This window comes from Mycobacterium sp. NGS33 (genome assembly GCF_059812885.1).
Genome location: NZ_JCALDN010000004.1, coordinates 282,415 through 337,161, shown reverse-complemented (window position 1 = coordinate 337,161; position 54,747 = coordinate 282,415). Strand labels below are relative to the sequence as shown.

The following is a 54,747-nucleotide window of genomic DNA, read 5'->3' as shown; positions in this document are numbered from 1 at the left end:
GCCAGCTGACAACGACGGGCGCGGACCTGGTCGACCGCGCCGACGTCGAGGCGCTCCTGCGCCGGTTCTACGGGCGCGCGTTGGACGACGAGGTCCTGGCGGAGCCGTTCGCCGAGTTGCGGGCCACCGGGCTGGAGGCCCACGTCCCGACGATGTGCGACTTCTGGGAGACCGTGCTGTTCCGGGCGGGGCTCTACCGCCGCAGTGCGTTACAGGCGCACCGGGATATCCACGCGCGTGCCCACTGTCGGATCGTCACTTCCGTCGCTGGCTCATGCTGTGGCACAACACCGTTGACGAGATGTACCACGGGCCGGCGGCGGATCGGGCGAAGGTTCAGGCCGGCCGGATCGCGTGGGCCATGCACCGCCGACTCACCGGCGTGGAGGCACCCGAGCTTCTCGTCAGGCAACCGGCTCGTGACGGTCAGGCTCCGGGCCGAACCGGAACGCCCGACCGGTGACCTCGGTCGGGGTGATGCGCACATAGTGCGGTTTGCGCGTCGCCGTCCAGGGCAACAACTGCGCGCGTTCGGCCCGTTGAATGTCCGCGTCGGTCTTCAGCAAGCGCGCGCGACCGCGCACGATGACGCTCCAGCCTTCGATGAGGTTGTGATCGTCGACCTCGAAGACCACCGCGTGATTGGCCACCGCCGAGAACAATTTGGTGCCCTCGGCGGTGCGAAACAGCACGGTGCGGTCCTGCGCGACGAAGTTGACCGGGAAGATCTCGGGCTCACCGGCGAAGTTGGTGACCAGCCGGCCCAGCGCGACACTGCCCAACAGCTTCCAGTTCTCGTCCTCGGAAAGCACGGTGACTGGTTGGTCGTTACCCACGCCGTCAACGCTACGGAGGATTGACGGCGTTGAGTAGAGCCCTTCGTACTCTGGGCGCCGTCGAGACCGAACGATCAGCCGTGGCTGACCCGGAGCAGCTTGGCCAGGCTCGGCAGTTTGACGCGGGGACGTCCGTGCGGTTCGCCGGCCGCCCGCTCATGGGCGTCGATGAGTTCCCAGTGGGCCGAGGTGACCAGTTTGGGCTGGCGCGACGCCAGCCAATCGGCAAGCCGATCGGCGTGGTCGTCGCCGAAATCCGCGAGACCGTCGGCGCCGGACAGATCGGCGAGCAGCGTCTCCACGGTGTCCTGGGAGTCCTTCTTATTGGTGCCGATGACGCCGGTCGGGCCGCGCTTGATCCAGCCGACCACGTATTCGTTGCGCCTGCCTTCGACCCGGCCGCCGCTGTTGGGGATCGTCGCGGTCTTGTCGTCGAACGGCAGCCCCGGCGTGGGCACCCCCCGATAACCGACCGAGCGCACCACCAGCTGCACCGGTAGCTCCTCGCGCTCGCCGGTGTCTTTGGCCGAAACCCACCCGTTGTCGTCGGTGACCAGCTCATTGCGGCCGAGCACGATCGATTCGACCCGGTCCGTCCCCTTGATCTCGATCGGGGAGGTCATGAAACGCAGCACGATGCGGCGGTGCCCGGGGCGCGGGTCGCGCTTCGCGTAGTCGCGCAGCACGTTGATGTTCTGCTTCGCCGTCTTGCCCGCCGCCGCGGCGTCTTCGTCGCTCACGCCTTCGAGCTGGGCGGGGTCGACGATCACGTCGACGTTTTCCAGCTCTCCCAGCTCACGAAGCTCGAGGGTGGTGAAGGCGGTCTGCAGCGGTCCGCGCCGACCGATGACCACCACCTCGTCGACCCCGCAAGGCCGCAGCGACTCCAGCGCGTGGTCGGCGATGTCGGTCTGCCCGAGCACGTCGGGGTCGGTGACCAGAATGCGCGCGACGTCGAGTGCGACGTTCCCGTTGCCGACGACCACGGCGCGGGCTCCCGAGAGATCGGGGGTGGCTTCCTCGAAGTTCGGATGCGCGTTGTACCAGCCGACGAAATCGACGGCGGCGATGCTGCCCGGCAGCTCCTCGCCGGGGATGTTGAGCGCGCGGTCGGATTGCGCCCCGACGGCATAGACGACGGCGTCGTAGCGCTCGGCGAGCTCGTCGGCCTGCACGTGCTCGCCGACCGAGATGTTGCCGAAGAAACGGAAGCGCGGATCCTGGGACGTCTTCTCGAATTGCTTGCTGATCGACTTGATTTTCGGGTGATCGGGCGCGACACCGGAGCGCACCAGCCCCCACGGCGTGGGCAGCATCTCCAGCATGTCGACGGCGATATCGATGTCCTCGGACCCGTCGGCCGCCTTCAGCAAGGAGGAGGCGGCGAAGAAACCCGACGGGCCGGAACCAACGATGGCAACGTGGTAAGGACGCATACTCGACCTTCTATTCGTGCCCGGTTAGCGCCGGGGGCTCCCAGATTGGGCCGGCGCGCAGAGCGGGTCGCACATGATCGTGACTCGATGCTAAACGCATGACCGCTGGTCGTGGCCTGGACACTCGCTGCGAGCTCAGCGGCCCGGAACGCCCCGGGTAACGTGGTCGGCTGTGGAACCCGACCGTCAAGCCGATATCGCCGCACTCGACGCCACCCTGACCACGGTGGAGCGGGTGCTCGATGTGGACGGTCTGCGCAAGCGCATCGAGAAGCTCGAACACGAGGCATCCGATCCCCAACTGTGGGATGACCAAGCGCGCGCCCAGCGGGTGACCAGCGAGTTGTCCCACGCCCAGGGTGAGCTGCGCAGGGTCGAGGAGCTGCGCGGGCGCCTGGACGATCTGCCGGTGCTCTACGAGCTGGCGGCGGAGGAGGGGGAAGGTGCCGCCGACGCAATGGCCGAGGCGGACGCCGAGCTGAAGGCGCTGCGCGCCGACATCGAGGCCACCGAGGTGCGGACCCTGCTGTCGGGGGAGTACGACGAACGCGAGGCGCTGGTCACCATTCGCTCCGGCGCGGGCGGCGTGGACGCCGCCGACTGGGCCGAGATGCTGATGCGGATGTACATCCGGTGGGCCGAGCAGCACAAGTATCCGGTCGAGGTGTTCGACACGTCGTACGCCGAAGAGGCCGGCATCAAGAGCGCGACGTTCGCCGTGCACGCGCCGTTCGCCTACGGCACGCTGTCGGTGGAGCAGGGCACCCACCGGCTGGTGCGAATCAGCCCGTTTGACAACCAGAGCCGGCGCCAGACGTCATTCGCTGAAGTCGAGGTGCTCCCGGTGGTGGAAACCACCGACCACATCGACATACCGGAAGGCGATGTGCGCGTTGATGTTTACCGTTCGAGTGGCCCCGGAGGCCAATCGGTGAACACCACCGACTCTGCGGTACGTTTAACGCATATTCCAACGGGTATCGTCGTGACTTGCCAGAACGAAAAATCGCAGTTGCAGAACAAGATCTCGGCGATGCGAGTGCTTCAGGCAAAGTTGTTGGAACGCAAGCGATCCGAAGAACGCGCTGAACTAGACGCGTTAAAAGGCGAAGGTGGCAGCTCGTGGGGCAATCAGATGCGCTCCTACGTTTTGCAGCCCTATCAGATGGTCAAGGACCTGCGAACCGAGTACGAGGTTGGCAACCCTGCGGCCGTCCTGGATGGAGACATCGACGGATTCCTGGAAGCGGGAATTCGTTGGCGCAACCGAAAAGATGACGAATAACACAAGTTTTCTCGCCACATCGATGACGCACCGCTGGCACGACTTCTGGCGGGGCGAGCTCGGTGAGTGGATTATCGCCAGGGGTCTGCGGATCGCCATGGTCCTGATTGCCGCGGTGCTGGCGGCCCGGTTCGTCAACTGGGTGGCGCAGCAGGTGACGCATCAGCTGAACCTGGGCTTCGCCGAAAGCGACGCGCTGGTGCGCTCGGAGGCATCGAAACACCGCCAGGCCGTGGCGTCGGTGATCTCGTGGGTGTCGGTCGTCATCATCGGCATCTGGGTGATGATGCAGATTGCCGAGATACTGCAGTTCTCGATAGGGGGACTGGTCGCGCCGGCCACCGTGGTCGGCGCGGCGCTCGGTTTCGGCGCGCAACAGTTGGTCAGGGACCTGCTGTCCGGCTTCTTCATCCTGGTGGAACGCCAGTACGGGTTCGGTGACCTGGTGACCATCACCGTCGTGTCCGCGACGGACGCGACCGGCACGGTCGAGAACGTGACGCTACGGGTCACCCGACTGCGCTCACCGGATGGCGAGGTGTTGACCATTCCCAATGGGCAGATCGTCAAGGTGGTCAACCTGTCCAAGGACTGGGCACGCGCGGTGGTGGACATCCCGGTGTCGACCAACTCCGACCTGAACCGGGTCAACGAAGTCCTGCATCAGGAATGCGAGCGCGCGATGGACAACCCGGTGCTGGGCCAATTGTTGCTGGATGCACCCACCGTGATGGGTGTGGAGAGCATCGAGCTCGACACGGTCACCCTGCGCATGGTGGCCCGCACGCTGCCCGGCAAGCAGTTCGAGGTCGGCCGGCAGCTGCGCGTTCTGGTCATCCGGGCGCTGGCCCGCGTCGGGATCGTGACCGCGGCGGACGCGACGGTCGGCTTGGTGGAAGACCCCTCGGTGCCGGCCGCCCAGGCGGCCGCCGAACAGCGAACCGACGATGAAGTCCAAGGTGCGGGGCAGCAGCGTTGAAGTTCACCCTGAACATCCTCGAGAAGCGCGGCGACGGCGACGACACGGATGCGGAGCATCACTGGCCGAATTACGTGTTCGGCGGGCGGCTGCGCACGTCGACGCTCGTGTTGATCATCGCTTTCTTCCTGGCGTGGTGGGTGTATGACACCTACCGCCCGCAACCGGCGCCCAAGCCGCCGGCGCAGCAGGTAGTGCCGCCGGGCTTCGTTCCGGACCCCAACTACACGTGGGTGCCGCGCAGCCGCGTGCAGGCGCCTCCGGCGACCGTCACTTACACGCCGACCCCGACGAGTGCGCCGCCGCCGCCACCCCCGCCACCGCCGCCACCACCGGTGACGACGACCACGACGACGACCACGACGACGACGCCGCCCTTCCAGCTGCCGCAGCTGCCGTGCATCCTGCCGGCGCCGTTCTGCCCGCCCAGCTCAAGCCCGGCGACCCCGACGCCGCAGCAACCGCAGCCGGGGCCCGGCCCGGTGCCGAGTTCGCCGCCACCGGCCAGTTGACTTCGCCTGCCAGCGAAATTCACCGCTACACTGGCGTGCCGTGATGATCACCCTGGACCATGTCAGCAAGAAGTACAAAGCGTCGGCGCGTCCGGCGCTGGAGGACGTCAACGTCAAGATCGACAAGGGTGAATTCGTCTTCCTGATCGGCCCGTCGGGGTCGGGCAAGTCCACGTTCATGCGGCTGTTGCTCGGCGCGGAGAACCCGACCAGCGGCGACGTGCGGGTGTCAAAGTTCCACGTCAACAAGCTGCGCGGTCGTCACGTCCCGAAGCTGCGCCAGGTCATCGGCTGCGTTTTTCAGGACTTCCGCCTGCTGCAGCAAAAGACGGTGTACGAAAACGTGGCGTTCGCGTTGGAAGTGATCGGCAAACGATCCGACGCGATCAATCGGGTGGTGCCAGACGTGCTGGAAACCGTCGGTCTGTCCGGCAAAGCCAATCGATTGCCCCACGAGCTTTCCGGTGGTGAGCAGCAGCGGGTGGCGATCGCCCGCGCGTTCGTCAACCGGCCCCTGGTCCTGCTGGCGGACGAGCCGACGGGCAACCTCGACCCAGACACCAGTAAGGACATCATGGATTTGTTGGAGCGGATCAACCGCACGGGGACGACGGTGCTGATGGCGACGCACGACCACCACATTGTCGACTCGATGCGCCAGCGCGTCGTCGAGCTGTCGCTGGGCAGGCTGGTTCGCGACGAGCAGCGCGGCATCTATGGGATGGACCGCTAAGTGCGCTTCGGTTTCCTACTCAACGAGGTTCTGACCGGGCTTCGCCGCAACGTCACCATGACGGCCGCGATGATCCTGACGACCGCGATCTCCATCGGCCTGTTCGGCGGCGGTCTGCTGGTGGTTCGGCTGGCCGACAACTCGCGGGAGATCTATCTCGACCGCGTCGAGACGCAGGTGTTCCTGACCGATGACATCTCGGCCAATGACACGACGTGTGCGTCCGCGCCGTGTAAGGGGTTGCGCGAGAAGATCGATGCACGCCAAGACGTCAAATCGGTGCGCTTCGTCAACCGTCAGGATGCCTACAACGATGCCATCAAGAAGTTCCCGGAGTTCAAAGACGTGGCGGGCAAGGACTCGTTTCCCGCGTCGTTCATCGTCAAGCTGAACAATCCCGAACAGCACGCGGAATTCGATGCCGCGATGCAGGGTCAGCCCGGCGTGCGCAGCATCCTCAATGAGAAGGACCTCATCGACCGGCTGTTCGCGGTGTTGGACGGCCTGCGTGACGCCGCGTTCGCCGTCGCGCTGGTGCAGGCGGTCGGGGCGATCCTGTTGATCGCCAACATGGTGCAGGTTGCGGCGTACACCCGGCGCACCGAGATCGGCATCATGCGGCTGGTCGGCGCCAGCCGGTGGTACACGCAGCTGCCCTTCCTGGTGGAAGCGATGCTGGCCGCGTCCATCGGTGTCGCGATCGCCGTGCTCGGACTCATGTTGGTCCGCGCATTGTTCCTGGACAACGCGCTGAGCCAGTTCTATCAAGCTCACCTGATCGCCAAGGTCGATTACGCCGACATCCTCTATATCTCGCCGTGGTTGTTCCTGCTCGGCGTGTCGATGGCGGCGGTGACGGCCTACGCGACCTTGCGCCTCTATATCCGGCGGTAGCTGTGGCGAAGGGTTCCGGCCGAGCCAAGGCGGCGGGCGGCAAAGGTGGCAGCAAACAAGTTATTGCCACCAATCGCAAAGCGCGGCATAACTATTCGATCATCGAGTTGTTCGAGGCCGGAGTGTCTTTGCAAGGCACCGAGGTGAAAAGCCTTCGGCTGGGCCAAGCATCGTTAGCTGACGCGTTCGCAACGATCGACGACGGCGAAGTCTGGTTGCGTAACTTGTACATTCCCGAGTATCAGCACGGTAGCTGGACCAACCATGAACCCCGTCGCGACCGAAAGTTGTTGTTACATAGGCAACAAATCGACAGGCTGGTGGGCAAGATACGAGATGGTAACCTCGCCTTGATGCCGCTGTCGCTGTATTTCTCCGAGGGCAAGGTCAAAGTCGAACTGGCCCTCGCGCGCGGTAAAAGGGCTTATGACAAGCGCCAGGACATGGCGCAACGTGATGCACAGCGTGAGGTGGTCCGGGAAATGGGACGTCGAGCAAAGGGCATGACCTGATCGGGGCGGCTTACGCCCAGCTGTCGGCCGTTACGTACGGCGTCAGCGATTTCGTGGGCGGCGTGGCAGCGCGGCGAGTGGCCGCGCTGCGCGTAATGCTGGTCGCCTACCCGATCGAGACGCTGTTGCTGGGCGTGATGGCCGTGTTCGTCGGCGGGCCCATCCATGTCGGTGCCGTTCTGTGGGGTTGCCTGTATGGCATCGGCATGGCGTTCGGCATGTGGGCGTTCTTCGCGGCGCTGGGCTCCGGCCCGATTTCGGTGGTCTCGCCGTTGGCGGCCGTCCTCAACGCGGCGGTGCCCGTCGCGGTGGGCATGGCGTTGGGGGAGCGGCCCGGGCAAGCGGCCCTGGTGGGCGTCGTGCTGGCGCTCGGCGCGGTGATGCTCGTCAGCCGCGAGGCTCCGGTGGAGGGCACGCCGTACCGGTTTACTCCAAAAGTGGCCTGGCTCACAGTGGTTGCGGGTTCGGCGATGGGGTTGAACCTGGTGTTTCTGCACCAGGCGCCGCATGTGTGCAAGCTCTGGCCGCTGGTCTTCGCCCGGGTCGCGGCCAGCCTGGTCGTGTTCGCCATGGCCAAAACCAGCCGGAACCTGGCGATGCCGCGGGGACGCCCGCTGAAATTGGCCATCGCCGTCGCCGTGCTCGACATCTTCGCCAACATCACCATGCTGGCGGCCCTGCACACCTGGCTGCTGTCCTTGGCCAGCATCCTGATTTCGCTGTATCCGGCCGCGACGGTCGTGCTGGCCATGGTGGTACTGCGCGAGCGGGTGACCCGCTTGCAGGGGATCGGCATGGTGCTCGCCATGGGCTCCGTGGCGATGATCGCCTCGGCCTGACGGCCTACGATCCGTAGCATGGCCCATCGCCCCGTCACCAGACTCGACAAGTCCACCGTGCTCGCGGGTCTGTTCGCGGTGTGGGACGACATCGACGCGCTGTTGACCGGGCTCTCCGAAGCGCAATGGCGGGCGCCCAGCCCGCTGCCGGGCTGGGACGTCAAGGCCCTGGTGTCACACATGATCGGCACGGAGTCGTTCCTCGCCGGCATCGCCGCGCCCCAGCCCGATGTCGACGTCTCCGCGTTGGAGCACGTGCGCAATGACGTCGGCGTGATGAACGAGTGCTGGGTGCGTCATCTGAGTGCGCACGCCGACGCCGACGTACTAGAGAGCTTCCGGGCGATCACCACCGATCGGCGCGACGCGCTGACGAAGATGTCCGGCGACGACTGGGACGCGGTGACGATGACGCCGACCGGCCCGGACTCCTACGGACGTTTCATGCGGATCCGGGTGTTCGACTGCTGGATGCACGAAGAAGACATGCGGGTGGCGTTGGGGCGGCCGCCGTCGGATGACGAGCTCGCCGGCCCCGCGGCGTCCCTTGCCGTCGACGAGATCGCCGCGACGATGGGTTACGTGGTGGGCAAACTGGCCAAAGCGCCCGCGGGTTCACGCATCCAGTTCGACCTCACCGGCCCGCTGGCCCGCACCATCCGGGTCAGCGTCGACGGCCGGGCCGCGGTGGTCGACGACTTCGGCGGCCAGGCGCCGACCGCGACGATCCGGCTGGACGGTCTGCAGTTCACCAGGCTCGCCGGTGGCCGCCCGCTGTGTCCCGCCCGCCCCCAGGACGTGGACCTCGACGGCGACAAAGCCGTGGCCGCCCAGGTCGTCGAGCACCTCAACTTCGTGATCTGATCGCAGCCCGGCGGGAAGACAATCCCGTTGCCGCTGGTTGATAGGCAGGTACCATTGATATTCCTGCCGAAAGTCGGTGGGGTGCGAGGGGCTGAAAGGTTTCGACTTCGCGCATCGAATCAAGGGAAGCGTGCCGGTGCAGGCAACTGACCACCGTAAGCGTCGTTGCAAACAGATAAGCGCCGATTCACATCAGCGCGACTACGCTCTCGCTGCCTAAGCGACAGCTAGTCCGTCAGACCGGGAAAGCCCTCGACCCGGACCCTGGCGTCAGCTAGAGGGATCCACCGATGAGTCCGGTCGCGGGACTTATCGGGACACCAACAGCGACTGGGATCGTCATCCTGGCTTGTTCGCGTGACCAGGAGATCCGAGTAGAGGCATAGCGAACTGCGCACGGAGAAGTCTTGAGGGAATGCCGTAGGACCCGGGTTCGATTCCCGGCAGCTCCACAACAGAATGTGCCGGTCATTGCCAGCCCTATGGTTGGCTGATGCCCGGGGTGAGCGGCTTTAATCGTCATACGACGACGGCGTCATGTCGTGCACGCCCGAGACCGCATCGCAAGGAGCACTCATGACCTCTCGCCGTTTCGCTTGGGTGTTCGGTGCGGTGGTGTCGGTGGTGGCAGCGGCCATCATTCCGGTCGAGGCGCACGGCGAGCCGCCGACGAAATGTCTGACCAACACTCCTAAAGGCAAACAGGTCTACGTGCCCTGCGACTTGCTCAACGCCGGTGCCAACTTCCCGCCGGGGCAGCGCTGCCCTCCGCCGCTCGAGCAGTACCCGAAAGATGTGGCGGACTGGTGTGGCGAAGGCCCGGGCCTTGCGAGCACCACGCCGACGACTCCCACGACTCCCACGAGTCCTACGAGTCCGACGACTCCGACGAGCCCCGTGAGGCCGACGAGTCCTACGACCACAACGAGTCCCGCGACCTCGACGAGTCCCACAAGCCCGGCGGCTCCGGGCAGTGCACCGAACGGCAACGAGACGTAAAGCCAAAAGCATTGGTATAGCGTCGGTTCCAATTTCCGGCATCCTCGCCGCCGGAGCCGTCGATTTGTATCGAAAGTCCGCGCGAACTACAGCAGACCGAGTTCTCGCGCGTCTTCACGGTATTGAGCGAAACATACAGCCGCGCACCGATTTCAGATTGCGATAACCCGTGGGCGGCAAGCGAAGAACCTCCAGCTCCTTGGCGGTCAGCTCCTCGCCGACCATGCGCCGACCGTTGCGCGAAGTCACCGCGACGCCCGCGGTCGGCTCGGCCGCGGCCCTCAGATCCGCACTGCGCGCGATGTCACCACCAACAACGATGTGGGCCATGTCACGCGTCGATCTGGCGGCCACCCCGGGAATCAACTCGACCGCTGCGGCGTTCGGCTAGCCGTGGCGGAAGCGAAGAGATGCCTTAATATCAGCCGGTCGGGCATTCCGAATCGGGGGTCGCGGTGTTGACGCTGCTCAAGCGGGCATGGGTTCCGCTGGTGGTGATCGTTGCACTGATCGTCGGAGGCGTCGCAGTGATTCGTCTCAATGGCGTTTTCCCGGGACCCGGCCTGCCCAAGCCCGATCCGCGGGATGCCACCCCGCCATATGCGGCCAAGACCGCCGTCTACGAAATCCTGGGGCCGCCCGGGACGACCGGCGTCGTGAACTGGATGGATGCGGAGTCGCTGCCGCAGAAGGCGGACTTCACCACCTTGCCGTGGTCGAAGACGATCGTCGCGCAGATGCCCGGCATCTTCGCCTATGTCGTCGCCCAGGGTGACAGTCCCTTCATCGGCTGCCGTATCACCGTCGACGGCAAGTTGGTCGATCAACAGCAGGCCACCAACCGCAACGCGCAAGTTTCCTGCTTGGACAAGTCCGCGTGAGCGACGACACGAGCGACACCGACAGAATCCCGGTCGCGCAACCCACCAACGTTGAGCACAAACCACGGATCGCCCGCACCATGCGCGTGCTGGCGCTGCCGATCGTCGTGATCTGGCTGCTGATCGCGGTGGGCGTCAACGTATTCGTTCCACAGCTGGAGAAGGTTGCCGAGGAGGTCTCGGTGCCGCTCTCGCCGTCCGACGCGCCGTCGGTGACCGGGATGAAGCGCATCGGGGAGAAATTCAAGGAGTACGACTCCGACAACCTCGTCCTGGTGACATTGGTCGGTGACAAACCTCTCGGCGAGGACGCTCACCGGTTTTACGACGATCTGGTCAACAAGCTGCAGCATGACCCACACGTCGAGCATGCGCTGAATTTCTGGGGGCAGCGATTCACAGCATCCGGTGTCGAGAGCTACGACCACAAGGCCGCCTACGTCCAGGTCAACCTGCGCGGTGACCAGGGCGGGGCCGTCGGCGACAAATCGGTTGCCGCGGTTCGCAAGATCGTCGCGGACTCGAAACCGCCGGCGGGGGTGAAGGCCTACGTCGCCGGTCAGGGAGCCCTGACCGCCGACACGATCGTCGTCGGCGACGCGAGCCTGGCCAAGATGACGATCATCACCATCATCATCATCGCGATCATGCTGATGTTCGTCTATCGATCCATCGGCACGGTGCTGCTGACGATGGTCATCCTGTTCGTCGGATTGGCCACCGGCCGTGGCGTCGTGGCGCTGCTCGGCGAGACCGGCATCATGGGGCTGTCGACCTTCGCCGTGAACTTGCTGACGGCACTGGCCATCGCGGCGGGTACCGACTACGCGATATTCATGGTCGGCCGCTACCAAGAGGGCCGCGAACGGGGGCTGGACCGCGAGGCGGCCTACTACGACACGTTCGCCGGTGTCACCAAGGTGGTGCTGGGCTCGGGGTTGACGATCGTCGGGGCGCTGGCCTGTCTGAAATTCACCCGGCTCCCGTACTTCAGTTCGTTGGCGTTTCCGTGCGCAGTGGGTCTGCTGGTGGTGGTGGCCGCCGGGGTCACGCTGACACCGGCGCTGATCGCCTTCGCAAGCGGCTTCGGCCTTTTCGACCCGAAGCGCGAGTTCAACTACACCCGGTGGCGCCGTCTGGCGACCGCCATCGTGCGGTGGCCCGCGCCCATCCTCGCCACCTCCGTCATCCTGGCGATCGTCGGCGCTATTGGCTTGATGGGCTTCACCCCGCGCTACAACGACCTCTACTACCTGCCGCAGAGCGCGTCTTCGGTGAAGGCGTACAACGCGGCCGATCAACACTTCACCCAGGCCCGTCTGAACCCGGACCTGCTGATGATCGAATCCGACCACGATCTGCGCAATCCCCGGGACATGCTGGTCCTGGACAAAGTCGCCGGCGCGATCTTCCGGGTGCCTGGCATCGAACGGGTGCAGAGCATTACCAGACCGCTCGGGCCGCCAATTCAAGACGGATCCGTTCCGTTCCAGCTCAGCGTGCAAAGCGCGCCGATCCGCAGCAACCTTGATTACCTGAAGGCCCGTGTCGGCGACATCAAGAAGATCACCGGTTTCCTCGACACTCAGATCGCCCTCTTGGAGCGCCAGTATGCGGTGACCCAGAAGCTCGCGAACGCCGCGGACGACAGCTCGAAAACCACGGGTGAGACGGCGGCGATCACGGACGAGATCCGGGACCACATCGCGGATTTCGACGATTTCTGGAGACCGATTCGCAGTTACTTCTACTGGGAGAAGCACTGCTACGACATCCCGATCTGCTGGTCGCTGCGAAGCCTGTTCGACGCCCTGGACGGGTTCGATCAGCTGGCCGAAAAGTTCCACGCCCTTACCAGCGACTTGACCGACACGGCCAAGGCCACCCGCGAGTTGCTGGCGATCATCCCGGAGAACATCGCTGTCTCGAAGTCGATCCGGGATACGACGCTGACCATCTACAGCTCGTTCGACAGTCTGATCGACCAGTTCGACCGGCTGACCGACACGAACGCCGTGATGGGCAAGTCGTTCAACGATTCTCAGGTGGAGAGCCTGTTCTACCTGCCGCCCGAGATCTTCCAGAACCCGGACTTTCAGCTGGGGTTGAGCTTGATGGTGTCGCCGGACGGCAAGGCTGCGCGCTTCATCATCACCCACACCGTGGATCCGGCGACGACGAAGGGAATCGCGTCCGTCGACCAGGAGCGCCAAGCGGCCAAGGAGGCGCTGAAACTCACGTCGTTGGAGAACGCCGACATCTACCTCGGCGGTACGGCCGCAACGTTTTACGACATCGCCAACGGAGCCAAGTACGACCTGATGATCGCCGCGGTCGCGTCGATCGTGCTCATCTTCATCATCATGGTGATCGTCACCCGCGCTCTGGTCGCGGCGGGTGTCATCGTCGGCACGATTGTGATGTCGCTAGGGGCGGCGTTCGGGTTCTCGACGCTGATCTGGCAGCACCTCGCTAATTTCCAGTTGCACTGGGTGGCAACAGAATTCGCGTTGATCGTGCTTCTGGCGGTCGGATCCGACTACAACCTGATGCTGGTGTCGCGCATCGAGGAGGAGATCGGAGCCGGTCTGAAGACAGGACTGATCCGCGGCATGGGTGTGACCGGCCCGGTGGTGACCGCCGCCGGGGTGGTGTTCGCCGTCACGATGGGCACGATGATCACCAGCGATCTGCGGGCAATCGGCCAGTTCGGCACGACGATCGGCATCGGTCTGCTGTTCGACACCTTCGTCGTGCGCTCGCTCATCACGCCGTCGATCATGACGGTGATGGGACGCTGGTTCTGGTGGCCGAAGCGGGTACGGGTCCGCCCGGCCAGCCTGATGCTCCGGTCCGTCGGGCCGCGCCCGTTGGTTCGTGCGCTGTTGTACCAGCCAAGGCACGCGGTCGCTCCGGATTCGCAGACCTAGCATCGGCGCGGCACGAGCCGCCGATTGATGCGTCAAGTGGTTGGCGCAGAACGGCCTACGATTTGCGCTGGCCCGCCCTGGCGGCTTCGCGCTGAGCCTTCTCCTTCGCGTGGGCCGAGCAGCAATGCCCCATATCGCAATGGAACCGGTCACTACAATCATGCGAACAATAGATCGATGCGGCCGGAAGCCAGTCCGGATCGGACAGGTCACGCGGTCGCTCGTTCGGATCGAACGAGTGGCCACAATGCACGCAGATCCTGGTCTTGGTCCTGACCATACCGCTCAGAATACGCGCCATCGTCCCGAATCGGGGCTGTTTCGGGTGGAGGGTGAGCGGCCTTCGTTTCACACATCAGTGGCGTTCAGTCTTCTTTTGCGCCAACGAGTTCGGGTCACCGCGGCGCATTACTCACCCGGGTGAATGCATGGTCGGGGTGATGACAGCTCCGGGCGGCCGATGCTCGAACCGGTCACCGACGAGGAGCTCGACGCGCGAAAGGGCCTGCGCGTCGCCGACTGATCAGCAGCCGACGAAGCTGCCACCTGCGGGGCAGGTGGGGATGTTGATGAGAGGAACGCAGCTCGATGTCGTCGTTGAGACGGCGAACGCGAGCACCAGCGCTAACAAGACCTTCTTCCCCCTGGCCATAGCTGAGAAGTGTACGCCTGGGAGGTAGTTCGCCGCGGCGTTTTTTGCGCGATCTGCCCTCGTTCGTCGCCGGGGAGCGCCGGTCAGTTGCCTGCCTCGATGGATGCGACCCGTGCGGCCGCGTCGGGGCCGCAGAAGCGCTGGAGATCCACACCGCCGGAGCCGAGGAGATCGTCAATGCGGCGCTTGAGGTCGCCCGAGGAGATGTGGGCGTACAGGTTGCGACCCGGGCACGAGGTTTGGGCCAGGTCCCGATGGCCCGCCAGCGTGTCGGCCGCAATGTGAAAATTCTGGGCGGCCCAGGCGAATGCGCGGGCCGCGCCCTGGAGCTGGGCCTCCGGCACGGCCTCCTGATCGAAATCTCCTTCGCAGAGGACCAGGAAATGGCCGGTGGTGTCGTAGTCCGTCGCGGTGTCGCCGGCGATCTCGGTGCTCCGCAGTTCGTAGATGTTGCCGTTGCGGTCGACGCCGACGTGATAGGCGATGTCGATCCATCCGTGCTGATCCTGGTGGTATCGCTGATCCTGGCGGAGATGTCCTGGGGCATTGCGGTTTTCGCCGAGGGCGACGGCCTCGTGGTGCAGTGTCATCCGGGTGATGGTGTGGCGCTTTCCCCCGGAGCGGGCCGGCCGGGCGCCCCAGGCGTCGCGGCAGAGCAACAGCGCCGACGTCGTAGCGGTCAGGCGCGCACTCATCGTCGAGGTCGCGGGAGGGGTCGCAGCGATAGGCGCGCCGCCGAGCAGGGCCGCCGCCCCGGCGCCGCCGCCGAGCGCTAATAGCTGGCGGCGGCTGACCAGAGCCGGCCGGCAGCATGCTGGCTCACACACGGTCCTCACGATACGGGTGTGACGACGGCCCGCGGAGGGCTTCATTCATGTTCCGGCCAGGGCGTCCCGCACGCGGCCGCGCGCCCGGTCGAGCCGGGCGGCGGCCTCGGTCGCGTCGACGCCCGCGAGCAACGCGACGATCGCGGTCTTGGCGTGACCGCCCGCGGCGGCGAGCGCGGCGGTCGCGGTCTCCTCGTCGACACCGGCCGCGTCGCGGACGATCCGCACTGCCCGACGGCGCACCTTCGCGTTGGTCGCGCGCACGTCGACCATCCGCGGTCCATACGCCTTGCCGAGCGCGATCATCACGCTCGTCGAGAGCGCGTTGAGCACCACCTTCTGGGCCGTGCCCGCGGTGAGCCGCGTGGAACCGGCGAGTACCTCGGGCCCGGTCAGCAGCTCGATCACCACCTCGGCGGACGCCTCGCTGCCCGGGTTGTTGACGATCGCGACGGTCAGCGCGCCCCGTGCCCGGGCGTGCTCAAGCGCTCCGAGCACGTAGGGTGTGCGGCCCGAGGCCGTGATCCCGACGAGCGCGTCCGCGGCGGTCAGGTCCGCGAGATCGGCGGGATCGAAGGCATCCTCGGCACCCTCGATCGCCTCGGTCAAAGCCGTTGGCCCGCCGGCGATCACGCTGCGCACCAGGTCGGTGCCGAACGTCGGCCCGCACTCGGCCGCGTCGAGCATCCCGAGCCGTCCGGGTGTCCCGGCGCCGGCGTAGATCAGGCGTCCGCCGCGTTCGAGCCGCGCGGCGATCGCTTGCGCCGCCGCCGCGATCCGCGGGACCGCCTCGGCCACCGCGCCGTGCGCGTCGGCCTCCGCGGCAACGAGCAGCGCGACGATCTCGGCGATGGGCCGCGCGTCGAGATCGTCAAGGTCTGGCCGCACCGCCTCGGTGGCGAGCGCATCGAGGCCTTGTGGGACAACGGCTTTCGGGTCCGCCTGCAGTCGAATCAGATGCGGCTCGTGGATCGCTCGCAGTCGCAGCGCGCCGTCGAGCGCGTCGCCCGCGGCCGGGATGAGGTCGAGCTGGGCGCGCAGCGCCTGGACTCCCGCCAGTCCGCCGACCATCGCGACCGGACCGTCCCCGGCCGCGCGGGCGGTGGCGGCGAGCGCCTCGGCGGCGGCGCTGACAATCTCCAGCGCCGCGGCGTCGTCCCGCGCCGCCAATACATGCGGCGCGAACGACGCGACCGCGGCGGCGCCGGTGAGCTGCGCGGGCCAGGTCTCGGGAGCGCCGAAGCGGGCCCGGGCGGCGTCGAGCAGCGTGGTGGACGGTCCACGTCCGTCGTGGGCGCGCAACGCCGCGCGCAGCCCGGCGGCGCCGATCCACGCGCCGCCGCCCTCGTCGCCGAGCCAGGGACCCCACCCGTCGGCGGTGCGCAGCGCGCCGTTCGCGTCGATCGCGAGCGCCGCGACGCCGGTGCCGACGACCAGCACGACGCCCGGCTCGCCGCTCAGGGCACCCGCATGCGCGATCACGGCGTCGCTGGTGATTCCGACGCGTTGCGCTCCAAGCGATTTCAGCAACGCCTCGCCCAGCGCGCGCGCCGCGTCCGGCGCCGCCCGTGCCCCGGCGGCGCCCACCATCACCTCGTCGACCGGGCCGAAATTTCGCGCGACTGCCAGGATCGCCGCCTCTGCGGCCCGCACACCGCCCGGCGCCGCGAGGCCGGGCGCGCCCGCGCCCTCGGCCCTGCGGCCGCCCGCCGCGGCCCGGCAGGACGTCTTGCCGAGGTCGACGCCGAGGATCACGGCAGCTTCTGGGCGAACTCGATGATGTTGCCGTCCGGATCGGCGATGTGCAGCGTTCGTTCGTGCCATGGCCGATCCACCGGTCCGGTGAGGATCTCGACACCGAGCCCGCGCAACCGTTCCGATTCGGCATCGACGTCGTCGATCAGAAAGCCGATCTCGCCGCAGGGCGGTTCTCCGCCGTCGCGACCTATGAGCTCCGGCAGCTTCGAGCGTTCGAAGAGCGAGAACTTCGTGTTCTCCATGTCGAACTCGACGTAGCCGTCGCCCTCGATGCGCACCCGAAGACCGATCACGTCGCGGTAAAACGCCACCGACCGGCTGAGCGACTCGACGTAGTGAATGACGTAGTCCACACGACGCATGCAATGCACCGTATCGGCTCAGTCCACCTTGGGCGTGGCCCACGCGGCATAAGGTTCGACCATGAACGTCCCGCCGGACATTCACTATGCCAAGAGCGGTGGCCTCAACATCGCGTTCTCGGTGGCCGGAGACGGGCGTACACCCGGGTGAGGTCGGGTTGCGCGACGAGGGTTGACGCGATACGGCCTCCGCCGTGCCGCGCTAGGTTTCGGTCCGCCGATGTATCCGTAAATCCCAGATCCGTTGTGTATCAACACCGACCGAGGGGCTGTGGATCTTCTGGAAGTTCCGTCCACCCCGATTGAAGGTGGCGATGACGGCGGCTGGCGCGTCCTGTTCCAGGATTGGGATGGACAGCCACTCACAGGGTCGTATGTGCACCAAATCCACCGCCTTAGCTGTTTCCCCGGCGTCATAGCCATAAGGCCCGCAGATGCGGCCCAGCCAGAACCAGCCGTGCGTGTCGCGGGTCCACACGAAGGAGCCTTCGTCGAGGTCGGCGAATCGGGCGACCCGACGGGCAAGCCGGTCCTGTTCGGCCGAACTGGTCACAAGTCGGCCAAACCCGCACACGCCGAGCCGGCGAGCGCGATCGATGGTGGCTTGTGGCGTGACGGCATCGTTGCGGGATCGCATCGGCGCGCGGTAGACGGCGACCATGAGAGACATGGTGCCCCGACGGTGCGGCCGACCCGATGCGCCCCTCTTCCCGCATCGATTGCGGCCGGACGCAGAATTGATACGGTCAACTCGCGGACGCCAATTTGGCCGCCGTAAATCTCGCGAGCCCACAACCGCACTGGAGGAGTTCATGCGCAGGAGCGTGTCATGACCGATGCCGCCTGGGCCCTCTACACCGAGCAGATGAACAACGTCGACGGCTGGTTCTTCGAGGCCGATGTCGAGCTCTTCAGCAAGCTGCTCGCATGCCAGACGGCCGAGGGCATCAAGGGTGACATTTTGGAGATCGGCGCATACCAGGGCAAGTCCGCCATCTTGATGGGTTACGGCCTGCGTGACGACGAGGATCTGGTGATCTGCGATCTGTTCGGCGCCGTGATGGATCACGCCGACGTGGCGCAGGCGCCGCGCCAGGAGTACTCGGGCCTGGATGAGCAGCAGTTCCTCGCCAACTGGGATCGTTTCCACACTCGCCGGCCAACGCTGGAGGTGTGCGAGTCATCGGCGCTTGATCTGGGGGAACGGTCACTGCGCTTCGCCCACATCGACGGTTGCCACGCCTACCAGTGCGTCGCCAAGGACATCAGCCTCGCCGTGGCTCACACGGGCGAACGGGGCGTGATCGTAATGGACGATTATCGAGGGGTTGAAACCCCCGGGGTGGCGGCGGCCGTCTGGCAGGCGGTCGGCAATGGCTTCGTGTTCCCTTTCGCGGCAACGTATATGAAGATTTACGCCTGCACCTCGGTCGCTGATCAGCGTTACTGGTCAGAGCGGGTTCGGGATCGCGGTGACATCTGCGCCTTCCCCGACTTCGAGTTCCCGTCATACCGAAGCGTTTCGGACATGCAAATCGGTCACTCGGCCGGCGAGCACTGACGGGGTCAGCCGGGGTCTTTGCCGACCGAGGCCTCCAGGAGATCGGCGGCCGTGGCCGCGCTTTCGGCGGGCGTGGCCATCTGGGCGGCCACCTCGAGCGTTCGAGCGGTGCAGTGCGGAGTGAGGATGGCCCGCAGATCGGCGAGCAGCGACTCCGGGGTGGTCGCGGAGAAGTGTCGCCCGATACCGACGCCCAGCTGGCCGACCGCGGCGGCCCACATCGGCTGATCGACCGAAACGGCAAGGGCCAAGGTGGGTTTGCCGGCCCGTATGCCCGCGAAGGTGGTGCCGGGGCCGCCATGGTGGACGACGGCGCGGCAAGCGGGAAACACGGCCGAATGGTTCACCGCGCTCACCACCTTAATGTGGTCGAACCGCGAGGTATCGGCCAGATCGCTTACGCCGCTGCAGATCAGCGCGCGCTCGCCCAACCGCGCGCAGGTCCCGCTGATCATCTCGAGCAGGCCGGCGTGGAACGCGACTCGCGCGCTGCTGCCAAAGCCGAAGTAAATTGGGGACGTTCCCTCGGCAATCCATGACGATACGTCGTCGTCGACGTCCGTCGTCAGCTCCAGCGTCAACCCGCCAACGAAAGGCCGTCGGACACCCCATTTCGCCCACTCGGCTGCCAGCCCCGGGAAGAAGAGTTCATCGTAGGCCTGGATCTCCAGCGGTTGTCGCGCCGAGGTTCCCGTTTCCTCCGGCAGGCCCAACGTTTGGCGCAGGGCGTCTTCGGCCTCCTTGGTGACTTGCGTGCCCGTATCACGCCCGAGGGGGTAGATTTGCAGTGCGGCCTGCGGAATGCCATGGTATGCCGCGACATTGGCGGCCAGTCCCTGCTGGCTCGCGTCGGTCAACAACAAGTCGGCCCCGTCCGCAAGCGAGGTGAGCGCCGTACCCAGCTGCGGCCAGAGTCGTTTGAGATCCTCTGAAATCACCCACGCCATAAAGACCGGGTTCGGCGTCTCCCCGTATTTTCGTGCGATTCTCGCGTTCTGCTCCACCTGATCCGGGCCGTGGGGGACCGCAGCGAGCCCCGCCGATTCGACGAAGCCAACGTAGTTAGGCGGCACGGCCATGGTGACATCGTGACCTCGGCGTTGCAGCTCCCGGCCGATGGTGGCGCACGGCTCGACATCACCCCGGGTTCCCAAGGTTGCCAGCACGAACTTCACCGCTGGACGCCCCCTTGGGAGCCACTTCCGATGACACCCGTGAAGTATTGGATCGTCCGCTCGACCCCTTCTTCGAAGGAGACTCTCGGGACCCAACCGAGGCTGGACTCGGCGAGGGTGATGTCAGGCCGACGTTGCTTCGGGTCGTCCGGCGGCAGTGGCTCGAAGACCGTCGCCGAGGGGGATCCGGTCATTTCCTTGATCATGCTCGCGGTTTCGAGGACGGTGACTTCGGCTGGGCTACCGAGGTTGACGGGTCCGGTGAACGAAGCTGCGCTCGCCGCCATTGTCACAAGCCCGTCGACGAGATCGTCGACATAACAAAAGGAACGGGTCTGGCTGCCGTCCCCGAAGACGGTGATCGGTTCGCCCCGCAGCGCCTGGACGATGAACGACGAGATGATTCGGCCATCTTCGGGGTCCATCCTCGGACCGTACGTATTGAAGATGCGGACGACCTTAATCCGCAGGCCGTAGCGACGCGCGTACTCGAGCATTAGCGTCTCCGCGACCCGCTTGCCTTCCTCGTAGCAGGCCCGCACGCCGAAGCAGTTGGCGTTGCCCCAGTAGGTCTCGACCTGGGGATGGACTGTGGGGTCTCCGTAGACCTCGCTGGTGGAGGCCTGCAGAATCGTCGCCCCCTGTTCGCGCGCGAGTTCCAGCAAGTTCCTGGTGCCGACGTAGTTGGTCTCCAGGGTGAGCAGGGGATCCCGCTGGTAGGCGCGCGGCGATGCGGGGCAGGCCAGATTGAAGATGACATCCAGTGGCCCCGACACGACCTCGTTCACCGACCGGGTGATGTCGTGCTCCGCGAAACTGAAGCCCGGATCGCCATCCAGGTGCATGATGTTCTCGCGCCGGCCGGTGCACAGGTTGTCGAGTCCGACGACGTCGATGCCGTCGCGGCGAAGACGATCGCAGAGGTGGGAACCCAGGAACCCGGCGGCGCCCGCGACGAGGGCTCTCACTGCTCGTTCTCCTTAGTTCCGGCCATCGAACACGACGTAGCTTCGCACGACCGCCATGAACTCCTGCAAGACGGCCGCTGGAAGCGCGTCCGCTCACACCGGCGGTTACCGGCTTGTTCAGCTGCAGTTCAAGGTTTCGGCGCCAGGACGACGACGGGGATGGGTCGCGACGTCTTCTTCTGGTATTCGTTGTACCGGTTCTGATTGTTCTTGTTGACGATCTGCCACAGCCGCGGATAGTCCGGGTCGTCCGACAGCACCGGTCGTGCGGTGACGGCGAAACGCCTTGGGCCGACGTTGATCTCGACGTCGGGATTGGCCTTCAGGTTGTGGTACCAGCCGGGGGACTCGGGCGCACCGCCTTTGGAGGCGACCACCAGGTAATTGTCCCCGTCGCGGGCGTAGCTCAGCGATGTCGTGCGTTGCTTGCCGGTCTTCGCGCCGACGGTATGCAATAGCAGGCTCGGTATCCACAGCGTGCGGTGACCGATCCAGCCGTTCGTCTTGCGATAGACCGTGTCGTGCAACCGCAGCACCTGCGAGAACAGTTTTTCTGCAGGACTCATGGCTCCAGTCTTACTCAGTTTGGGGGCTAGTGGTGATGCGGCGGCTGCTCGTCGCGCAGCCGGCGCTCGTCGGCTGCCTCGCGCGCCTGGTCCTCGTCGGCATACCGTTCCACGTCCTCGGGCGTGACCTGCACCCGTGGCGGCTTAGGGGCGGCCGGCGGTCGATGTGCGGGTTCGCTGGGCATGAAGCGATTGTCTCTCATTTTCGGCGGACGCTAGGTCTCGGCTCTGGCGATGTTCTCGACGATGATCTGACAGGCCGTGTCGTAGAAGGCGCTGATCAGGGTGGAGAAGGACAGCTCGAAGGGGCCTTGACGCGATCGCGTCCTCAGCTGTTGGTCCAGCGGTCGAACGCGGCCTCCATATCGGGGCAGAACGTCCCGACGGCAGCTCCCATGATCTGTCCGGCCTGCACCGAGGCGAAGCCGTTGCCCGCAACCGTCGGATAGATGGTGTCGAAGTCGGTGCCCCCGCGCGCCTGCTGGCAGACGTTGTTGCCGATATCGACCATCCGCCCGGGGTTGTCATACGGCACATGCAGCACGTTCAGCGTGTGAAGGTAGGCGCCGACCGAGATGGGATCGGGGTCGGCGCTGGCAGCCGGCGCAAGCGAAATCAGCCCGGTGACTGCGGCCGCAGCCAGCGCAGGTTTGAACACGGTCGTGCGAATCATGGATGGCTCCCAACGGTGGATGCGGTGGTAAAGGCGAGTGAAAAGCCCTGTCCCCGTGATTGATTCAGCACGATCAACTACGTCGCCGCGGGGATGGTTCCGCGCGGCACGTTCGGGTTCATGGTCAGGGAGCGTACTGCCGTCGCGGGCGCGGCGATGCGGCTTTGCCGCATTCGGACCGCCGACTAGGTCCGTGCGGGCCGCGCGACAGCGAATCTCGCCTCAGGTGTTGTGGATGATCCACGTGGTGGTGAAGCGCAGCATCTCGGGGATGCCCTCGACCAGGCCGGCCCCAATCGACTTTTCGAGCTTGCCGCCCACCAGCGGGATCTTCACCTCGACTCGCAAGGCGGAGCGCAGTTGTGAGCCGCCGTCATCCGTCGGCGCCAGCCAGGTTTCCGCGCGGCCGGACCCCAAACCGCCGGACGCCGAGACGTTGACCTGCCCGCGCACCTGGCGGTCGCCGTCGGGCCGCCACGTCTCGGTCTGCACGATCCTCACGTCACCGGTGACGAACTTGGCGACCAGTCCGGGGAGCAGCTGACGACCCAGATGCTGTGTCGTGCGCACCGTCACCGCGCCGTCGTCGTCGACTTCCAGCGAATCCAGTGTGGTCTGGGCGGCGCCGGCCGCGATGCGGGCCAGCCAATAGTCCTCGCGGCCGAACGCGGCATGGATCTGCTCGACAGTGGCGGGCGACTCGGTCAGGACGTCGAATGAGCGCGACATATGCGTCCATTCTTACAGGACGCCCGGCTCAGGGCCGCTCGAAGTGCTGGTAGTCGACGGGCGCCGCCCAGTGGCCGCCCCACCGCCACCCGGCGTCCGTGAAGGCGTGGACGGCCGGGTCGCCGTCGTGCAAGAGTCCCGGGTCGCTACGGCCGCGGTCCAGGTACTGCGCCGCGTTGTGCGGTTGGAAAGCGCCGGTGGCGTAGACGCACGGGTTGAGAAGCGGATTGAGGTCGATGGCCCGACCATAGGCGTGCGGCGACCAGTGCTCGCTTCCCGGGATGCCTCGGCAGTTGAAGGCCGACGTGTTGTTGTCCTCCATGGATTGCTCGTCGTCGGCGGCCGGATAGCGGTCCGCGGTGCGGATCTTCTCGATGGGGAAGCCGAGCCGGTACAGCTGCGCGAAGATCGCGATGACCTGCGGCACCACGTCCTCGTGCACGATCAGTTCGCCACGGTGGGTCTGGCCGTCGAAACCGATGTGGTCGACGCCGACGCGCCGCAACTGCGCAGGGCTCACCGGGCAGCCCGGCCGCCAGCTCGTGCCGAGCTCCGCGGCGGTGACCGGTCGAACGTCGGCATGGTCGGGCGGGCCCGGCGCGGTGGACGTGGGGCGCGACGATCCGGCCAGCGGGGGCGGCGGCGCGACGGCGCATTGCGTCACGGTCACTCCAACCGCCCACGCGCCCGCCAGCACGGCGACCCACCGCCTGCCGCCAATCAATGTGGATGGGTCCTCACCGCTTGCTCCATCGCGACAAGACCGTCGCGACCGGGCGTCGCGAGACAGGTCCGGCGCCAACGCTACTGCAGGCGGCCAGGCCGTCGACTTACCCTTGCGATATGCCGACAGTCAGTGGCAGGTGGAAGCCCTGGCCGCCCTCGCTGCGCAAGACGGCAGCGGTCGCGATTGCGTTGCTCGCGCTCATCGCGGCTTCGCCGTGGGCGTTCACGGCACACACACCGGTCACCGAACGCCCACCGACAGCGCCGTCGCCGCCGCCGGCGGCGCAGACCTCAGCTGCGGCCCCCGCGCCCGAGTTCGCCGCCGTGTCCAAGCTGATGAACGATGCGATCGCCGCGGACGGGCTGCCCGGCGGCGTGGTGATGGTCGGGCATGGCGGCAGGGTCGTCTTCCATCAGGCCTACGGATCGCGCAAGCTCGCGGGCGAGCCGGGGCTGGATGGTTCCCCCGCACCCGCCGAGCCGATGACCGAGGACACCATCTTCGACATGGCGTCGCTGACCAAGTGCCTCGCCACGGCGGTCGCCATCATGCAGCTCTACGAACAGGGCAAGATCGCGTTCGACGATCCGGTGCAGAAGTATCTGCCCGACTTCAACGCGACGGACGACCCACAGCGGGCCAAGGTCACGGTTCGGATGCTGCTGACCAACACCTCCGGCGAAGGGATCGACGTCAACCTCGCAGACCCGTGGGGACTGGGCGGACCCGACAAAGCGGAAGGCATTCATCGCGCCCTCACCACGCCGCTGCAGTCGGGCCCGGGGGAGCTCTTCCGCTACTCCGACATCAACTACATCCTGCTGGGCGCGCTCTTGGAAAAGACCACCGGCGAGGCCGAGGACACCTACGTCGAGCGCAATGTCTTTGCGCCGCTTGGCCTGCAAGACACCCGGTATCTGCCCGCGGCCAAGGCGTGCGGACCGCATGTGGTGCGCGGGGCGGCGGTCGCCTGGGCCCCCGCGACAGACGGGCCGGCGCCGCCGGCATGCCCCGAGGGGGCGTGGAACACGAACCTCCTGCCGCGCATCGCGCCGACAGCGCGCGACGAGGAGAGCAGAGACGACCCGGGCAAGAATCCGGATTTCTTTGCCCTGCTTCGGGGTACGGTGCACGATCCGACGGCGCGCCGCATGGGGGGAGTGGCCGGCAATGCCGGCCTGTTCTCGACGGCGCACGATGTCAGCGTCTTTGCGCAGGCGTTGCTCGACCGGTTGGCGGACCGCCCGAGTGAATTCCCTTTGCGGCCAGAGACTCTCGAGTTGATGACGACGCCGCAGCAGCCCGGCCATACCGCAGAACAAGTCGAAGCGGCCAACCGCGCCGCCCAGCAAGCTCATACTCCGAAGTATCCGGCGATCGATGGGCAGAGCCTGTTCGGCTTCGGATGGGACATCGACACGGCCTACTCCAGGCCGCGCGGCAAGATCTTTCCCGTCGGCAGCTTCGGCAACACCGGGTTCACCGGCACCACGGTGTGGATGGACCAGGGCTCGGATACCTACGTGATTCTGCTCTCGAACTCGATCCACCTACGGGGCAGCCCGCCGATTTCGAATCTGCGGGGCGCGGTGGCTACCGCGGCCGCACAGGCCCTGCACCTCTACGGCGCCGCGCCAACGGCCACGACTTCGGCACCCGCCCAGCGGAAAACCCGTTAACCCCTGGTCATTTCACGCAGGGAATGCCATCGGTTGTCATGCGTGAGAGGTCGGTGACCGCGGGTCCCTGCGTGGCGGAGCCGGTAGCCGGCACCGTGGTGACGGGCGCCGTGGCCGTCGCGCTCGGTGATTCCGACGAGTAAGTGCGGTGGCGGTCGAACCTGCGGAAATCGGTTCCGACGGTCAGTTGCACGGTGTTGCGCGCGATGCTGTCGGATGCGATGGCGGTGATGTCGTACTGGTCGGCGAGTTCGGTGCCCGCCACCTTGGCTCCAGGCCCGTACATGATGCTGCTGGTTTCGGAGACGGCGTCGGCGGTGCTGACCTTCCCCTCACTGAAGATCCCGGTGGATAACGACTTTTCGAGATTCGCGGCCTCGCCCTGCTGGCCCGAGGCGTTGACGACGTCGAGTGCGACGCTGCCCCCGGTGCTCTGCGCGTCGCTGTCCGGTTGCGCTGCTGTGGTGGCGCTGCCGGTCGGCGGTGTTGCCGACGAATCGGTGCCGATCAGGTTGTGCACGATCGAGCGGATGGTGGGTACGTCGATGAAGTTCACATAGGCGCCATTGGAGATTTCGCCGAAGCCGGTGACGGGCAACGTGTACAGCGCCACCGGCCTGTTGGGAAATGTCAACGCATTTCGCACGAAATCGTCGAAGTCGAAATCGGCGTCCACGGCGACGTTCCGCTTGGCGACGTCCAACAGGGCGCGCAGGCGTGTCGGGTCCGACAACGCTCCACCACGGCGCAGGGCACTGACCACCGAAACGATGAAGGCCTGCTGGCGCCGGCTGCGATCGAGGTCGGTGAACGCCGCGTCGTTGGGGTCGCGGCGTTGCCGAACGAAGGCCATCGCCTGGCCCGCGCCGATCTGCTGCATGCCCTTGTGAAAGTCCGCGCCGGAGTAGTAGCGGTCCGAAGTATCCTCGTTGAGGCACACCGTGATCGGTTCCACCACCCGGGCGATTTCGAAGAACCCGGCCAAGGTGACTTCCACGAAGTGGTCGATCGGGATCTGCAGAAGGCTCTTGACCGTGCTGATCTCGGCCTTGCGGCCCGCCTCCCGCGCGGCCTGCTCCCTCGCCGCGGCGTCCTGGCCTTGCAGCGGGGTCGTACTGGGTTGCGAGCCGGCGGAGGTGTGGCCCGCCATCACCCGTTGGTAGGCGTAGCTGTAGGCCTCCTTGATCTTGCCGCGGCAATCCGAGGTCGGGCATCCGGCCAAGTCGACATAGTCGTCGCGGGGGATCGAGATCGCCGTGGCCGCCGCGTCGCCGGCCGGCAGGTGCACGACGATGAGCGCGTCGGAATCCCCGTCGGCGGAATCCTCGTTGCCCGCGTGCAGCGCGTCGTAGACGTCGGGCGGCAGCGGCCTGCCGTGCTGGTCGCGCCGGCTATCCAGACCCATGATCAGAATGTTCTGGTCACTTCCGGTCGATGCGGGTTCACCGGCCAGCGCCTCGGATTTGGTGATGCCCGCCGAGGCGCTGCGGTACGCGTGCCAAGCGATGCCGATGACGGCGACCACCACCAGTGATATGAGTGCGGCCAGCACCTTGGCACCGGCCACGATCCTGTGGTTGCGGTGCAAGCGATTCCGGGGCTCGGCCGTCGTTGAATCCGATTCTTGGTCGCCGGGCGGCCCCGCTCGACGCGTCATGACAGAACTGAGAATAGCCTGGTAACGGCGTTTCAAACCGGGGGACTGCCGAGCGCCTCGTCTCCCGACCGGAGGCTCGCTACTGCTGCGGCTCAATCTCCAAGAGCCGCAACGGATGCAGGCCGTCGACGTTGCCGACGAACGGCGGGTGGATGCTGTAGCCGAGCATTCGGCGGATGTCGTCGGAAACGGTTCGCGCGATTTCGCGCGACACCGACAAGGTGAAGGCTTCCATCGGGCGCAGCCACGGCTGGCAGTACTGCGCGGTGACGGCGAGCCGCTCACCGTCGGTGTCGTTCGCCCCGCCGCCGTGCCACAGCGTGCCCACGAACAAGACGCACGAGCCCGCGGGCATGACGACCGGCAGAGCCTCGTCGCCGGGGCCCGGCCGGCGCTTGCCCCAGCGATGACTGCCCGGGTAGAGGACCGTGGCTCCGTTGTCGGCGGTGAAGTCGTCGATCGCCCAGATCGTCGCGGCCGCCAACGGTGCGCGGGGGCGCGGAATCGGATAGAAGCCGTCGTCGTGGTGCGCCAGTTGCGCGGCCTCACCGGGCTGAATATTGATGGCTTGCAACGCCGACAGCAGGTAGTTGGGCATCAGCAACCGGTCGAGCGCCGCCAGCACCCGGGGGTGATCGACAAGGGGATCGCACACCCGGGTCCTGCTCAGCACGCTGTAGATGCGCTGGGTGCGCAGGCCCTCGAACGAGTTGCGCCCGGTGTGCCCGAGCCAGGGGCGCACCGCTTCCCGGATCTGCGAGCACTGCTCGGCGGTGATCAGGTTCTCCCAGACGACGTAACCGTCGCGGTCCAGCGCCGCCATGTCCGCCTCGGCGATCGCGCTGTCGACCGAACTTCCGCCGGTTGGCGTCCTCCTGTACCGCTGCGCCAGATCGCCGCGCAGATCCTCCAGCGTGGTGGCGGGTTCGTCGTCGATGCTCATCGGTGCTCGTCCTTAGTCCACTGGCACTTCTGCCCACACTAAGCCGATTTCGCGTCGACCCACACCCCGAATCGCCGACTCGTCAGCCCCGAAGGCCGGTGATGAACCGCTGCACGCTACGGGTCAGCGACCGTGGAACGTGGTCCGGATCCATCAGATCGTTCTCGGCCAGTGGACCTGCCTCATCGGCCACGGTGCGCTCGGTGAATGGCCGCAGCGTCTTGCCATCTCCCCGAAGCGCCTCGATCGCCTTGAAGGCCGAGCGCTGTTCTGCGATCGCCTCTTTCAACTCATCCACCGAAACGCCTAGGTGCTCGGCCACCAATTCGTCTCGGAACGAGGCGATTTCGCGGCGCAGGCCGTCGTGTTCCGGTTCGGCGGGCTGCGCCTCGACGGCCACGTCGCACTCGCTGTCGAAACCCATCGACCGGTTGTTGAAATTCGACGAGCCGATGCGCAGCAGCCGATCGTCGACCACCATGACCTTCGAGTGGACGTAGATCGGTGCACCGCCGTCGGTCACCGGCCAGTAAATGCCCAGCCGGCCGTGCTCGTCGGCCTCCCACAGCAGCTGGATGAGGCGGTGCCGGGCGCTGTCCATCGTTCCGCGCTCGAGCGGATTGTTGCCCCTGCGGGCCAGCACGATGACGATGTCGGGTCCGTCGTCCTCGCGCAGCCGTGCGGCCAGCGCCTCGACGATGGTCCGGGACGCCAGGTATTGGTTCTCCACATAGACGGTGCGTCGAGCCGCAGCGATCGCGGCCAGGTTGAGCGCCTCGACCTCCCGGACCTCCGCACGATCCAGGAGCTCCGGCACGGTGCGTGCGATCCCGACGTCCACGTGGTGCAGGGTCGGCCGCAGCTTGCTGGGCCAGGCGCTGTGCTTGGCCTCGACCTGGCTCAGCGACTGTTTGGTCGCCGTCTCCCACCGCGCCAGCGCTTGTTCGCCCAGCGCCCGCGCCGCCGCGCCGTCAACCGCCAGCCCGACGTCGTGTCGCGGCCCATAGCCGCGTCCCGCCGTGCGCCGCTGGCGATTGTCATGCTCATGGGCACGGGTGTCCCACCGTTCGAGGGTGAGATCGATACCGGCGCAGAAGGCCACGGCATCGTCGATGACCACGAGCTTCTGGTGGTGCACGGAGCCGATCGGGTGCGCGCCGTCGATGGCGAAGTGCAGCCGCCTGCTGCTGATCTGGTTGAGCAGCGACACCGGGGTGAGCGCAAACCACAGCCCATCGAAGGCCGGCAGCAACCGCAGATTGGACTTCAGCACGTAGATGTCCAGGCCGGGGCGTTTCCACACCATCCAATAAAGGAACGCGCCCAACTGATTTGGCCCGGGGAGGGTCTTCTCACCCCGCTCGAACGTCACCCGCGAGTCGAAATCCCAGCCGATCAGCACGATTCGATGACGGGCGCGCAGCATCGCCGCCTTGACGTGCTTGAAGTAGTCGGCCGCGTCGATGATGGGGGCGAACTGGTCGGCGCGCGCCAGGCGCCAGCAGGTCCGGCCGGGAGTCAGAAGTCGATCGTCGTGCACGCCGGGCTCTCAACGATGCTGAGGGGGCAGCGCGGACATAGCCACTGTGTACCACATTGAGGGCGGCCGCCAGGATTCCTGCGCGATCGCCACCCGACGGCTCGACTTGCACGTTTACCGCGGTTATGCGCGGGCGGAAGGGCTCGGCAGGACAATGCCGCCGATCTATATGAGGATGAAGCGATGCGAATGCTGGTAGTGCTTGCGGGCTCCGCCGCCCTCATCGGCGCGGCCGCGCCCGCCTACGCCGATCCGATCGGGACTTCGGGACCGGATGCGAGCTTCATCGCCGCGCTCAACCAGGCGGGCATCACCTATCAGGATCCCGCCGCCGCCGTCGGGGTGGGCAAAAGGGCCTGTGAGCTGATGGACGAGGGCAGTCCCCAGGTCGACGTCATCAAGAGCGTGTCGTCGAGCAATCCGGGGTTCACGGTGGACGGCGCCGCGCAGTTCACCATGATCGCGGCGAGCGCCTACTGCCCGCAGCACCTGGGACAACGTGTCAACCAGGCGCCGACGGCGCAGCCGTCGCCGGTCGTCGCCCTTCCGCCGCTCACCCCGGGCGCCGCTTAACCGTCGACGCGGCCGGTATGCGTTGCGCGGCAATGGGATTCGCCCGGATTCCGCTCAGGCCGCGGCCTCGAGGGTGAGCAGGATGCGTTTGGCTTCCACACCACCGAGATAGCCGCCCAGGGCGCCGTCGCTGCGCACCACGCGGTGGCAGGGAACCACGACCGGTAGCGGATTGGTGGCGCAGGCACTGCCGACGGCACGCACCGCGTTGGGGTTGCCCGCCAGCCGGGCCACCGCGGCATAGCTCGCGGTGTGGCCGTAGCCGATCTCGGGCAGACGACGGAGCACCGTGTTGCGGAATCCGGCCGAGAGCCGCCAGTCCAGCGGCACGCTGAAGTCGTGGCGCTTGGCGGCGAAGTACTCGTCGAGTTGCCGTGCCGCCGTGTCGAGCCGGGCCGGCGCGAGCAGAATGCGGGGGCTGATCCGGTCGGCGAGGCCCTGCAGCACGGCGTCGTGCCCCTCGCTGGCGTAGGCGACGCGCACGAGGCCGAGCTCGGTAGCCGCGATGAGCAGGGCGCCGACCGGGCTGTCGACGAGGCGGTAGGCGATGTCGAGGATGCCCTCGTGTTGGGCGGCCGTGGCAAGCCTGGCGTGCAGCGCGTCGAGGTCGGCGGCGGTGGCGTCGGTGCTCTGCGCCAGCTCGCGGGCCATGTCGTGATCGTTGGTCATCGGCGTTCTCCTGTCCCGGTGGTGCCGGCGGCGATGCCGGGGTACGTGCTTCTGAGGGTGGCGATGCCGTCGGCGGTGGCGCGTCGGGCGGCGTCCGCGCTCCCGCCGAGGATGGCGGCGATCTCGGCGTAGGGCAGGCCGGCCAGATAGTGGTAGGCCACGGCCTGTTTCTGCTTGGCCGGCAGCCTTGCCAGCGCGTCGACGAGGTCATCGTTATTGCCGGGGTCCGCCGGTCCGGCGGTCTCGGGCACCCGATCGGTCGGCACCGCGCGCCGCGCCCTGGCCCGGGTGACGTCGATGGCGTTGCGGTGCGCGATGGTGACCAGCCAGGCCTCGACGTTGGCGTCGGCGGGCAGGTCCGGGTAGCCGCGCAATGCGGACAAGAACGTCTCCGACCAGGCGTCGTCGGCGTCGACCGGCCCGACGATGGCGCGACACACCCGCAATACGGCGGGACCGTGGTCGACGACCACCGCCTCGAAGGGGCGTTTGGCTATCACGCTGAGTAGACGTTTGGGCCGGGGACTTTGTGAGATGTCCCCAGTGTGGGCTACACCGACTGGAAACTGCGCTCCACCTCGGAGCGGCTGCGAACCCGATCGCTGCCGAGCACGTAGGTCGGCAGGGTGTGCGGGACCGTGGTGCCGCCCTTGACCCTGGCCTGGGCCTGCTGAAACTCCGGGGCCGGACCGGACGCGGCGTTGATCCCGTTGATGATCGACCACACCGCGGTGCGACGGGCGGTGCGTTCGACGATGTTGCAGTCGCGGTGCTGCAGCATCTGCTTGGCCCATTTCGGCATGGTGTCGCGAATGGCCCAATCGACGGCCGCCTGCGGCATGGCGACGTTGGGGCCGGTTCCCATCGCTTTGCCATGTGTGACAGCTAGTTTCGGCAAGTACGATTCCAGGCACTCGAGCGTTTCGGCCTTGGTGGTCGGGAGATCGGTGCCGCCCAGGGCGTGCCCAACCCGGACGAACTCGCCGTAATAGCGGTCGAGTTTCTTGCCGCGCAAGGGCATTGGGTGATAGAGCTCGTGCGCGGTGGCCAGACCCCAGACCACCGTCGCATAGTTCCATCGCAGCCATTCGGGGTCGTCGGCGTCGTAGCGTGCGCCGTCGGGGCGGGTGCCCTTGATGGTGTGGTGCATCGCGCGCACCGATTTCGCCAGGCGCTCAGCGGTTTCCGTCGAGCCGTATGCCGTGCCGATGAAGAAGGCCACCGAGTGGCCGAGGCGTGTCGCGGCGCCCTCCGGATCGATGTGGGGCACGTGCGATATCGGGTTGCCGTTGCTGTCGCGCTTGATCAGGCGCGAGTGATGCATGCCCATCCAATAGATCGAGGGGTCCAGGGTCTCCATGAACGCGGCGCATTGCAGGCCGAAGATCAGCGCGGGCAGGTGCGAGTGCACCCGCCACACGGCGCTGTCGGGACCGAACCAACCCGGATCGCCCACGGGGGTGGCGAACTCCATGCCGCGGAAGAAATACCGCCGCATGTTGTCGTCCAATTTCTTGTTGATCAGCTGCCCGACGATCTGGTGTGGCAGAAACACGGCGCGCTCCTCGACATTCTGGTCACGACTGTAACCAGAATAAGTTTTGGCTACAGGTGTGACAAGACCCGGGCCCTCTCGACTTACGCTGTAGGGATGTCGAGTCCCACCCGGTGGGCCGGTATACCGCTCAAGGACCGCCGCGCCGAGCGTCGTGCGCTGCTGGTCGAGGCCGCCTATCGCCTGTTCGGCAGCGGGGGAGAGGCGGCCGTCTCGGTGCGCTCGGTGTGCCGGGAATGCGGGCTGAACACGCGGTACTTCTACGAAAGCTTCGGCGACACCGACGATCTGCTCGGCGCGGTCTACGACCGGGTGAGCGAGCAGCTCACCGAAGTGATCGAGGCCGCCATCGCGGAGGCGGGGGATTCGCTGGGGGCCCGGACCCGCGCCGGCATCGCCGCGGTGTTGGGCTTCTCGTCGGCCGATCCGCGCCGTGGCCGCGTGTTGTTCACCGATGCCCGCACGAATCCCGTGCTGGCCGCCCGCCGTCGCGCGACGCAGGACACGCTGCGCGAGGGCGTGTTGACCGAAGGGTGGCGCCTCAATCCGGATTCCGATCCGGTGGCCGCGGAGGTCGCCGCCGCGCTGTACACGGGTGCCATGGCCGAGCTTGCTCAGCAGTGGCTCGCCGGGCATTTGGGCAGTGATCTCGACGCCGTCGTCGACTACGCTCTCAAACTGGTGCTGCGGTAGCTGGGAGTGCGGTCATGGGTGGAATCGAACATGCGATGGCCCCGGTCCGGCGCATCCTCGGACACAAGGTCAGCGTCGGCGCGCTGATCGAGCTGGTCGTATGGCTGACCATCCCATATCTGTGTATTGGGTTCGCGTGGACCATGTTTCACCCCGAACAGACCCAGCGAATCCAGGCGCGGATAGAAGCCGTGTCGCCCACCGGCGCGGACGCCGTGGCCTTCGGGGCGGCCACAGTGCTGTGGCCGGCGTCGTTGCAGATCGCCGATTCCTGCCCCGCGTCGTGAGCGACTTGCGGACGGAATGCGTGCACGACGGGACGGTTTGCTCCTAGGCTCAACAACCATGTCAATCGACCGGTTCGGCCTCCTTGCGGGCACCATCCGTCTCGCCTCTGGCGTCTCCTTCCTCGTCGATCCCCTCCGGGCGAACAAGCTGTGGGGCGACCCGGAAGAGCCAACGCCCACAGCGCAGCTGTTGTTGCGCTCGATGGGCTATCGCGACGCGCTGATCGGTGTCCTGCTCGCCGGGGCCGCGCTGCGCGGTAAGAACACGCGCGGCTGGTTTCTGGCCTCCGCCGGTGCCGACGTGGCCGACCTGGTCGGCGGGCTGAGCGTGCACGGCGAGCTGAAGCCCTCGCAGCAGATCATCGGCCTCGGCGGCGCCGCGGTCGGCGTGGCCGCCGGCATCTGGGGCGCGGTGCGCCCGAGGACCCGTGCGGCCACACGCGCGGAGATCGAACCACCAGCGCCGTGAGCTGACATACCCGATCGCCGGAACGACGTAGCGCTGACAACCGTGCGCTGATGCGGTTCACTATGCGTCATGGGTTTCGGTGTGCTGACTTTCGTTACGGACGACGGCGTTGGTCCCGTGGATCTGGGCAAGGCGCTCGAGGAGCGTGGATTTGAATCATTCTTCCTCGCCGAGCACTCGCACATCCCGGTCGACGCGAAGACCCCGTACCCCGGCGGTGGGCCGATTCCGCCGAAGTACTACCGCACGCTCGATCCGTTCGTGGCGCTGACTGCCGCGGCGGCCGCCACCGAGCGACTTGTCCTGGGCACAGGCATCGCCCTGGTACCCCAGCGCGATCCGATCCACGCGGCCAAGGAGGTGGCGTCGCTGGATCTGGTGTCGCACGGACGTTTTCGTTTCGGTGTGGGCGTCGGCTGGTTGCGCGAGGAAATCGCCAATCACGGGGTGGATCCCTCGGTGCGCGGACGGGTCGTTGACGAGCGGCTCGAAGCGATGATCGAAATCTGGACACATGAAAAAGCGGAGTTCCATGGCGAATTCGTGAACTTCGACCCGATCTACAGCTGGCCCAAGCCGGTGCAGAAGCCCTATCCGCCGCTCTATCTGGGCGGAGGGCCCGCGGCGTTCAAGCGCATCGCCCGGCTGAAGGCGGGGTGGCTGTCGATGACGCCTTCGGCAAAGGAATTGGCGGCTCCGCTCGAGCAGCTGCGCGAGGTGGCCGGCCAGGACGTGCCGGTGATCCACTTCCACGGTGGCGAACCGACGGCGAAAAACCTCGAGGCTTATGGCGACCTGGGATTGGAGCATCTCTTGGTGGATTTGCCGACGGAGCCTCGCGATCAGACGCTACAACGCCTGGACGGGCTGCGAACCGAGCTCGCCAAGCTCTCGTAAAGTCAAGTCCCGCAGAAGGTTTGGTATTTACCGAAGTCCTCGGGAGCCGGAGTGGCGTAGCGTTCGAGGCCCGGCCGTTCGGCATAGGGCTGGCTGACGGCGGCGAGCAGTTGTTCCAGCGGGCCGAGCTCGCCGGCCGTCGCGGCGGCCAGCGCCTCCTCGACCAGGTGGTTGCGCGGAATGTAGATCGGATTGACGCGATCCATCGCGTCGCCGTCGGGACCTAGCGCGCGCCACCGCGTCAACCAGGCGTCGAAACCGGCGAGATCGGCGAACAACCCGCGGACGGGTTCGGCGTCGGACTTGGCATCTCCTCGCGCGGCGTGGCTGAGCCGGCGGAAGAACGAGGTGTAGTCGACGTGATTTTGCTTGAGCAGAAGCAGCAATTCCTCGACCAACACCGTGGCGAAGTCGGCGTCGATCTCGGCGGGCAGGCCGAGCTTGGCGCGCATGCCGTCGGACCACACCGCGTCGTAGCGGGTGTTGAATATCCCGAACGATGCCTCCGCGAGCGCGATCGCCTCCTCGGTGTTGTCCGAGAACAGCGGCAGCAGCGTCTCGGCGAACCGGGCGAGGTTCCATCCGGCAATCACCGGTTGATTGCCGTAGGCATAGCGTCCCCAGAAGTCGATCGAACTGAAGACGGTGTCGGGGTCGTAGGCCTCCATGAAGGCGCACGGCCCGTAGTCGATCGTTTCGCCCGAGATGGTGGTGTTGTCGGTGTTCATCACCCCGTGGACGAACCCGATCAGCATCCATTGCGCAATCAGCGATGCCTGCACGGCGACCACGGCTTCGAACAGGGCGAGGTAGGGATTGTCCGCCTCGGCGGCAGCCGGATGGTGGCGGGCGATCGCGTGGTCGGCGAGGCGGCGCAGCAGGTCCTCGTTGCCGGTGGATGCGGCGAATTGGAAGCTGCCCACCCGCAGATGGCTGCTGGCCACCCGGGTGAGCACCGCCCCCGGCAGCGTTTCTTCGCGATGGACCGGACGCCCGGTAGCCACCACCGCCAGCGACCGCGTCGTCGGCACGCCCAGGGCATGCATCGCCTCGCTGACGATGTATTCGCGCAGCATCGGCCCCACCGCGGCCAGGCCGTCACCGCCGCGGGCGAACGGGGTGGCGCCGGAGCCTTTCAGGTGGACATCGCGCAGCCGTCCGTCGCCGTCGACCAATTCGCCGAGCAACAGCGCGCGCCCATCGCCCAGCCGCGGAACAAAGCCGCCGAACTGGTGTCCGGCGTAGGCCTGCGCCACCGGAGCGGCGCCGTCGGGCAGCGCATTGCCCACCAGAAAGCGCAACCCTTCGGGGCCGCGCAGCCAGCCGGCGTCGAGACCCAGCGTGGCGGCGAGCGGCTCATTGAGCGCCAGCAGCCGCAGCTCGGGAAACGCCTCCGCCTGCCAGCGAACCGCCATCTCCGGCAACTCGCGGAAGAATCGATCCTGAAGGGCGACGGTGGTATCCGGGGCAACGCTCATCTCATCGAGCCTACGGAAACCCCGGAGCGCTATCCGAGCGCTTTCCCGATGAGGTCACGGGCGCGGTCGAGCATGGACGCGAACGGCCCGAGCGCGAAGTTCAGCTTCGCCGATTCCACGCCGGGGTGCGGACGCGTAGGAGCGATGGCTTCGGCCGCGCGCACCGCCGCGCCCATCCGCTTGAGATCGTCGGCGTCGACTTCGCGCTCCAGCACGGGGAATTCGTCGCTCTCCTCTTGGCGGGCATGCTCGAGTACGGCTTCGCGCAGCTTGCGGAGTTCGTCGATGAATTCCTGGGAGGTGATATCGAGCTTCTCCACCCGGGAGAGCAGCTCCTTGGCTTCGTGCTCTTCCTGCAGACGGGCGTCGACGATCGCGTCGCCGGCGTCGTCCTCCCGCCGCACACGCGGATGCACCACCATCTCCTCGGCGGTTTCATGGACCGCCAGCAACTGGCGCAAGGTGGCAAACGGCTCTTCACGCGCTTTCGGATCCGTAGCGTGCAGCACCTGGTCGAACATGTCCTCGATGAGGTTGTGCTGGGCTTTCAGGAACGCGACGACTTCGTCGGGCGACTGAATGATCATCTCGGCCATCGCCGATACCTCCTGTGATGGGAGTGTGGGAAACGCACGTTGGGCTGTGTGCGGCTTGATCGAGGGCATACCCGCTGCACAAACCGCCAAACGACGCGTCGGCGTGGACGACGAGCTGCGTCGCCCGGCCGGCAAGCGAGATGCCTTGCGGTACAGGATGTTTGGGCGCCAGTGTGCGGGTGCCCAGATCCCCGTCGGCCGGGCTGCGCCCGACGGGGATCTGGGGGAGCGCGGTGGGTCAGACGCCGCGGTCGCGGGTGGTCGTAGCCGGCCCGACGCCGGGGCGGGCCGCAGTGTCCTTGCGACGCATCAGTCCGGCGAGTCCGCCCAGGCCCAGGAGGCCAACCAGGCCCCACAGCCCGGTGTGGTCGCTGTGCTGCTGGTCATTGTTGTTGTCCGCCAACGTCGTTGTGGTGGACGACGGCGCAGGAGCGCCGGGTGCGGCGGCATTGGCGACGCCTGCTCCACCGAACAACAGCGCCCCGGTGGCTGAAACGACTGCAATGGTCTTACGCATATTGACTCCTAGTGAGTTTGCTGGTCGAGCAGAAAGAGCTGATCGACACGCATTTTGGGACCAGGGTGCTCTAGTCTCCGCGAGAAGCGACGCATGGCCGATGGCCGCAACGTGGCAAGAGCGGGTCTACCCCGGCCCACCGTTCCCAAACTCGGCGAAGAGCCTCTTTCGTTTGCTGGCCACCGCCTCGGCGAGCCGCGGCCCGCCTGGCATCCTGCGAAAAAAGCGAGATGTGTCACACGTCCGCCGCCGATGTTGAGCGCCCCCGGCGAGTGGGTAGCCGCAGAAACAAGGCGCTCCCGTGCCGACCCAGCAATCAACGCAGGAGGCAAAATCTTCATGACTTCATCGGACAAGACCACGGTACTGGCCCAGCTGCGCGCGCTGCACCAGCTGACGAACACCGAGATCCAGGTCGCCGAAACCCGCATTGCGCAGGCGCGCACCGAAGCGGTGCAGCGCGAGCTGACGCAGAACGCCTCGAACGGGCGCGAGCGGTCCGAGGCCATTGAAAAGGCGATCCGGGAACTCGGCGGCTTCCCCGATCTGGTGGGCCCGTTCCTGGGCCGCGCCGCCGCGGCGGTGAAGGCCTTGACCGAGCAGGCTCAGCCGTTCGACGAGGCGCTGTTGGGCGATCTGGCGCTGGAAAACCAGCTGCTGGACCGCTCCCGCTACCTCAAGGCGCTGGCCGTCGCCGCCGAACTCCCCGACATTGAAAGCTTGGCGACGCGGCTGATCACCGCCCACTCGGCGACCGTCGCCTGGCTGACGACGGTGCTTGCCGAGGACGCCCTCGGCGGGCCGGCCGCGCTGCGACGCACACCCTTGCAGGCCGCGACCGGCACCGCGGTGAAACTGTTCAACCTGCCTGTCGAGTGGTCGACCCGCGGGCTCGACCGCGCCGCGGACGCGCTGCGTTCCGCGCGGCCGGCGTTCAATGACCTGGTGGGCCGGGGCGCGCACGCCGGTGACGTGGCGACGAAAGCCCTCGCCGCATCCCGCAACGCCGCGCTCGAGGCGGCCGAAAGGGTCACCCGGAACGAGGGGGCCCGGCAGACCGCCGATGCGCTGCATTCGGCACGCGCGGCCGTGGGCGTCCTCGACGCCGACGAGCTGCCCATCGCCGACTACGACGAGCTCAACGTCAACGAGGCCGCGGCCGCGGTCAAGGAGCTCACCAGCGCGAGCGACGTCCGGGCGATCATCGCCTACGAGGAGGCGAACAAGAATCGCCAGCGGGTCGTCTCAGCTGCCCAAACGCGAGTCGCCGCGATCGCGCAAGAGGTCGTCGGCATCAACTAGTTCGCACATCCGATCAGACGGCGCGGCCGTCCGGCCCGAGTTCTCACTCGGTCGGGCGGCCGAGCCGTCGGCGATATCGCTACGGTTGGGGAATGTACGAGCAGGTCAACAGCAGCGCGCCGGAGTCCGACGACGGCATCGGCTTCCGCATCGACCCCGTTCTGGCCCGAAGTTGGCTGCTGGTCAACGGCGCGCACGACGACCGGTTCCAGTCCGCGGCGCACTCGCGCGCCGACATCGTCGTGCTCGACATCGAGGACGCCGTCGCGCCCAAGGACAAGCACGGCGCCCGGGAAAACGTGGTGCGGTGGCTGAACGCCGGAAACACCGACTGGGTCCGCATCAACGGCTTCGGCACCCCGTGGTGGGCGGACGACCTCGCCGCCCTGGCCGGTACACCGGTCGGCGGGGTGATGCTGGCGATGGTCGAATCGGTGGACCACGTCACTGAGACCGCGCAACGGCTGCCCAACGTGCCGATCGTCGCCCTGGTGGAAACGGCCCGCGGCCTGGAGCGCATCACCGAGATCGCCGCGGCCAAGGGCACTTTCCGGCTCGCCTTCGGCATCGGCGATTTCCGCCGCGACACCGGCTTCGGGGAGGACCCGGGCACGTTGGCGTATGCCCGGTCGCGATTCACGATCGCGGCCAAGGCGGCCAGCCTGCCCAGCGCCATCGACGGACCCACGATCGGCTCCAACGCGTTGAAGCTGATCGAGGCCACGGCCGTCTCCGTGGAATTCGGGATGACCGGCAAGATCTGCCTGACCCCGGACCAGTGCGCCGTGGTGAACGAGGGCCTGTCACCCTCGCACGACGAAATATCCTGGGCCAAAGAGTTTTTCGCGGAGTTCGAACGCGACGGGGGAGAGATCCGCAACGGCTCGGACCTGCCGCGCATCGCGCGCGCCACCAAAATTCTCGAGCTTGCCCGGGCGTACGGCATCGAACCGTCGGAGTTCGACGACGAAGAACGGGATCATTCGCCGGCGCCGTCGGACACCTACCACTATTGAGCGTCAGGCGGCATGTCGCGCGAGCGCGACGCCCACGCGGATTTCCAGCTTGCTCACGGTGATCGTGGGGCCGCGCGGCGGGGCCGCGGACCGGTAGGTTTTTCCGGTTGGCGTTGTGAAAAGCGCTATGTGCGTGTGGTTTTCGTCGACGCCGGTGCTTACCGCCCACCCCGCGTTCTCCTTGACGTAGTTGCAGCGCTCGCACAGGCCCAGGCCGTTGTCCGCGGTGGTCGCGCCTCCGTCTGCCCACGGTCGCGCGTGGTCGCGGTGCCGGATCGGCGCGTCGCAGTAGGGAGTGCGGCAGCGTTGATCGCGCAGCCCGATGAACGCGGCCAGGCCGCGCGGAAACAGTCGTGCCCGCGACTCCATGGTCACCAGCGCCCCGGCTGGAGGATGCGTGTAGAGCCTGCGCAGGGTCGCTCGCGAACGGTCGTCGGTGGCGGCCCGCGCGACCATGCTGCGCGCAACCGCGGCGGGGATGGGACCGTAGCCGCACACGTCGGCCGGCGCACCGTCGCCGCCGAGCAGCGTTTCGTCGGACAGCACCAGGTTGACCGCGACCGGCGTGGGGACCGTCGCGCAGCGCCCGGTGACCCTTTCCACCAGCGTGTCCGCCATTACTTGCCCGCGCGGCCGCCCGTCGCCGCAGGTGTCTGCTTCGCGGCGCAGCGCGGCATACACCGAAACCCCCTGAGCCACGGGCAATAACGCGGTGAGATAGGTCATCGTGTCCGGCGCTGGCCGGATGGTGACCGTCCGGTCGTCCTCGGCCTTGGCCGCCCGTTCGACGACGGCATGCGGATCGAGCCGGTAGGCGATCGCCTTGGCGGTCGCGGCGACGCGCGCATCGCCCATGCCGGTCAGGGCGGTCGTGTCGGCGCACATCTCCGAGTCCAGGGCGCGGCGGTCTTCGACGTCCAGGCATGCGCTTTCGCGCACGATCAGCGTGGCCCGCCACTCCGACAGGACGCCGCACTCCAGCGCCGCCAGCGTGTGCGGCATCTCGTGGACCAGGGCCTTGGCGAAGCCCAGATGCCTGCCGCCCCGAGCCGGCGCATCCCGGCGCGCCAGAGCGACCTCGCTCGCGACGCCGCGTCCGCGCCGACCCGCGGGCACCCCGGCGGCCGCTTCGGCGGCCCGACGCGTCACATCCAGGGCCGCCGCAGCGCGGGCCTGGCCCGCGGCGGCCGCGGACTTGATCGACTCCAACTCGGCGATGCGCTCGATCAGCGTCGACTCGTCGGCCGCCGGGTCGACATGGGCCAGTGATTCGAACATACATTCGACTATAAGCGGTACCTCCGACACGCGCTCGCTACGCTGGACGGGGTGAGCGCGAAAGGCCGGATCCAGGTGGCGCGGGTGTACGACGAGGTGGGCCCCGACGAGGGGCAGCGCGTGCTGGTCGATCGGGTCTGGCCGCGAGGAGTGCGCAAAGACGATCCGCGAGTGGGCATTTGGTGCAAGGACGTGGCGCCGTCGAAGGACCTCCGCGAGTGGTATCAGCACGACGCGGACCGGTTCGACGAATTCGCGACACGCTACACCAGCGAGCTGCGCGACAGCGGCGCCCTGGAGGAGCTGCGCAAGCTCGCCAGGCGCGGGTCGGTCACGCTGGTCACCGCGACTCGCGACGTCGACATCAGCCAGGCGGCCGTCCTGGCGAAGCTCCTCAAAGCCCGCTGAACCGCGTTTCACCAGCAACGTCGTAGGCTCGTGCAGAAATGAGTGACGCCCAGCCCATCCTGCCTCGGGAACTGATCGATCTGCCCGAGGCGATCAGCAGCGTCCCGGCGCCGCCCATCCCGGACCTGCCCGAGCCCTACGGACTGCGTGTCGTCGACCCGGACGCCGACGCCGAGATGATCTCGGAGTGGATGAGCCGGCCCCACTTGGTGCAGGCCTGGGAGTCCAACTGGCCGGTGCGGCGGTGGCATCGCTACCTGCGGGCGCAACTGGAAGGCGGGTTTTCGCGCCCTTTCATCGCCACCCTTGACGGCGTCGATCGCGCGTATATCGAGTTATACAGGGCGGCAAAGGATTCCATTGCCGCACGATATGAGCACCACCCCCACGACCTGGGATTGCACGTTGCGGTCGCCGATTTGGACCACATCGAGCGCGGGCACGTCAGCTACCTGCTGCCCTATCTCGTGGTCAGCATCCTGACCCTCGATCCGCAATGTCGCCGCATCATGTTCGATCCCGACCACCGTAACGTGTTGGCGCGCAAGTTCTGTGAGCGCAGCGGTTGCACATTTCTCGGTGAGCATGACATGTCGAATCGGCGGATGGCCCTCTACGTGTTACCCCGCACCCCGCAGGACATCCCTCGGCGCCGTGACGCCTGAGGCCAGGCCGCGCGCTCAAAGCTGTTGTGCGATCTGCTGTCCGATCAATGCCGCCGCTTCGCCCAGTATCACGCTGACGACGATGTTGGCCAGCGCGGCGCGCAACCGACGTTCCTCACCGAGCCGCTGCGTTTCCAGCATCCAGGTTGAAAACGTGGTGTAGGCGCCGACGAAGGCGGTGCCCGCCAGCAGGGCCACCTCCTTGTTCAACGCCAGCCCGCCGAGGAAGCCCAAAAGCGCTGCGCCGCTGATGTTCACGGTCAGCGTGCCGAACGGAAACGGCCGAGTAGCCCGGCGCGCCACGGCGCGGTCGATGACGAAGCGCAGTACCGACCCGATGCCGCCGATCAGCACGACGCCGACCCAGACCAGAGCCGTCGTCACGGTGGCGGCCGTCATCGACGCACCCGGACCCGCCGCACCAATTTGGTGGCAAGGTGCACCGCCAGCAATCCCAGCACGATGCTGGTGGCCGTGTATCCGACGGCCAGGCCCCAGTGGCCGTGCTCGATCATCCTCAGCGTCTCGACCTGCATCGTCGAGAAAGTGGTTAAACCGCCGCACAATCCGGTGCCGAGCAGGGGCCGCCGGTAGCTCGATGTCGGCAACCGCTCCAGCAGCCGCGTGGTGAAGTAACCCACCAGGAAGGCGCCGACGATGTTGACCGCGAACGTGGGCCATGGCCAGTTCGCCGGATCGCCGGGCGCCAGTGTGCTCAGCGCGGCGCGGGCCAGGGAGCCCAGCGCACCGCCGGCAAACACCGCGGCCAATTCGCGATAGTCCCGTTGAGCCAAGGCGTCGGTTCCCTTCGTTTGCCGGTGCGCTACGCAGCGTATGGCCGACGTCCAGACCGGCGCAGCCCGGGGGGACAGGGACACGGGCAGAATTGATAACCATGGTGGCCCACCCTCGCGCCGGTCAGCCGGCCCAGCCCGAAGACCTCGTCGATCTGCCCCACCTGGTGACGGCGTATTACTCGATCGCGCCCGATCCCGGTGACGTCGCCCAGCAGGTGGCGTTCGGCACGTCGGGCCATCGCGGGTCGGCGCTCAACGGCGCGTTCAACGAGGCGCACATCTTGGCGATCACGCAGGCCATCGTCGAGTACCGCGCCGCACATGGTGTGACGGGCCCGTTGTTCATCGGCCGGGACACGCATGGGCTTTCCGAGCCGGCCTGGGTGTCGGCGCTGGAGGTGCTGGCCGCCAACGACGTCGTCGCCATGATCGATTCCCGCGACCGGTACACGCCCACCCCGGCGGTCAGCCACGCGATCCTCACCTACAACCGGGGCCGCACTGACGCGCTGGCCGACGGAATCGTCGTGACCCCGTCGCACAACCCGCCCGCCGACGGTGGCTTCAAATACAACCCGCCCAACGGCGGCCCGGCCGAGACCGACGCGACCAACGCGATCGCCAAGCGCGCCAACGAGATCCTGCGCGAGGGGTCGGGGATCAAGCGCATTCCGCTGGCCCGCGCGCTGCAGACCGTGCAGCGCCACGACTACCTCGGCAACTACGTCGACGACCTGCCCACCGTGGTCGACCTCGATGCCATCCGCGAGGCCGGGGTGCGCATCGGCGCCGACCCGCTGGGTGGGGCCAGCGTGGACTATTGGGGCGAGATCGCCCAGCGGCACCGCCTGGATTTGACCGTGGTCAACCCGCTGGTCGACGCGACCTGGCGGTTCATGACCCTCGACCATGACGGCAAGATCCGGATGGACTGCAGCTCGCCGGACGCGATGGCCGGGCTCATCTCGATCATCGCCAACAGCGACCGCTACCAGATCGCGACCGGCAACGACGCGGACTCCGACCGCCATGGCATCGTCACGCCCGACGGGGGCCTGCTCAACCCGAACCACTACCTCGCGGTGGCCATCGAATACCTCTACACCCGGCGGCCGTCGTGGCCGGGCGGCATCGCCGTCGGCAAGACCGCGGTCAGTTCGTCCATGATCGACCGGGTGGTCGCCGGCATCGGCCGCAAGCTGATCGAGGTGCCGGTCGGATTCAAGTGGTTCGTCGCCGGCCTGATCGACGGCACCATCGGCTTCGGCGGCGAGGAGTCGGCCGGGGCGTCGTTCCTGCGGCGGGACGGTTCGGTGTGGACCACCGACAAGGACGGCATCATCCTGGCCCTGCTGGCGTCCGAGATTCTCGCGGTCACCGGGCTGAGTCCGTCCCAGCGCTATCAGCAGCTGGCCGACGAGTACGGCGCGCCGTTCTATGCGCGCGTCGACGCACCCGCCGATCGCGACCAGAAGGCGCGCCTGTCGAAGCTCTCCGCCGACCAGGTGACCGCGACGGAATTGGCGGGGGAGCCGATCACCGCGAAGCTGACCGCGGCGCCCGGCAATGGCGCACCGCTGGGTGGATTGAAGGTGACAACGGCCAATGCGTGGTTTGCCGCGCGCCCGTCGGGCACCGAGGATGTGTACAAGATTTACGCGGAATCCTTCAAGGGGCCTGAGCATTTGGCGGAGGTGCAGGAAACCGCGCGCGAGGTGGTTAATAAAGTCATTGGGTGACCTTTTCCCTCCGTCTTGCCCGCTCGGGGGGCGTGCGTCCCGTTCCAGCCGGCTGCCGCGCGAAGTCTGGATTCTGAGCTGGGCGAATATCATGATCGCCCTGGGCTACGGCGTGATCTCGCCGGCATTGCCGACCTTTGCGCGTACCTTCGGGGTCAGCATCAAGGCGGTGACTTTCTTGGTCACCGTCTTTTCATTGAGCCGGTTGTGTTTCGCACCGATCAGTGGGCTGCTCACCGAACGGTTGGGTGAGCGACGCATCTACATCGGCGGTTTGCTGATCGTGGCGGTGTCCACCGCCGCGTGCGCCTTCTCCCAGGCTTACTGGCAGTTAATGCTTTTCCGGGTTTTCAGCGGCATCGGGTCGACGATGTTTTATGTCTCGGCGCTGGGACTGATGATCCACATCAGTCCTCCCGATGCGCGCGGCCGGATCGCCGGGCTGTTCACCACCTCGTTCATGGTGGGCGCGGTCGGCGGCCCGGCGGTCGGCGGCCTGGCGGCGGGGTGGGGGTTGACCGCTCCGTTCGTCGTCTACGGCGTCGCCATGCTGGCGGTTGCGGTGGTGCTGTTCTACAGCCTGCGCAATTCGGCGCTGGCCGCGCCGCCGCCCCCGACCCGATCCACCGTGACGCTGCGCGAGGCGCTGCGGGTGCGCGCATACCGCTCGGCGCTGCTGTCGAATTTCGCGACCGGCTGGTCCGCGTTCGGTCTTCGCGTCGCGCTCGTCCCACTGTTCATCTCCGACGTGATGGGCAGGGGCATCGGGATCATCGGCGTGGTGCTCGCGGCGTTCGCGGGTGGAAACGCGTTGGCCGTCATACCCAGCGGCTACCTGTCCGACCGGATGGGCCGGCGCACCCTGCTGATCGTCGGCCTGGTGACGTCCGGGGCGGCGACCGTCTGGCTGGGCTTTGTGTCGTCGTTGTCGGTCTTCATGGTCGCGGCGGCCGTGGTCGGGGCGATGACGGGCATCTACATGTCGCCGTTGCAGGCCGCCGTCGCCGACATCCTGGGCAATGAGGCGCGCGCGGGCCTTCCCGTGGCGACGGTGCAGATGATGTCGGACCTCGGTGCCATCGTCGGGTCCATGGCGGTCGGGTGGGCCGCCGAGCAGTTCAGCTACATGTGGGGTTTCGTCATCAGCGGGATCGTGCTGCTGATCGCCGCCATCGGCTGGGTGGTGGCGCCGGAGACCCGCACGGTGGCGGATCTCGAGGCGGACCTCCTGGCGTCCGAGGCGGACGTGGAGCCGGTCTGAGCAGCAACTTTGAAGGACGGTAACCGGTGGTGTAGCTTCGATGGGCACGACTTCTCGGGGCTATGGCGCAGCTGGTAGCGCACCACACTGGCAGTGTGGGGGTCAGGGGTTCGAGTCCCCTTAGCTCCACCGAGCGTTTGCTGATTATCGAGCGTTAGAGCTGGGTATGCAGCAAGCCGTGCGTGTCATCTACGTCCTCGCCGCGGTTGGCGTAGCCATTGCGGTCTTGATTGTCGGGCCGGCGGTGCTCATGGCGTCTGCGCACGCCGATTACAGCGGTTATCGCCGCTGCGTGGGAAAGATGACCGAGCCGATCGCGGGGCACGACCCGCAAAACCTCCAACTCGTCGGCGTTATCGAGCAGGATCTCGATTCCGGGGTGACCCCGGCCGCAGAGGCCCACAGAGTGGCGCAGATGGGATTCGACCCGAGCTTTGCCAACGGCATCGTTCAGTGCGTGATTGAAGAACGTCCGTAGGCACGCCCGATAGGTTGCGAACGAGTTGTGGTCGAGCGCAACAGCTTTGGCGGCCGCTTTTTCTGGCGCGGCATCCACCACCCATTTGAGCGGGCCGACACAACCGCGTATACAACGACGGCATCATGCGTGCCGCCGAGGGACGGAGTCATGACATGCATCGCCCCGACACGATCATCGAAATCCATCGCGAACGCGTGCAGGATCAGACGGCCGAGATGTTCAGCGGCGACAAGTACACGCAATCGGTGGACGGCACCGGCTACTCGGCGACGGCCACCCTCGACCTCACCCTGGACCGCGTCTGGTTCGTCCTCGACGCCCGTGCGCGGCTGTGGCAGGAGGAGGCCGACGGGGAAGTCCGCGACCCGCTGCGGCATTTCGCGATAGACCTGGTGATTTTCGAATCGAAGATCGTGATCGATTCGGTCACCTGCATCCCGCTGGTCTCGCTGCCCCCCGCGACGATCACCATCCCGGATGGTCCGCGCGCCGGAGAGTCGCGCGAGATTGCCTACAACGAGATTCCGTTGTTCGGGCGGTTGACGATTCACGATCAGCTCGAGCCGCACCGGTTAGAGCCGGGCAAGCAGACGATCGCGCTGAACTTCACCGCCCAGGACGCCCCCGCGCTGGTGGCCCAGCCGCTGCCGGACCGGCACGTCGGGTGGCTGTTCGGTCCGCACGTCGAGCGGCGTGAGGGCGGGGTGACGGTCTTCGCCGGACAGGACCCGCGGATCAGCTGGGAACTCGACTACGCCGAGGCGTACTGGATCCACAGCATCGCCGGGGAGCTGATGGTGAACCTGGAGAAGCTGCAACACCCCGGCCTGTCCGACGATGAAGCCAGAACCAGGGTACTCGACTCGCTCGCGGCCCAAATCGCCGACGCGGTCCGCCCGCAACTGGAGGCGATGGGAGACAACGGGATTCAGGCGTTACTGCCGTCGCCCGTGGACGTCGATCCCGAGGCGCAGGACGACAGCACGGTCAAGGACCTCGACGCCATCGTGCAGCGCTTCGACGTCGGCACACCGGCCATGCAGACCACCGAAGAATCCATGGTGGTGCAGCTGCAGACGCTGCGCGAACTGCCGCCCGGTGAGGAGCTGCCCCCGTCTGTTCTCGCCGAAAACCCGCGTGAGAGGGCGGCTTTGGCCGCCACCGGGTGGAGCATTCTGCGGCAGGTCCGTGACACCGTGATGAACAGTTTCGATCTCGACGCGAGCGACTTCGACCCCGATGCCCCGTGCGCGCTGGCGGGGCCGAAGACCATCAGCATCGGCGGGCAAGACCGGAGCCTTGACGCCCTCGACGCCGACATCGTGCCGCGGACCGGGGACGGCCGGTTGGTCGTCGACGGCGCCGTGAGCGCCGAAACCAAGCTCTATGACTTCAACGCCACCTTCAAGGTGACCTACGACATGGGCCTCGGCGACATCCCCCGCGACCCCAAGGACAATGAACTGTTGCGCAAAGACGTGGACACCATCGAGCTTCTCGAAGAGACGCTGAACCTCGCCGCTCAAAAGAAGCGCGCCGGCCACCTCAGCGCCGAAGACTACGAGGCGGAGGTCAAGCGGGTCAGCGAGCGATTCGATCGGCTACCGCGAACCGTCGGGGTGCGACCGGCGCAGAACTCCGAGCCCGACGTGAACGCCGAATTCAGCCTGACCGCGGCCGGCAAGGTGGCCACGGCCGCGGGCGCGGCGGCCGTCGTCGGTCTGCTCGCGCTGCCGGTGACGGCGGTAGCGGGGGCGGCGGGGGTGGGTGCCGCCGGCGCGGGCGGTCTGTTGACCGTCGCGATCGCGCAGTACATCACCACCGTCCTGACCATCGACTGGTTCGGCACCGGCATCGGTTCTCGTCAGGTCAAGAAATCGCTGAACGACCAACCCGAGGGCACCTCGCTTCCTCCGATCGGAATGCCGATCGCCGTCGACCTCAACCGCCAACGCCTCGCGGTGTACTTCCGTCCGGTGCCGGCGAAGCTGTGGATCGATTGCGTCATGGCCGATGCGGACGACGATCAGGCGGGCGATGTGGACGGGGTCCGCGTCGTCGGTGGCCGGTGGCCGGCCGATGGCCACCCGTGGCGGCTGTCGCACGATGACGCCGTGTTGTTCGTCGACGCCGACGAGCTGGAGCTTTTCGTCGATCCGGCCAGTGCGGGTGGCCGCGAGGTACCCGTGGGGGTCGACACCGGGGCGGACGGACGGCGCCGCCTGCGGGCGCAGAGCGATCCGGGCCTGCTGCGCGGGCTGGTGCACTGCGACGAGCGGGACTCACCGTAGCGAGTCGGGGCCCTTCGCCGTGGTCAGCAGAAGGCGGCGGCCGAGAACCATCCGCCGGCCACCAGCGCGATCAGGAGCGCGGCGGTGGTTTGCCCCATCATCGCGGCCGCGACGACGCCCACGATCGCGCAGATAAAGACGGTGACGGTCAGGAAGGCGACGAGCACACGGTGTGAATTGACCGCCGCGCCGGTACGAGGCGCGACGACGGTCTTATGAGGACGATCCACGACAACCATGAAATCTCCTTCGATGTGACGCCCGCAACATACCACGCCCAGGTGTGGCCTACATCACATTGTAGGCGCGGCGCCGGTTGGCGGCGACGGTCACGCGATCAACACGGCGGGCGGCCCGATCGACGCGCTGATATCGCTCGCCGGTCAGGCTCTCCACCGTCAGGTCCCATGGACGAAATCGCTTCGGGCCGAGGCGATTGACGCGAGCGACTCCAGGGCGCGCCACCACCCGTCGGTGCGGCCCGTTGGACGTCGCCAATTGGTCGTTATCCGGCCGAGATCGCCAATTAGGTTTTCCCCTCGATGCTGGATTACTCTTGCCCGCGGTTCGTTCGCGACTCAGGAAAGCAGCCATGTCTGTTCAGCCCACTCTGCTGCGCCGTCAAACATTGCGCAGTGCCCGCCGAGCGCGGGTCGCTCCCCGCGTGACGTGCCCCATGGTCGGCCAGTGCTTCGACATCGAGATCACTCGTGACGCGGACGGATGGATGATCCGCATTCCCGAGGTCGGCAGGGCCACCCGCGCCAGCACCCGGGCCACCGTGGAGCTGGCCGCCCGGGAATGCATCGCGACCTGGACCGGCATCCCGATCGGTTATGTCGCCGTTTACGTCACCAGCGAGACGAGCTAGCCCCCCGGCGCGATGGCGATCGATTTCGTGTCCACGTAGCCGTCGAGCCCCTCGGGGCCGAGTTCACGGCCGTAGCCGCTGCCCTTGACGCCGCCGAAAGGCGCGAACGGGTCCATGGTGTAGCCCTGGTTGATGCCGACGGTGCCGGTATGGATCCGCGCGGCGAGTCCGAGGGCCCGCTCGGTGTCGTTGCCCCACACCGATCCGGCCAGGCCGTAGTCCGAATCGTTCGCGATCTGCACCGCCTCGTCCTCGTCCCGGTAGGGGATGACGGTGATGACGGGGCCGAAGATCTCCTCCCGCGCGATGCGCATGGCGTTGTCGGCCGCCGCGAACAGGGTGGGTCGGACGTACCAGCCGCGGTCGAGTCCGTCGGGCATGTCGGAGCCGCCGACGACCAGTCGCGCCCCCTCCTGCTGCCCGACGTCAATGTAGTCGCGAACGCGCTGCTGCTGGCGACGGGAGACCAGGGGACCGAGCTGGGTTTTCGGGTCGCCGGGATCGCCGACGCGCAGGCCGGCCATCTCGGCGGCGAGCGCGTCGACGTATTCGTCGTGGCGCGCCTGGGGCACCAGGACGCGGGTCAGCGCGTTGCAGATCTGGCCGCTGTTGGACAGGCTCGCCGATCGCACCCCGGCGGCGACCTTCTCGGGCGCCGCGTCGTCGAGGACCAGCGCCGCGGACTTCCCGCCGAGTTCGAGACTGACCTTGGTCAGATTGGCGGCGCAGGCCGCGGCGACGGCGCGACCCGCCGCGGTGGAGCCGGTGAAGGACACCTTGTCCACTCCGCGGTGGCCGACCAGGTACGCGCCGAGTGTCGCATCGCCGGGCAGCACGCTGACCACGCCGGGAGGCAGGCCGGCCTCGTCGATCATCTCGGCTAAAAGCAGGGCATCCAAGGGGCTTTCGGGCGCCGGCTTGAGCACGACGGCGCAGCCGGCCAACAGCGCGGGCACCAGCTTGGTGACGATGAGGAATTGGGGCATGTTCCACGGCACGATCGCGGCGACGACGCCGACGGGCTCCTTGCGGACCAGCACGTCGCTGCCGAAGAAGCCGGCCCTGGTCTCCTGCCACTGATGCCGCTCGGCCAGATCGCAGAACGCGCGGATCATGAATGCGGGCAGGCCCACCTGGGCGCGCTGGGCGAAGCTGATCGGCGCGCCGATCTCGGCGGTGATGGTGTCGGCCATCTCGCCGCGACGCCCGTCATAGATATCGGCCAGGCGCCGGATCGCGGCGATCCGTTCCGACGGTTCGCTGCGCCCCCAGGCCGAGGTCAGGGCCGCACGCGCGGCGGCCACCGCGGCGTCGACGCCCTCGGATCCCGCCGCATCGACCTCGGCGATGGGCTCTTCCGTGTGTGGTGAGATGACTTGCACGACGTTGCGGTCCATCCGTGCCTCCCGAGGCCAATATCAACTACTTGCTATTGATGGGGTCGAGGATATACCGTCGGCCGTGACGGAGCTCTCAGGGATCGGTGAAACCGGTGCGCAGCTGGTTGTTTCGCGCAGACAGTACTGCGGTACGCGGCTGGGCGCCGAGCGTTCTCCGACATTGGACTGCATAAGGAGCGATCATGGCTCGATTCCCCAAACCGCCGGAGGGCAGCTGGACCGAGCACTATCCGGAATTGGGCACCGACCCGGTGTCGTACGAGGACTCCATCAGCCCGGAGATCTACGAGCTGGAACGCGAGGCGATCTTCAAACGCGCCTGGCTCAATGTCGGTCGCGTTGAACAGCTTCCGCGTAAGGGCAGTTACCTCACCAGGGAGCTGAAGGTCGTCAACACCTCAATCATCTTGGTTCGCACGGCATCTGGTGACATCAAGGCCTACCACAACGTGTGCCGGCACCGCGGCAACAAGTTGGTGTGGAACGACATGCCGCAGGAAGAAACGAGCGGCGTGTGCCGGCAGTTCACCTGCAAATACCACGCCTGGCGCTACGACCTGGACGGCAACCTCACCTTCGTGCAGCAGGAGGAGGAGTTCTTCAACCTCGACAAGAGTCGCTACGGCCTGGTGCCGGTCCACTGCGAGGTCTGGGAAGGTTTCATCTTCGTCAACTTCGCCAAGAAACCCGAGCAGTCGCTGCGAGAGTTCCTGGGGCCCATGGTCACCGGGCTTCAGGGCTACCCCTTCGACAAGATGACCTCCCGCTGGTACTACCGCTCGGAGGTCAAAGCGAACTGGAAGCTCTACATGGACGCGTTCCAGGAGTTCTATCACGCGCCGGTCCTGCACGCGAACCAGTCACCGACCGCGTACTCAAAGGCGGCCGCCGAGGCGGGCTTTGAAGCCCCGCACTACCGGCTGGACGGACCACACCGGCTGGTCAGCACGTCGGGGGTGCGGGCCTGGGAAATGGCCGACGAGATGCGCAAGCCGATGGAGGACATCTGCCAGAGCGGACTGTTCGGGCCTTGGGACAAGCCCGATCTCGGGCCGATGCCCGCCGGGCTCAATCCCGCCAAATGCGACCCGTGGGGCCTGGACTCGTTCCAGCTGTTCCCCAACTTCGTGATCCTGTTCTGGGGGCAGGGCTGGTACTTGACCTATCACTACTGGCCGACCTCATATAACAGCCACCTCTTCGAAGGAACGCTGTACTTCCCGGCGCCGCGTACCCCGCGCGAGCGGGTGGCTCAGGAATTGGCGGCGGTGTCGTTCAAGGAATACGGGCTGCAGGACGCCAACACCCTGGAGGCGACGCAGACGATGCTCGAATCCCAGGTGATCGACGAGTTCCTGCTCTGCGACCAGGAGGTCCTGATCCGTCACCTCCACAAGGAGACGGCCGCCTGGATCGATGACTATCGCCGGACCTCCACGGCAGGAGTGTGAACACGATGTCGATGCTGCCCGCCGAGTTCGCCGACCTCGAACGGTTCGCCGAGTGGTGCCTGCCCAGCGAACCGGAACGCTACGCCAAGAGGCTGGCCAGCTCCATGACGGAAATGAAGGCGTTTTACGACGCGATCACCCCGCGTGCCGAAGAGGCGCTGGCGTTCTGCGACAAGTTCTCTCTCGACGACCTGCCCGACGACGTCGCGAACCTGATGCACCTGCTGTACTCGATGATCATGGTGTCGTTCCCGGTGGAGTGCTGGAAACAGCCGCGCGTCCCCGATTCGGGGGCCTCGACCCTGGACTGCGTGTCCGAGCCCGTTCCATGACCTTCGTGCTGCGGGCGGCGCGGTGGGCTGACGTCGTGACCGGTCAGATCCACACGCCGGCGGAGGTGGTGATCGACGGCGAACGCATCACCGCGATCAATCCCGAAGAGCCGCTTCCGGATTCGGCCACCGTCATCGATCTCGGCGACGTGACGTTGCTGCCGGGGCTGATGGACATGGAGCTCAACCTGCTCATCGGCGGGCCCGGGGGACCGGAAGGGCTGCCCTCGCCGATGCACGGCGTCCAGGACGACCCCGCCTACCGCACGCTGCGCGGCGCGGTCAACGCGCGCACCACCCTGGAGGCCGGGTTCACCACGGTGCGCAATCTCGGGCTGATGGTCAAGACCGGGGGGTACCTGCTCGACGTGGCGCTGCAGCGCGCCATCGACCAGGGCTGGCACGTCGGACCGCGCGTCTATCCCGCCGGGCATGCTGTCACCCCGTACGGCGGGCATCTGGACCCGACGGTCTTCCAGCGGTTGGCCCCCGGGGTCATGCCGCTCTCGGTCGCCGAAGGTATCGCCAATGGGGTGCCCGACGTGATCGCGTGTGTGCGTTACCAAATCCGGCACGGCGCCAAGCTGATCAAGGTGTCCGCTTCGGGCGGGGTGATGTCGCACAGCACGGCGCCGGGCGCCCAGCAGTACTCCGATGCCGAGTTCGCCGCGATCGCCGACGAGGCCCACCGCGCCGGAGTCCGGGTGGCCGCACACGCCGTGGGGGACAGCGCAATTCAAGCGTGCATTCGCGCCGGCATCGACTGCATCGAGCACGGCTTCCTGGCCAGTGACGAGACCATCCAGATGATGGTTGATCACGGCACGTTCCTGGTCTCGACCACGTATCTGACCGACGCCATGGCCATCGATCGCATCGCGCCGGAACTACGCAAGAAGGCACTCGAGGTGTTCCCGCGGGCAAAGTCGATGCTGCCCAAGGCCATCGACGCGGGTGTGCGAATCGCGTGCGGCACCGATGCGCCGGCCATACCGCATGGCCAAAACGCCAAGGAACTGGGCGCGTTGGTCGAACGGGGCATGACCCCTGCGCAAGCGATCCGCGCGGCCACCGTGGTGGCCGCCGAGCTGATCGAGGCGGACGACGAATTGGGCAGGCTGGCGCCCGGCTATCTGGCCGACATCATCGCCGTTCCCGGCGACCCGTTCGCCGACATCGCCACCACCCTCGACGTTCGCTTTGTCATGAAAAACGGGCAGATCTACAAAGCGCCCGCGGCGTAACGGAGGCGGGCATGGAACTCACCGACAACATCCTGTGGCTGCTCAAGCAGGCCTTCTACTACTCGCTGACCACCATCAACGAGGCGATGCGCGAACACGGCGTGAGCACCGCCCAGATCGGCGTGCTCCGCCAACTGGCCAACGAACCCGGCTTGTCCGGCGCCGAACTCGCGCGGCGCCTGCTGATCAGTCCGCAGGGCGTCCAGCTCGCGCTCACCGCCCTGCAGCGCCGCGGCCTGGTGGAACGAAAACAGGATGCCCAGCACGCCCGCATCCTGCGGGCCTACCTGACCGCGGAAGGCCGCAAGGTCGCCGAAACGGTGGTCAACGACGCGATCGCCGCCCACCAGGAGGTCTTCGGCGTGCTGACCGAGCAGGAGCAACGGACCCTGCGTGAACTGCTGGGCCGGGTGGTCGAAAAGGGCACCGGCCACGAGCTGTTCAACGACCATGTCGAGGGCTGACCGCCCAGCGCGGCGTGGCCGCGGGCGTCGGCGCGCGGCACCTATATCTAGTACTTGAGACTAATCGCAAGTAGTTGATACTCTGGCGGAGATGACTGACGATGGCGCGGCAACGGGTGTCGGTTCGGCGACGGCGACCGACGCCGGGGCCGGCGTTGTCGACATCGCCGCGTTGCCGGATGGCTTTGTGCCACTGCGGATCAAGCGTGTGATCCGAGAGACCCGTGACGCCGTGTCGATCGTTCTCGATGTCCCGCCCGGCAGCGCCGCACAGTTCGGCTATCACGCCGGACAGTTCCTGACCTTGCTGGTCAGCGTCGACGGACGCGAGCATCGGCGGTGTTATTCGATGTCTTCCACCCCCGGGGAAGACCTGCAGATCACCGTCAAGCGCGACCGCGACGGCGTCGTGTCGAACTGGCTCAACGACAAAGCGGCGCCGGGGGACGAGCTGCCCGCCTTGCCGCCGCAGGGCCGCTTCGTGTTGCGCGACAGC

The 54,747-nt window shown here is 66.8% G+C and carries 60 protein-coding genes, 1 tRNA gene, 1 other RNA gene and 2 pseudogenes (2 of these 64 cut by a window edge); 35 read left to right on the top strand and 29 right to left on the bottom strand.

Annotated elements, in window-relative coordinates; genetic code table 11:
• Positions 1-463 (top strand): annotated as a pseudogene (locus AC5Y5B_RS11895) (group III truncated hemoglobin) (it extends 4 nt beyond the left edge of the window).
• Here AC5Y5B_RS11895 and AC5Y5B_RS11890 read toward each other — a convergent pair.
• Both AC5Y5B_RS11890 and AC5Y5B_RS11885 read right to left on the bottom strand, forming a co-directional pair.
• Positions 405-836, bottom strand: a complete 432-nt coding sequence (locus AC5Y5B_RS11890) for a pyridoxamine 5'-phosphate oxidase family protein (protein ID WP_112634709.1) — start codon at positions 834-836, stop codon at positions 405-407. The pseudogene AC5Y5B_RS11895 and the gene AC5Y5B_RS11890 overlap by 59 nt on opposite strands.
• 74 nt (positions 837-910) lie before the next feature.
• Complete coding sequence (locus AC5Y5B_RS11885) at positions 911-2,272, bottom strand: FAD-dependent oxidoreductase (RefSeq protein WP_500005383.1); 1,362 nt, start codon at positions 2,270-2,272, stop codon at positions 911-913.
• Between the two features lie 172 nt (positions 2,273-2,444).
• Between AC5Y5B_RS11885 and prfB the strand changes: the two genes are divergently transcribed.
• From prfB to AC5Y5B_RS11835, 10 genes are all read left to right on the top strand, one after another.
• Positions 2,445-3,557, top strand: coding sequence for a peptide chain release factor 2 (gene prfB / locus AC5Y5B_RS11880; RefSeq protein ID WP_112634711.1), 1,113 nt, complete (start codon positions 2,445-2,447; stop codon positions 3,555-3,557).
• Positions 3,547-4,536, top strand: a complete 990-nt coding sequence (locus AC5Y5B_RS11875; protein ID WP_240631842.1) for a mechanosensitive ion channel family protein — start codon at positions 3,547-3,549, stop codon at positions 4,534-4,536. The genes prfB and AC5Y5B_RS11875 overlap by 11 nt, the downstream gene beginning before the upstream one ends.
• On the top strand, positions 4,533-5,048 hold the full coding sequence (locus AC5Y5B_RS11870) for an Rv3103c family proline-rich protein (protein WP_500005382.1): 516 nt from the start codon (positions 4,533-4,535) through the stop codon (positions 5,046-5,048). The genes AC5Y5B_RS11875 and AC5Y5B_RS11870 overlap by 4 nt, the downstream gene beginning before the upstream one ends.
• Positions 5,049-5,091: 43 nt before the next feature.
• Positions 5,092-5,781, top strand: coding sequence for a cell division ATP-binding protein FtsE (gene ftsE / locus AC5Y5B_RS11865; RefSeq protein ID WP_112634714.1), 690 nt, complete (start codon positions 5,092-5,094; stop codon positions 5,779-5,781).
• Positions 5,782-6,675 (top strand): permease-like cell division protein FtsX, encoded by an 894-nt coding sequence (gene ftsX, locus AC5Y5B_RS11860; protein ID WP_066879255.1) that lies wholly within the window; start codon positions 5,782-5,784, stop codon positions 6,673-6,675.
• A 2-nt stretch (positions 6,676-6,677) separates the two neighbouring features.
• Complete coding sequence (gene smpB, locus AC5Y5B_RS11855; RefSeq protein WP_112634715.1) at positions 6,678-7,187, top strand: SsrA-binding protein SmpB; 510 nt, start codon at positions 6,678-6,680, stop codon at positions 7,185-7,187.
• Entirely contained in the window at positions 7,184-8,026 is an 843-nt protein-coding gene (locus tag AC5Y5B_RS11850) for an EamA family transporter (protein ID WP_500005397.1), read from the top strand. The genes smpB and AC5Y5B_RS11850 overlap by 4 nt, the downstream gene beginning before the upstream one ends.
• 18 nt (positions 8,027-8,044) lie before the next feature.
• Positions 8,045-8,890, top strand: a complete 846-nt coding sequence (locus tag AC5Y5B_RS11845) for a maleylpyruvate isomerase family mycothiol-dependent enzyme (RefSeq protein WP_500005381.1) — start codon at positions 8,045-8,047, stop codon at positions 8,888-8,890.
• Positions 8,891-8,977: 87 nt separating this feature from the next.
• Positions 8,978-9,345: a transfer-messenger RNA gene (gene ssrA / locus AC5Y5B_RS11840) on the top strand.
• A gap of 351 nt (positions 9,346-9,696) precedes the next feature.
• Complete coding sequence (locus tag AC5Y5B_RS11835; protein ID WP_165821865.1) at positions 9,697-9,909, top strand: hypothetical protein; 213 nt, start codon at positions 9,697-9,699, stop codon at positions 9,907-9,909.
• A gap of 94 nt (positions 9,910-10,003) precedes the next feature.
• Here AC5Y5B_RS11835 and AC5Y5B_RS11830 read toward each other — a convergent pair whose 3' ends face one another.
• Positions 10,004-10,219: a hypothetical protein gene (locus AC5Y5B_RS11830; protein WP_205869197.1), complete on the bottom strand. Its 216-nt coding sequence runs from the start codon at positions 10,217-10,219 to the stop codon at positions 10,004-10,006.
• A gap of 128 nt (positions 10,220-10,347) precedes the next feature.
• On the opposite strand from AC5Y5B_RS11830, the gene AC5Y5B_RS11825 reads away from it, so the two are divergent.
• Together AC5Y5B_RS11825 and AC5Y5B_RS11820 are read left to right on the top strand one after the other, a co-directional pair.
• Positions 10,348-10,770, top strand: coding sequence for an MmpS family transport accessory protein (locus tag AC5Y5B_RS11825; RefSeq protein WP_205869198.1), 423 nt, complete (start codon positions 10,348-10,350; stop codon positions 10,768-10,770).
• Positions 10,767-13,700 (top strand): MMPL/RND family transporter, encoded by a 2,934-nt coding sequence (locus AC5Y5B_RS11820; RefSeq protein WP_500005380.1) that lies wholly within the window; start codon positions 10,767-10,769, stop codon positions 13,698-13,700. The genes AC5Y5B_RS11825 and AC5Y5B_RS11820 overlap by 4 nt, the downstream gene beginning before the upstream one ends.
• A gap of 735 nt (positions 13,701-14,435) precedes the next feature.
• Here the strand turns inward: AC5Y5B_RS11820 and AC5Y5B_RS11815 are convergent.
• The 5 genes and pseudogenes from AC5Y5B_RS11815 to AC5Y5B_RS11795 all read right to left on the bottom strand — a co-directional run bounded on the left by AC5Y5B_RS11815 (position 14,436) and on the right by AC5Y5B_RS11795 (position 17,960).
• Positions 14,436-15,179 carry an N-acetylmuramoyl-L-alanine amidase gene (locus AC5Y5B_RS11815; protein ID WP_289176496.1) on the bottom strand — a complete coding sequence of 248 codons (744 nt, stop codon included), beginning with the start codon at positions 15,177-15,179 and terminating at the stop codon, positions 14,436-14,438.
• Positions 15,180-15,224: 45 nt separating this feature from the next.
• On the bottom strand, positions 15,225-16,127 hold the full coding sequence (murQ, locus tag AC5Y5B_RS11810) for an N-acetylmuramic acid 6-phosphate etherase (RefSeq protein WP_430919940.1): 903 nt from the start codon (positions 16,125-16,127) through the stop codon (positions 15,225-15,227).
• 87 nt (positions 16,128-16,214) lie between these two features.
• Positions 16,215-17,003, bottom strand: a pseudogene (locus tag AC5Y5B_RS11805) (BadF/BadG/BcrA/BcrD ATPase family protein); the annotation flags it as partial.
• A complete protein-coding gene (locus AC5Y5B_RS11800) occupies positions 16,931-17,299 on the bottom strand; it encodes a VOC family protein (RefSeq protein WP_112634788.1) in 369 nt (122 codons plus the stop codon). The gene AC5Y5B_RS11800 and the pseudogene AC5Y5B_RS11805, both read right to left, overlap by 73 nt.
• Before the next feature lie 202 nt (positions 17,300-17,501).
• A complete protein-coding gene (locus AC5Y5B_RS11795) occupies positions 17,502-17,960 on the bottom strand; it encodes a GAF domain-containing protein (protein ID WP_112634789.1) in 459 nt (152 codons plus the stop codon).
• A gap of 168 nt (positions 17,961-18,128) precedes the next feature.
• On the opposite strand from AC5Y5B_RS11795, the gene AC5Y5B_RS11790 reads away from it, so the two are divergent.
• The gene (locus AC5Y5B_RS11790; protein WP_112634790.1) at positions 18,129-18,860 is read left to right on the top strand and encodes a class I SAM-dependent methyltransferase; all 732 of its coding nucleotides are present in this window, start codon (positions 18,129-18,131) and stop codon (positions 18,858-18,860) included.
• Positions 18,861-18,865: 5 nt separating this feature from the next.
• Here AC5Y5B_RS11790 and AC5Y5B_RS11785 read toward each other — a convergent pair whose 3' ends face one another.
• The 7 genes from AC5Y5B_RS11785 to AC5Y5B_RS11755 all read right to left on the bottom strand — a co-directional run bounded on the left by AC5Y5B_RS11785 (position 18,866) and on the right by AC5Y5B_RS11755 (position 23,641).
• Positions 18,866-20,035 (bottom strand): glycosyltransferase, encoded by a 1,170-nt coding sequence (locus tag AC5Y5B_RS11785; RefSeq protein WP_500005379.1) that lies wholly within the window; start codon positions 20,033-20,035, stop codon positions 18,866-18,868.
• Positions 20,032-21,003 (bottom strand): UDP-glucuronic acid decarboxylase family protein, encoded by a 972-nt coding sequence (locus AC5Y5B_RS11780; protein WP_112634792.1) that lies wholly within the window; start codon positions 21,001-21,003, stop codon positions 20,032-20,034. Before AC5Y5B_RS11780 ends, AC5Y5B_RS11785 begins: the two co-directional genes overlap by 4 nt.
• A 128-nt stretch (positions 21,004-21,131) precedes the next feature.
• A complete protein-coding gene (locus tag AC5Y5B_RS11775) occupies positions 21,132-21,569 on the bottom strand; it encodes a nitroreductase family deazaflavin-dependent oxidoreductase (protein ID WP_112634793.1) in 438 nt (145 codons plus the stop codon).
• 26 nt (positions 21,570-21,595) lie between these two features.
• Positions 21,596-21,754, bottom strand: coding sequence for a hypothetical protein (locus AC5Y5B_RS11770; protein ID WP_165821873.1), 159 nt, complete (start codon positions 21,752-21,754; stop codon positions 21,596-21,598).
• A 143-nt stretch (positions 21,755-21,897) separates the two neighbouring features.
• Entirely contained in the window at positions 21,898-22,242 is a 345-nt protein-coding gene (locus AC5Y5B_RS11765) for a DUF732 domain-containing protein (RefSeq protein WP_112634794.1), read from the bottom strand.
• 222 nt (positions 22,243-22,464) lie between these two features.
• Positions 22,465-22,971 (bottom strand): DUF2505 domain-containing protein, encoded by a 507-nt coding sequence (locus AC5Y5B_RS11760; RefSeq protein WP_112634795.1) that lies wholly within the window; start codon positions 22,969-22,971, stop codon positions 22,465-22,467.
• Positions 22,972-22,999: 28 nt separating this feature from the next.
• Positions 23,000-23,641, bottom strand: coding sequence for a M15 family metallopeptidase (locus AC5Y5B_RS11755; RefSeq protein WP_346427302.1), 642 nt, complete (start codon positions 23,639-23,641; stop codon positions 23,000-23,002).
• Between the two features lie 173 nt (positions 23,642-23,814).
• On the opposite strand from AC5Y5B_RS11755, the gene AC5Y5B_RS11750 reads away from it, so the two are divergent.
• On the top strand, positions 23,815-25,377 hold the full coding sequence (locus AC5Y5B_RS11750) for a serine hydrolase domain-containing protein (RefSeq protein WP_112634797.1): 1,563 nt from the start codon (positions 23,815-23,817) through the stop codon (positions 25,375-25,377).
• A gap of 7 nt (positions 25,378-25,384) precedes the next feature.
• On the opposite strand, the gene AC5Y5B_RS11745 is transcribed toward AC5Y5B_RS11750, so the two are convergent.
• The 3 genes from AC5Y5B_RS11745 to AC5Y5B_RS11735 form a co-directional block, all read right to left on the bottom strand.
• Positions 25,385-26,947: an LCP family protein gene (locus AC5Y5B_RS11745; RefSeq protein WP_112634813.1), complete on the bottom strand. Its 1,563-nt coding sequence runs from the start codon at positions 26,945-26,947 to the stop codon at positions 25,385-25,387.
• Positions 26,948-27,113: 166 nt separating this feature from the next.
• Positions 27,114-27,977, bottom strand: coding sequence for a phytanoyl-CoA dioxygenase family protein (locus tag AC5Y5B_RS11740; protein ID WP_112634798.1), 864 nt, complete (start codon positions 27,975-27,977; stop codon positions 27,114-27,116).
• Positions 27,978-28,059: 82 nt separating this feature from the next.
• Complete coding sequence (locus AC5Y5B_RS11735) at positions 28,060-29,517, bottom strand: phospholipase D-like domain-containing protein (RefSeq protein WP_112634799.1); 1,458 nt, start codon at positions 29,515-29,517, stop codon at positions 28,060-28,062.
• Between the two features lie 183 nt (positions 29,518-29,700).
• Here AC5Y5B_RS11735 and AC5Y5B_RS11730 point away from each other — a divergent pair, with 183 nt between their 5' ends.
• Positions 29,701-30,090 (top strand): DUF732 domain-containing protein, encoded by a 390-nt coding sequence (locus AC5Y5B_RS11730; RefSeq protein ID WP_165821875.1) that lies wholly within the window; start codon positions 29,701-29,703, stop codon positions 30,088-30,090.
• Positions 30,091-30,144: 54 nt separating this feature from the next.
• Here the strand turns inward: AC5Y5B_RS11730 and AC5Y5B_RS11725 are convergent, their stop codons facing one another.
• From AC5Y5B_RS11725 to AC5Y5B_RS11715, 3 genes are read right to left on the bottom strand one after another with little or no spacing between them, the layout of a single operon-like run.
• Positions 30,145-30,741 carry a methylated-DNA--[protein]-cysteine S-methyltransferase gene (locus tag AC5Y5B_RS11725; RefSeq protein ID WP_430919986.1) on the bottom strand — a complete coding sequence of 199 codons (597 nt, stop codon included), beginning with the start codon at positions 30,739-30,741 and terminating at the stop codon, positions 30,145-30,147.
• 14 nt (positions 30,742-30,755) lie between these two features.
• Positions 30,756-31,259 carry an RNA polymerase sigma factor gene (locus AC5Y5B_RS11720; protein ID WP_240631849.1) on the bottom strand — a complete coding sequence of 168 codons (504 nt, stop codon included), beginning with the start codon at positions 31,257-31,259 and terminating at the stop codon, positions 30,756-30,758.
• Between the two features lie 50 nt (positions 31,260-31,309).
• A complete protein-coding gene (locus AC5Y5B_RS11715; protein ID WP_112634802.1) occupies positions 31,310-32,314 on the bottom strand; it encodes an oxygenase MpaB family protein in 1,005 nt (334 codons plus the stop codon).
• Positions 32,315-32,410: 96 nt separating this feature from the next.
• Between AC5Y5B_RS11715 and AC5Y5B_RS11710 the strand changes: the two genes are divergently transcribed.
• The 4 genes from AC5Y5B_RS11710 to AC5Y5B_RS11695 all read left to right on the top strand — a co-directional run bounded on the left by AC5Y5B_RS11710 (position 32,411) and on the right by AC5Y5B_RS11695 (position 34,660).
• Positions 32,411-33,007, top strand: a complete 597-nt coding sequence (locus AC5Y5B_RS11710) for a TetR/AcrR family transcriptional regulator (RefSeq protein ID WP_112634803.1) — start codon at positions 32,411-32,413, stop codon at positions 33,005-33,007.
• 14 nt (positions 33,008-33,021) lie between these two features.
• The gene (locus AC5Y5B_RS11705) at positions 33,022-33,294 is read left to right on the top strand and encodes a hypothetical protein (protein WP_112634804.1); all 273 of its coding nucleotides are present in this window, start codon (positions 33,022-33,024) and stop codon (positions 33,292-33,294) included.
• 58 nt (positions 33,295-33,352) lie between these two features.
• Positions 33,353-33,763: a DUF4267 domain-containing protein gene (locus tag AC5Y5B_RS11700; RefSeq protein WP_112634805.1), complete on the top strand. Its 411-nt coding sequence runs from the start codon at positions 33,353-33,355 to the stop codon at positions 33,761-33,763.
• Between the two features lie 69 nt (positions 33,764-33,832).
• Entirely contained in the window at positions 33,833-34,660 is an 828-nt protein-coding gene (locus tag AC5Y5B_RS11695) for an LLM class F420-dependent oxidoreductase (RefSeq protein WP_112634806.1), read from the top strand.
• Positions 34,661-34,662: 2 nt separating this feature from the next.
• On the opposite strand, the gene AC5Y5B_RS11690 is transcribed toward AC5Y5B_RS11695, so the two are convergent.
• From AC5Y5B_RS11690 to AC5Y5B_RS11680, 3 genes are all read right to left on the bottom strand, one after another.
• Entirely contained in the window at positions 34,663-36,138 is a 1,476-nt protein-coding gene (locus AC5Y5B_RS11690) for a protein adenylyltransferase SelO (protein WP_112634807.1), read from the bottom strand.
• 29 nt (positions 36,139-36,167) lie between these two features.
• The gene (locus AC5Y5B_RS11685) at positions 36,168-36,734 is read right to left on the bottom strand and encodes a hemerythrin domain-containing protein (protein WP_112634808.1); all 567 of its coding nucleotides are present in this window, start codon (positions 36,732-36,734) and stop codon (positions 36,168-36,170) included.
• A 238-nt stretch (positions 36,735-36,972) separates the two neighbouring features.
• Complete coding sequence (locus tag AC5Y5B_RS11680; protein ID WP_112634809.1) at positions 36,973-37,251, bottom strand: WGxxGxxG family protein; 279 nt, start codon at positions 37,249-37,251, stop codon at positions 36,973-36,975.
• 339 nt (positions 37,252-37,590) lie between these two features.
• Here AC5Y5B_RS11680 and AC5Y5B_RS11675 point away from each other — a divergent pair, with 339 nt between their 5' ends.
• Complete coding sequence (locus AC5Y5B_RS11675) at positions 37,591-38,553, top strand: ferritin-like domain-containing protein (RefSeq protein WP_500005378.1); 963 nt, start codon at positions 37,591-37,593, stop codon at positions 38,551-38,553.
• A gap of 92 nt (positions 38,554-38,645) precedes the next feature.
• Positions 38,646-39,569 (top strand): HpcH/HpaI aldolase/citrate lyase family protein, encoded by a 924-nt coding sequence (locus AC5Y5B_RS11670; RefSeq protein ID WP_500005377.1) that lies wholly within the window; start codon positions 38,646-38,648, stop codon positions 39,567-39,569.
• Between the two features lie 3 nt (positions 39,570-39,572).
• Here the strand turns inward: AC5Y5B_RS11670 and AC5Y5B_RS11665 are convergent, their stop codons facing one another.
• Positions 39,573-40,847 (bottom strand): HNH endonuclease, encoded by a 1,275-nt coding sequence (locus tag AC5Y5B_RS11665; protein WP_500005376.1) that lies wholly within the window; start codon positions 40,845-40,847, stop codon positions 39,573-39,575.
• A gap of 51 nt (positions 40,848-40,898) precedes the next feature.
• On the opposite strand from AC5Y5B_RS11665, the gene AC5Y5B_RS11660 reads away from it, so the two are divergent.
• Together AC5Y5B_RS11660 and AC5Y5B_RS11655 are read left to right on the top strand one after the other, a co-directional pair.
• Positions 40,899-41,255: a DUF488 domain-containing protein gene (locus tag AC5Y5B_RS11660; RefSeq protein WP_112633978.1), complete on the top strand. Its 357-nt coding sequence runs from the start codon at positions 40,899-40,901 to the stop codon at positions 41,253-41,255.
• A gap of 38 nt (positions 41,256-41,293) precedes the next feature.
• A complete protein-coding gene (locus AC5Y5B_RS11655) occupies positions 41,294-41,920 on the top strand; it encodes a GNAT family N-acetyltransferase (RefSeq protein WP_500005375.1) in 627 nt (208 codons plus the stop codon).
• Positions 41,921-41,935: 15 nt separating this feature from the next.
• Here the strand turns inward: AC5Y5B_RS11655 and crcB (AC5Y5B_RS11650) are convergent, their stop codons facing one another.
• Complete coding sequence (crcB, locus tag AC5Y5B_RS11650; protein WP_112633980.1) at positions 41,936-42,319, bottom strand: fluoride efflux transporter CrcB; 384 nt, start codon at positions 42,317-42,319, stop codon at positions 41,936-41,938.
• Positions 42,316-42,714 (bottom strand): fluoride efflux transporter CrcB, encoded by a 399-nt coding sequence (gene crcB / locus AC5Y5B_RS11645; protein WP_112633981.1) that lies wholly within the window; start codon positions 42,712-42,714, stop codon positions 42,316-42,318. The genes crcB (AC5Y5B_RS11650) and crcB (AC5Y5B_RS11645) overlap by 4 nt, the downstream gene beginning before the upstream one ends.
• 101 nt (positions 42,715-42,815) lie before the next feature.
• Here crcB (AC5Y5B_RS11645) and pgm point away from each other — a divergent pair, with 101 nt between their 5' ends.
• The 5 genes from pgm (at position 42,816) to AC5Y5B_RS11620 (ending at position 48,489) form a co-directional block, all read left to right on the top strand.
• Positions 42,816-44,456: a phosphoglucomutase (alpha-D-glucose-1,6-bisphosphate-dependent) gene (gene pgm / locus AC5Y5B_RS11640; RefSeq protein WP_112633982.1), complete on the top strand. Its 1,641-nt coding sequence runs from the start codon at positions 42,816-42,818 to the stop codon at positions 44,454-44,456.
• A 91-nt stretch (positions 44,457-44,547) separates the two neighbouring features.
• Complete coding sequence (locus tag AC5Y5B_RS11635) at positions 44,548-45,717, top strand: MFS transporter (protein WP_289176499.1); 1,170 nt, start codon at positions 44,548-44,550, stop codon at positions 45,715-45,717.
• A 56-nt stretch (positions 45,718-45,773) separates the two neighbouring features.
• Positions 45,774-45,846, top strand: a tRNA-Ala gene (locus AC5Y5B_RS11630).
• Positions 45,847-45,895: 49 nt separating this feature from the next.
• Positions 45,896-46,195, top strand: a complete 300-nt coding sequence (locus AC5Y5B_RS11625; protein WP_500005374.1) for a hypothetical protein — start codon at positions 45,896-45,898, stop codon at positions 46,193-46,195.
• Positions 46,196-46,350: 155 nt separating this feature from the next.
• The gene (locus AC5Y5B_RS11620; RefSeq protein ID WP_112633985.1) at positions 46,351-48,489 is read left to right on the top strand and encodes a hypothetical protein; all 2,139 of its coding nucleotides are present in this window, start codon (positions 46,351-46,353) and stop codon (positions 48,487-48,489) included.
• 23 nt (positions 48,490-48,512) lie between these two features.
• Here the strand turns inward: AC5Y5B_RS11620 and AC5Y5B_RS11615 are convergent, their stop codons facing one another.
• Positions 48,513-48,728 (bottom strand): hypothetical protein, encoded by a 216-nt coding sequence (locus AC5Y5B_RS11615; protein ID WP_112633986.1) that lies wholly within the window; start codon positions 48,726-48,728, stop codon positions 48,513-48,515.
• A gap of 437 nt (positions 48,729-49,165) precedes the next feature.
• On the opposite strand from AC5Y5B_RS11615, the gene AC5Y5B_RS11610 reads away from it, so the two are divergent.
• Positions 49,166-49,360 carry a long chain fatty acid-CoA synthetase Faa4p gene (locus tag AC5Y5B_RS11610; RefSeq protein ID WP_112633987.1) on the top strand — a complete coding sequence of 65 codons (195 nt, stop codon included), beginning with the start codon at positions 49,166-49,168 and terminating at the stop codon, positions 49,358-49,360.
• On the opposite strand, the gene AC5Y5B_RS11605 is transcribed toward AC5Y5B_RS11610, so the two are convergent.
• Positions 49,357-50,757, bottom strand: coding sequence for an aldehyde dehydrogenase (locus AC5Y5B_RS11605; protein ID WP_112633988.1), 1,401 nt, complete (start codon positions 50,755-50,757; stop codon positions 49,357-49,359). The genes AC5Y5B_RS11610 and AC5Y5B_RS11605 overlap by 4 nt on opposite strands.
• A gap of 185 nt (positions 50,758-50,942) precedes the next feature.
• On the opposite strand from AC5Y5B_RS11605, the gene AC5Y5B_RS11600 reads away from it, so the two are divergent.
• The 5 genes from AC5Y5B_RS11600 to AC5Y5B_RS11580 all read left to right on the top strand — a co-directional run.
• Positions 50,943-52,211 (top strand): aromatic ring-hydroxylating oxygenase subunit alpha, encoded by a 1,269-nt coding sequence (locus tag AC5Y5B_RS11600; protein ID WP_112633989.1) that lies wholly within the window; start codon positions 50,943-50,945, stop codon positions 52,209-52,211.
• A complete protein-coding gene (locus tag AC5Y5B_RS11595; protein WP_205869149.1) occupies positions 52,208-52,543 on the top strand; it encodes a hypothetical protein in 336 nt (111 codons plus the stop codon). The genes AC5Y5B_RS11600 and AC5Y5B_RS11595 overlap by 4 nt, the downstream gene beginning before the upstream one ends.
• On the top strand, positions 52,540-53,787 hold the full coding sequence (locus AC5Y5B_RS11590; RefSeq protein ID WP_112633990.1) for a metal-dependent hydrolase family protein: 1,248 nt from the start codon (positions 52,540-52,542) through the stop codon (positions 53,785-53,787). Before AC5Y5B_RS11595 ends, AC5Y5B_RS11590 begins: the two co-directional genes overlap by 4 nt.
• A gap of 11 nt (positions 53,788-53,798) precedes the next feature.
• Positions 53,799-54,251 (top strand): MarR family winged helix-turn-helix transcriptional regulator, encoded by a 453-nt coding sequence (locus AC5Y5B_RS11585; protein WP_112633991.1) that lies wholly within the window; start codon positions 53,799-53,801, stop codon positions 54,249-54,251.
• Positions 54,252-54,342: 91 nt separating this feature from the next.
• Positions 54,343-54,747, top strand: the 5' portion of a protein-coding gene (locus AC5Y5B_RS11580; protein WP_112633992.1) for a ferredoxin--NADP reductase. Its footprint extends 684 nt past the window's final position; 405 of the gene's 1,089 nt are visible here — the first part of the coding sequence; the start codon lies at positions 54,343-54,345; the stop codon falls past the right edge of the window.

Excerpts from the sequence above, each read along its gene's own strand:
- AC5Y5B_RS11885 (WP_500005383.1), bottom strand. The coding sequence starts at position 2,272 with ATGCGTCCTTACCACGTTGCCATCGTTGGTTCCGGCCCGTCGGGTTTC.
- AC5Y5B_RS11875 (WP_240631842.1), top strand. The coding sequence starts at position 3,547 with ATGACGAATAACACAAGTTTTCTCGCCACATCGATGACGCACCGCTGG.
- ftsE (WP_112634714.1), top strand. The coding sequence starts at position 5,092 with ATGATCACCCTGGACCATGTCAGCAAGAAGTACAAAGCGTCGGCGCGT.
- AC5Y5B_RS11845 (WP_500005381.1), top strand. The coding sequence starts at position 8,045 with ATGGCCCATCGCCCCGTCACCAGACTCGACAAGTCCACCGTGCTCGCG.
- AC5Y5B_RS11830 (WP_205869197.1), bottom strand. The coding sequence starts at position 10,219 with ATGGCCCACATCGTTGTTGGTGGTGACATCGCGCGCAGTGCGGATCTG.
- AC5Y5B_RS11800 (WP_112634788.1), bottom strand. The coding sequence starts at position 17,299 with ATGCGTCGTGTGGACTACGTCATTCACTACGTCGAGTCGCTCAGCCGG.
- AC5Y5B_RS11795 (WP_112634789.1), bottom strand. The coding sequence starts at position 17,960 with ATGGTCGCCGTCTACCGCGCGCCGATGCGATCCCGCAACGATGCCGTC.
- AC5Y5B_RS11790 (WP_112634790.1), top strand. The coding sequence starts at position 18,129 with ATGACCGATGCCGCCTGGGCCCTCTACACCGAGCAGATGAACAACGTC.
- AC5Y5B_RS11775 (WP_112634793.1), bottom strand. The coding sequence starts at position 21,569 with ATGAGTCCTGCAGAAAAACTGTTCTCGCAGGTGCTGCGGTTGCACGAC.
- AC5Y5B_RS11770 (WP_165821873.1), bottom strand. The coding sequence starts at position 21,754 with ATGCCCAGCGAACCCGCACATCGACCGCCGGCCGCCCCTAAGCCGCCA.
- AC5Y5B_RS11765 (WP_112634794.1), bottom strand. The coding sequence starts at position 22,242 with ATGATTCGCACGACCGTGTTCAAACCTGCGCTGGCTGCGGCCGCAGTC.
- AC5Y5B_RS11760 (WP_112634795.1), bottom strand. The coding sequence starts at position 22,971 with ATGTCGCGCTCATTCGACGTCCTGACCGAGTCGCCCGCCACTGTCGAG.
- AC5Y5B_RS11750 (WP_112634797.1), top strand. The coding sequence starts at position 23,815 with ATGCCGACAGTCAGTGGCAGGTGGAAGCCCTGGCCGCCCTCGCTGCGC.
- AC5Y5B_RS11740 (WP_112634798.1), bottom strand. The coding sequence starts at position 27,977 with ATGAGCATCGACGACGAACCCGCCACCACGCTGGAGGATCTGCGCGGC.
- AC5Y5B_RS11730 (WP_165821875.1), top strand. The coding sequence starts at position 29,701 with ATGCGAATGCTGGTAGTGCTTGCGGGCTCCGCCGCCCTCATCGGCGCG.
- AC5Y5B_RS11725 (WP_430919986.1), bottom strand. The coding sequence starts at position 30,741 with ATGGCCCGCGAGCTGGCGCAGAGCACCGACGCCACCGCCGCCGACCTC.
- AC5Y5B_RS11710 (WP_112634803.1), top strand. The coding sequence starts at position 32,411 with ATGTCGAGTCCCACCCGGTGGGCCGGTATACCGCTCAAGGACCGCCGC.
- AC5Y5B_RS11705 (WP_112634804.1), top strand. The coding sequence starts at position 33,022 with ATGGGTGGAATCGAACATGCGATGGCCCCGGTCCGGCGCATCCTCGGA.
- AC5Y5B_RS11700 (WP_112634805.1), top strand. The coding sequence starts at position 33,353 with ATGTCAATCGACCGGTTCGGCCTCCTTGCGGGCACCATCCGTCTCGCC.
- AC5Y5B_RS11695 (WP_112634806.1), top strand. The coding sequence starts at position 33,833 with ATGGGTTTCGGTGTGCTGACTTTCGTTACGGACGACGGCGTTGGTCCC.
- AC5Y5B_RS11690 (WP_112634807.1), bottom strand. The coding sequence starts at position 36,138 with ATGAGCGTTGCCCCGGATACCACCGTCGCCCTTCAGGATCGATTCTTC.
- AC5Y5B_RS11685 (WP_112634808.1), bottom strand. The coding sequence starts at position 36,734 with ATGGCCGAGATGATCATTCAGTCGCCCGACGAAGTCGTCGCGTTCCTG.
- AC5Y5B_RS11680 (WP_112634809.1), bottom strand. The coding sequence starts at position 37,251 with ATGCGTAAGACCATTGCAGTCGTTTCAGCCACCGGGGCGCTGTTGTTC.
- AC5Y5B_RS11675 (WP_500005378.1), top strand. The coding sequence starts at position 37,591 with ATGACTTCATCGGACAAGACCACGGTACTGGCCCAGCTGCGCGCGCTG.
- AC5Y5B_RS11670 (WP_500005377.1), top strand. The coding sequence starts at position 38,646 with ATGTACGAGCAGGTCAACAGCAGCGCGCCGGAGTCCGACGACGGCATC.
- AC5Y5B_RS11665 (WP_500005376.1), bottom strand. The coding sequence starts at position 40,847 with ATGTTCGAATCACTGGCCCATGTCGACCCGGCGGCCGACGAGTCGACG.
- AC5Y5B_RS11655 (WP_500005375.1), top strand. The coding sequence starts at position 41,294 with ATGAGTGACGCCCAGCCCATCCTGCCTCGGGAACTGATCGATCTGCCC.
- crcB (WP_112633980.1), bottom strand. The coding sequence starts at position 42,319 with ATGACGGCCGCCACCGTGACGACGGCTCTGGTCTGGGTCGGCGTCGTG.
- pgm (WP_112633982.1), top strand. The coding sequence starts at position 42,816 with ATGGTGGCCCACCCTCGCGCCGGTCAGCCGGCCCAGCCCGAAGACCTC.
- AC5Y5B_RS11635 (WP_289176499.1), top strand. The coding sequence starts at position 44,548 with ATGATCGCCCTGGGCTACGGCGTGATCTCGCCGGCATTGCCGACCTTT.
- AC5Y5B_RS11620 (WP_112633985.1), top strand. The coding sequence starts at position 46,351 with ATGCATCGCCCCGACACGATCATCGAAATCCATCGCGAACGCGTGCAG.
- AC5Y5B_RS11615 (WP_112633986.1), bottom strand. The coding sequence starts at position 48,728 with ATGGTTGTCGTGGATCGTCCTCATAAGACCGTCGTCGCGCCTCGTACC.
- AC5Y5B_RS11610 (WP_112633987.1), top strand. The coding sequence starts at position 49,166 with ATGGTCGGCCAGTGCTTCGACATCGAGATCACTCGTGACGCGGACGGA.
- AC5Y5B_RS11605 (WP_112633988.1), bottom strand. The coding sequence starts at position 50,757 with ATGGACCGCAACGTCGTGCAAGTCATCTCACCACACACGGAAGAGCCC.
- AC5Y5B_RS11600 (WP_112633989.1), top strand. The coding sequence starts at position 50,943 with ATGGCTCGATTCCCCAAACCGCCGGAGGGCAGCTGGACCGAGCACTAT.
- AC5Y5B_RS11590 (WP_112633990.1), top strand. The coding sequence starts at position 52,540 with ATGACCTTCGTGCTGCGGGCGGCGCGGTGGGCTGACGTCGTGACCGGT.
- AC5Y5B_RS11585 (WP_112633991.1), top strand. The coding sequence starts at position 53,799 with ATGGAACTCACCGACAACATCCTGTGGCTGCTCAAGCAGGCCTTCTAC.